A 56,369-nucleotide genomic window follows, 5' to 3' on the forward strand; every position below is an offset into this window, starting at 1 on the left:
GGGCCCCGACACCCGCGGGGGTGTCCGGGCCGCCGCCGTCGCCCTCCGGCCGGTGCGGGTCAGGCGTGGGGGGCCCAGAAGGCGGTCAGCCAGCCGACGCCGTGCTCGACGCTCTTCCACGAGCCGTCGAAGGTGAGGACGGCCACCGCCGAGGTGGGGAAGCCGCTGCGGTTCATACGGGGCAGGAGGTCGCCCTCCGCCTCGCCCGCGAGCGCGTCGGCGAGGGCGTGGACGCCGGGGTTGTGGCCGACGAGCAGGAGGTCGCGCACCTCGTCGTCCGTCTCGTTCAGCAACGCGATGAGCTCGCCGAGGGACGCCTCGTAGATCCGCTCGTCGTAGACGGTCCTGGGGCGCTGGGGCAGCTCGGAGACGACCAGCTTCCACGTCTCGCGGGTGCGCACGGCGGTCGAGCAGAGGGTCAGGTCCGGGACGAGCCCCGCCCCGGCGAGCCAGCGTCCGGCCACGGGGGCGTCCTTGCGGCCGCGGTCGGCGAGCGGGCGCTCGTGGTCGGACTCCTGGGCCCATTCGGCCTTGGCGTGCCGGAGCAACACGATCCTGCGGGATGTATCGACGCTCATGTCCCCCAGCTTCGCATGAAACGGCCCGCCGGGCGCAGGGTGTTGACCGGCGCCGACCTGCACGGGTGAGGCGGCCCGGCTGCACGGGTGACGCACCGGGCGGGGCACCCCGGCGGCCGGTGACCCGGCGACTCGGCGGCGCGACTCAGCGGCTCAGCGTGTGCTGGATCTGCTGGGCGATCCGGCCGACCGCGGGCTCGCCGCCGGACGCGTGGGTCCGTCCCGGGCCGGTGGCGAGGAGCAGGAGCGCGGCGAAGGCCGCGACGGGCAGGGCGAGGGCCCACCAGGGCAGCCGCGCGTCGACGGCGCCGGGTGTGCGGGTGGGCGTACGGGCCGACATGGCCGCCTCCGTCGTCGTCGCGGGGTCGTGGTGGAGCGTGCTGGTGCGGGGTGCGCACCACGCTACGGACCGCGCGGCGGGAGGCCCATCGGGTGATCCACCCATAGGACCCTGACGGTCTCCCCCTAGGGGATGGCGGGGCGGGCCCCACCATCCGTCCGTCAGGGTGAGGCGATCGAGGCGATCACGCCGATGACCACACCGATGGCGAGCATCGCGCCGAAGACGGCGAGGAGCTTCTTCTGGCCGTTCTGGGGATTCGGATCGAGCACAGGCATGGTGCCAGTCTCGCACCTCACGCCTCGTCCTCGATGGTCCGGTCCCGTCCGGCGAGCACGCCGGCCGCCATCTGCGGCACGATCAGGGCCGCCATCAGGGTCAACGGCGCGGTCCAGCCGCCGCTGTGCTGGTACAGCGCGCCGACGAGGATCGGGCCGGGGACGGAGATCAGGTAGCCGACGCACTGGGCGAAGGCGGAGAGCCGCACGACGCCGGTGCCGGAGCGCGCGCGCATGCCGATCATGGTGAGGGCGAGCGGGAAGGCGCAGTTCGAGACGCCGAGCAGGACCGCCCACAGCCAGGCCCCGGACACCGGGGCGGTGAGCAGGCCCGCGTACCCGGCGAGGCCGGAGAGGCCGAGGACGACGACGATCGGGCCCTGGTGGCGCATCCGGCCGGCCACGCGGGGGATGACGAAGGCGAGCGGGACGCCCATGACCATCGTGACGGCGAGCAGGACGCCGGCCGTGCCGGCGGGGACGCCCGCGTCGCGGAAGATCTGCGGCAGCCAGCCCATGGTGATGTACGCGCCGGTGGCCTGGAGGCCGAAGAAGCAGGCGAGGGCCCAGGCCGTGCGGCTGCGGGCCACGCGGGGCCCGGCGGCGCCCTCGACGGGGGCGCCCGCGGCGGGGCCGGTGGCGGTACCGGCGGTGGCACGGCGGGCGCGGGCGATCGCCGTCCAGGGCAGTACGGCGAGGACGGCGAGGACCGCCCAGACGCCGAGGCCGGTGCGCCAGCTGCCGCCGAGGGCCTGGGTGAGCGGCACGGTGACCGCGGCGGCCAGCGAGGTGCCGACGGCCAGCGCCATGGAGTACAGGCCGGTCATCGTGCCGACCCGGTCGGGGAAGTACCGCTTGACGATCACCGGCATCAGCACGTTGCTCAGGGCGATGCCGACGAGGGCGAGGGCGCTCGCGGCGAGGAAGCCGGCGGTGCCGCCCGCGAAGGGCCTGACGAGCATGCCGGCGGCGATGGCGACCATCCCCGCGCAGACGACGGCCGCGGCGCCGAAGCGGCGGGCCAGACGCGGGGCGGCGAGGCCGAAGACGGCGAAGCACAGGGGCGGCACCGAGGTGAGGACGCCGGCGACGCTGCCGCTCATGCCCAGGCCGGTGCGGACCTCCTCCAGGAGGGCGCCCAGGCTGGTGATGGCGGGGCGGAGGTTGAGGGCGGCCAGGACGAGTCCGACGACGAGCAGCCGCGCGAGCCAGACGCCGCCGGCGGGGGCGGGGTCGGCGGCCGCGAGGGCGGAGGAGGGCGCCGGCGGGGCGGCCTCCGGGCGCATCGCGGTGGGTACGGTGCTGCGGGTCGGGGCGTGCGGCTCGTCGGGCATACCCCCATCATAGAATCATGGGATGATTGGTTGTCCAATCACGAACGAGACGGGAAGAACCATGGCGCTCAGCTCGCCCCGGCGGTCCGCACTCTCCGACCAGGTGATCGCGCAGCTGCGCAACCAGATCACCTCGGGCGAGTGGCCGGTCGGCTCGCGCATCCCCACCGAGCCGGAGCTGGTGGAGCAGCTGGGCGTGGCCCGCAACACCGTCCGGGAGGCGGTGCGCGCCCTGGCGCACAACGGGTTGCTGGACATCCGCCAGGGCTCGGGCACGTACGTCGTCGCGACCAGCGAACTGGCCGGGGTGATGCACCGGCGGTTCGCGGACGCCGATCCGAAGCACGTCGCCGAGGTGCGCTCGACGCTGGAGTCGTCGGCCGCCCGGCTGGCTGCGGCCCGCCGCACCGACCGCGACCTCCAGCAGCTGGACGCGCTGCTCGCGCGGCGCGAGGAGGCGTGGGAGTCGGGGGACGCCGAGCGGTTCGTGGCGGCGGACGCGACCTTCCACCTCGCGGTGGTGGCGGCCTCGCACAACGAGGTGCTGGGCGAGCTCTACGCCGACCTCGGCCACCTGCTGCGCGCCTGGCTCCGCGACGACGTGGGCGGGGAGCTGCGGCCCGAGCACCACATGGACCACGCGCGGCTGGTGGAGGCGATCCGCGCGGGCGACGCGGAGACGGCCGGGGCGGAGGCCGCCGGCTACCCGTTCACGTGCCGGGGCCCGGGTCCGGAACGGACGCGTGACTGATCCACGCCGACCGGACCTCCTTCCAGCACCGCTCGGTCACCTCGACGTAGGCGGTGGGCGGCACCGCGACGGAGGCGCTGTCGGCGTCGAGGTCCCACCAGCGGGCGCACTCGACGTGCAGCCGCACGTGGTCGGTGCGGGGATGGGGATTGTGGCAGTACGCGGTGACGCGGGAGCCCTCGACCGCCGTGCGGCAGGTCGCGCCGTCCCGCCCGTCGGGGTCGTCCGCCGCGGCGGCGGAGCCCGCCAGCAGGGCGGGGACCAGGAGCGAGGCGGCGGCCAGGGCCGCCGTCCGGTGGTGTCTCGTCAGCACAGCCGCACCTCCTCCCCGTACGCCGGGCGGCGGGGCCGGCCGGCTCGACCAGTCTGCCGCACGCACGGCGAGGCCGCGCGCCGATCGGGTGACGGTCGCGCGGCCTCGTCGAGGTAATGCCAGGTCAGGCGGGGTGTGGGTACGGAGCGTCAGGCACCCATGATGTGGACGCCGCCGTCGACGTGGACGATCTCGCCGGTGGTCTTCGGGAAGAAGTCCGACAGCAGGGCGACGACGCCGCGGCCCGCCGGCTCCGGGTCTCCCATGTCCCAGGCGAGCGGGGAGCGCTCGTCCCACACCTTGGCGAGGTCGCCGAAGCCCGGGATGGACTTGGCCGCCATCGAGCCGAGGGGGCCGGCCGAGATGAGGTTGCAGCGGACGTTCCGCTCGCCGAGGTCGCGGGCCAGGTAGCGGCTGGTGGCCTCCAGGGCGGCCTTGGCCGGGCCCATCCAGTCGTACTGCGGCCAGGCGAACTGCGCGTCGAAGGTGAGGCCGACCACCGAGCCGCCCTCCTCCATCAGGGGCAGGCAGGCCATCGTCAGGGACTTCAGCGAGAACGCCGAGACGTGCATCGCCGTGGCGACCGACTCGAACGGCGTGTTGAGGAAGTTGCCGCCGAGGGCGTCCTGCGGGGCGAAGCCGATGGAGTGGACGACGCCGTCGAGGCCGCCGAGCTCCTCGCGGACGATGCCCTCCAGCCGGGCCAGGTGCTCGTCGTCGGTGACGTCGAGCTCGATCACCTTGACCGGCTTCGGGAGCTTCCGGGCGATGCGCTCGGTCAGGGTGGGCCGCGGGAACGCGGTCAGGATGACCTCGGCGCCCTGCTCCTGGGCCACCTTCGCGGTGTGGAACGCGATGGAGGACTCCATCAGCACACCGGTGATGAGGACGCGCTTGCCGTCGAGAATTCCGCTCATGTGACTCAGTGACCCATGCCCAATCCGCCGTCAACGGGGATGACGGCTCCAGTGATGTACGAGGCGTCGTCGGACGCGAGGAAGCGGACCGCCGCGGCGATCTCCTCCGGCTGCGCGTAGCGGCCCAGCGGCACCTGGGCGACGATGCCCGCCCGCTGCTCGTCCGTGAGGACCTTGGTCATGTCGGTGTCGACGAAACCGGGTGCGACGACGTTGAAGGTGATGTTGCGGGAGCCGAGTTCCCGGGCGAGCGACCGGGCGAAGCCGACCAGGCCGGCCTTGGAGGCGGCGTAGTTGGCCTGGCCCGCCGAGCCGAGGAGGCCGACGACGGACGAGATGAGCACGACGCGGCCCTTCTTGGCGCGCAGCATGCCGCGGTTGGCCCGCTTGACGACGCGGAAGGTGCCCGTGAGGTTGGTGTCGAGGACGGCGGTGAAGTCGTCCTCGGACATGCGCATCAGAAGCTGGTCGCGGGTGACGCCGGCGTTGGCGACGAGCACCTCCACGGGACCGTGCTTCTCCTCGATCTCCTTGTAGGCGGTCTCCACCTGCTCGGAGTCGGTGATGTCGCAGCGCACGCCCAGGCAGCCCAGCTCCACGAGTTCGGCGGGCGGCTCGCCGGACCGGTAGGTGAACGCGACCTTGTCGCCGGCGTCGGCGAAAGCACGGGCGATGGCGAGGCCGATGCCCCGGTTGCCTCCGGTGACGAGAACCGAGCGGCTCATCGGATCACCCTTTCGATAGCGGTCTGGTACCCGTCGAAACTATCGCCACGACGCCGCATCGACCGAATCCGCCCCCCACAGCGCCTCGCCGCCCCAGCTGTCGGATCCCTACAGTCGCAACCACCTGCGGTCCGCGGCGGCGATGGCGTCGCACAGGGCGTGGAGCCGGGCGTCGTAGAGCACGCCGCGGTGCGACAGCACGTTCCGCGCGGTCACCAGTTCCCGCAGGAGCTGCGCCTCCTCGGGCGGCAGGGCGAGGTCGCCTCGCAGGTGCGCGGTGAGCATCGGCCCCACCTCGACGGTCTCGAACGCCCGCTCGGGGCGCGTCCGGTGGTCCGCCGGGGGCCGCTGGACGTACGCCTCCACCAGCTGCGCCACCGGCCGGGACGCCCAGGCGGGCGCGAGCCGGGCCAGGCGGCGGCGCACCTCCTCGATCCACGGCAGCAGGACGCGCTGCTGGGCGTGGCCGACGAGGGCGGTGAGCTCGTCCGGGCGGTGCTCGGGGCCGTCGGCGTACCAGCCCGCCGGATGGTGGCGCAACCGTCCCTCCCACGCCTGGACGGCGCCCCGGGACCAGGCGTCGCGCAGCGCGGAGCCGGGCTTGTGGCCGGCCACCGCCTCGCCGGCGACGGACCGGCAGGCGGCGGCGAGGCGGCCGAGGTCCGGGTCGAGGCTGTCGCGCAGGCAGCGGTCGAGCGTGCGGTCGGAGCCGTCCCAGTGGGAGGCCAGGCGCCGGGCGAGCGCGAGGTCCGGGCCGCTCACCTCCGCGATGATCTCCTCGCGCACGGCGCGCCTGATCCGTTCGCGCAGCGCCCCGCCGGGGCCGGGGCGGGGCCGGGCGGCGCGGTCGTCGGCGGCCTCGGCGACGACGGTCGCGGCGTCGAGGCGGCCGACGGTCCCCCACCACCAGTGGACGGCGGCGGCGCCCAGGTCCAGTTCCGACTCGTCGGGGAGGGCGGCCGGCAGGTCGGACGCGCGGGCCAGGACGAGGAGGCGCGGACGCCGGTCCAGCGGCAGGCCGGCCTCCTTGACGGCCGCGGTGAGGGAGCGGACCAGCCGCGCCACGTCCCGGCCGCGCTCGGGGGCCCGCCCGGGCGCGGCCCGCGGCGCCGGCTCCTGCCAGGCGCGCACGCCGATCACGGGCCGCCAGTGCGCGGACCGGTCGGTGAGCCTGGCCAGGACCTCCCCCGGGGCCACGGAGAGCTCCTTGGCGAGCCGGGCGACGAGGTCCGCGGGGTCCTCCCCTCGGCGCGGGGCGGGGGCGCGGGGGCGGGGGACGACGGGCTGCCAGCCGATGTCGAACCCGTCGTCGTAGCCCTCCAGGACCGGCAGGTCGGCGGGGGGCGGCCCGGGCGGGGACCCACCGGCGGCGCCCCCGCCCACGCCGGGTCCGGGTTCGAGCCCGAGTCCGGGTCCGGGTCCGTACTCCGAGGCGGGCCCGGGGCCGGGCACGGCGGGGCCCGGGAGGTCGAGCCGGTCCGGCTGGGTCCGCAGCACCGCCCGGTACAGCTCGTCGCCCTGACCGGAGGCGACCAGGGTGTCCGGCAGCAGCCACAGGCAGTGCAGACCGCCCTCCAGGTCGGCGGCGATGCGCCGGATCTGGGCGCGCGCCCCCGGCAGCAGGGGCAGCGCGTCCGCCCCGTCGGTCCCGGTCACCGCCCGGCGCCCCGCGCGCGCACCGCCCGGAACGTCACGGCGTCCAGGGCCAGGCCCTCGGGGTTCTCGTCGACCAGACCGAGCGCGTCCAGCCGGGCCAGCCACGCCTCCGTCTCCCGCGCCGGCAGGCCGACGGCCGCCTGCACGTCGTCGACGGGGACGCCCTGTCCCTCCTCGATGTAACCGCTCCACGTCTCCAGGAGGTCCACGTCCCGCGCGTCGAGCCCCGACTGGCGCAGGTGCGCCTCGACGTTGGCCGGCTTGCCGATGGCGGTGCGGACGTACTCCAGGGCGCTGTCGAGGGTGGCGCCGTTCTGCGTGACGCTCTCGACGGCCACCTCCGTCCACTGCCCCCAGCCGCCGGTCGCCGCCACCAGCCGGCCGCGCTCCTCACGGGAGACGAACGGGCACTCGGGCCAGGCCCGCAGCGCGTCCACCGTCCACCGCTCGGGGCGCAGGAACCGTACGGGCAGCTCGTCCTCCGGGGGCGAGAGGCGTACGGCGCCGACGGCGGCCGCGTCGGCGAGGACGAGGACGGAGCGGTTGTCGGAGCCCTTGCGGCCGACGGCGGGCCGGTCCATCTTGTCGGCCGCGGGCCCGGCGTGCTCGACGCACTGGCTGAGGGGCGCGCGCAACTCCTGCTCCCCCCGGCCGCGCAGGTCGAGGAGGAGGACATAGTTCTTGCGGAGCCGGCGGGCGTCCTTCAGCACCTGCCGCAGGTCGTCCTCGGGGCCGGGGTGCAGTACCTCGACCCCGCGGGCCTCGGCGAACGCCGACGCGGCCGTGAACATCAGCTGCGGCCGGTGGAGGTCGGTGGCACCGATCACGGTGACGCCGGGTTGCGCGGCCTCGTGCAGCTGGCCCTCGGTGAGGGGGCTGTAGCGCTGGAGGCGGTTGCGCGGGTCGCGGCCGAGGAGGCGGCGGGCGGCCCGCGGGTTGTAGTCGTAGGGCAGGCCGAACTCGGTCTCGCGCAGCTCCAGTTCCAGCTCCTCGCGGGTGCCGAGCATGTTGACGACGTTGGGGCTGCGGACGGCGAAGCCGGAGCGGTCCTCCAACTGGATGAGCAGGCCCAGGCCGACCATCTCCGTCAGGAAGATCTCCACCTGCTTCACGGCGAGTTGCTCGAACCCCTGCGGCCACGCCTCCCTCGCCCACTCCAGGAGCTGGCGGGCCGTGTAGTCGCCGCGGTAGCCGTCCTCCAGGCTGCGCAGGGCGATGACCAGCGCGAGGACGCGGTAGCGGTCCTCCAGGTTGATGGTGAACCGCAGCCGCTCGGCGAGGCGGCGCCGGACGATCTCCGAGGCGGCGACCTCCTGCACGTCCTCCTCGGTGACGAGGGTGGGGCGGCCGGGGTCGTCGTGCGGCCGGGCGTGCAGGGTGCGGACCAGTTCGCTGCAGAAGATCTGCACCAGGTTGGCCTGGTAGTTGGTGATGGCGAGAATGCGCCAGACCAGCTCGGGCCGGGCGAAGACGTAGCCGAGGGCGGCCATGGGCTCGGTGACGAGGCGGACGGCGGCGTGCTGCTTGAGCGGGCCGACGAGCACGTCGGGGCCGCCGTGCGCCGTCGACACGTTGGACAGGTGGCCGAAGCGCTGCACTTGGTGGAGGCCGGCGAAGACCACCTTGAACCGGCGGTGCGTGTGCTCCATCAGCTGCTGGAACCGCTTGACGTTGGGGAAGGTCGACTCCCCGCCCGCCCGGAAGGTGCGGCGCGAGTCGGCGGTGAGGAAGGCGTCCGCCTCGTCGGCGAGGACCAGCACGCGGCGCGAGTCGTCCTCCTCCAGCCAGTCGCGGATCCGCTTGGCGACGACCTCCGGCCCCGCCCGCTCCGACAGGCGGGGCGCGAAGACGCCGCGCCGCTTGAGGTCGTCCGCGAGCAGGCTCCAGATCTGGTCGGGCGACTCGGCCTGCCCGATCTCGGCCTTGAGGAGGTCGAGGTAGACGGCGACGTTCGTCTCGGACCGGCTGGGGAACAGCTCGGCGACCCGGCGCAGCAGCGCCGACTTGCCGAGTTGCCGGCCGCCGTAGAGGAAGAGCCCGCCGTTCTGGTCCATCACCTCCCGCATCTCGTCGTCCCGGCCGTAGAAGACCTCCGGGGGGACGAGTCCGGCGACGAACGGCGTGTACGGGTTGTACGCCGTCCACGGCAGCGTCACCCGCTGGAGGGCGCGGAAGGTGCCCGGGGCGCGGGCCGCCATCCAGCCGAGGACGGCGGGGTCCACGACGAGGGCCTGCTGCGCGCCGGACCGGGCCGCTTCGGCGAGGCCGCGTCTGCCGTCCGCGCCGAGGGGGTGCAGGTACAGGACGATGTTGGCGTCGACGTCGGCGTCCTCCAGGTGGGCGAGGGGGCCGTCGGCCCGCTGCTCCTCCCAGATGAGCAGGACGGTGTAGGAGGTGGCGCGGGAGCCGAGCGCCGCGACGTACCCGGCCCGTTCGGCGACGGTGGCCCGCATGCGCAGGCGGCGCATGCCGTCGCCGGCGCGGTCGGAGTGGAGCTGGCCGACCGGTTCGAGGCCCAGGAGGCGCAGCACCCGCGGGACGTGCTGCTGCCACTCCATGTTCCGGCCGCGCTTGGTGCACAGCGCCCGCCAGGACTCCAGGCCCAGTTCGGCGGCGGGCGTGAGCGGGGTGCCGGAGCCGTAGCGGGAGACCCACCAGCCGGCGTGGACGCCGTCGCCGCCGGGCGGCGGGCTGCCGCGGCCGGTCAGGCCGGAGAGGAACGCGGCCAGTTCGGCGCCGTCGTCGGCGGGCCGGTCGGGGAGCTTCTCGCCGCTGCGGACGAGGGAGAGGAACTCCTGCGCGGTGACCGTGTCGCCCTCGTCGACGAGGCGGGCGATGCGGTCGTGGTCGGTCTCGGACAGCGGCCGCTCGGGGGTGTACCGCAGACCCTCCAGGTCCTCGCGGAGGCGGCGGGTCGAGGCGTCGACGAGCCCGGCGAGCTCCTCCTCCAGGCTGTGCAGCCGGGCCGTGGCGTGGCGGTAGCGGCCGGAGCCGTCCCCGTCGGCGAACTCCTGGAGGCGCCCGGTGAACTCCCGCTCCTGGTCGGGCGCGAGCTGGTTGAGGGTGCGCATCTGCGCGAGCAGGACCTCCGCCTGGCGGTGCCGGTCGGAGACCTTCCTGCGCCAGGCGTCCTCGGCCTCGCGCAGGCGCCGGGCCGCGCTCTCGCACCAGTCGGGCTCGGTCTGCGCGCGGCTGTCGGAGTCCTCCTCGACCAGCCGGACCAGGGCGCGGGCGAGGTGCAGGTCACCGCGGTCGAGGTACCGGGTGAGGGCGTCCTCCGGGGTGCTGGGCGCGAGGACCGCGGCGAGCCTGCGGGCGGTCCTCGGGTCGCCGAGGTCGGGCTCGCCGGTGGCGGTCCTCGGCAGTTCGGGCAGGGTGAGGAGGCAGTCCGGTGCCGGGGTCGGGGCGCCGTCCGCCGCGAGGGCGGCGCTCCAGGTGCCCGCGCGCTGCGGCAGCCCGCCGGTGAGCCAGTCGCGGAGCAGGCCCAGGGCGGCCCCGCCGACGCCGGTGTGCTCGGCGTCGGCCTTCAGCTCCTTCAGCGCGCGGGCGATGCCGGGCAGGCCGGCCTCGGCCGCCCGGGCCCTGGCCGCCGCGCCGGCGGCGACGGCGTCGGCCTTCACGAGCAGGTCGCCGACGGCGCGGGCGGCGGCGTGCAGCTGGCGCAGGGCGCCCGAGTGGATGGACTCCTTGGCCTGCTTGGGGGTGCGGAAGCGGCTGTCGCCCTCCTCGATGAGGCCGTCGACGTACGCGGTGTCGCGCAGGGCGTCGGCGAGGGCGCGGAAGGCCGTGGCGTCGCCGGGCCCTTCCGCCCACTCGGCCACCGCCCGCAGCGCCCCGCCCAGCTCGCCGGACGGACCGCACAGGTACTGCAGGACGCGGGAGGCCCGCTGGTACTTGATCTTGCGGCGCGGGAGGTCCTCCAGGAGGGTCCTGGCCGCCTCGCCGACCTCCTCGGGGGTGAGCTGCCCCTGTCCGTCCCCGTCGCTCGGGAGGGCGCCCGGCTCGAAGGTGCGGCAGTCCCGGACGGCGGCGACGAGCTCGTTGAGCAGTCCCTGCCAGGGGACGGAGAGGCCGGAGGGCATGGTGAAGCCGCTGACGAGGGCGTGCGGCCAGCGCGCGGTCAGCCCGGCCCGCAGGGCGGCGACGACGGCCAGCAGGTACGCCTCGCGGTCCTCGCCCAGCTCCAGCGGGTCGATGTCGTGGGTGATCTGGACGGGTGTGGCCTCGGACTCGGCGGCGCAGGAGAACGCGGCGGCCGCGAAGGCGAGGGCGCGGGCGCGCACCGGGGGCTCGGCCGAGGCCGCGGTCATCCAGTACGCCTCCGCCAGGCGTCCGCCGCGCACCAGTTCCACGACCGGGGCGCGGCGCCCGGTGTCCCAGGGCGCCCGGGGGTCCCAGTCGGCGTCGGGTACGCAGTCGGGCCAGGGCTCGTCGTCGACGACGGGCGCGGCAGGGGCGGTGGGGACGGTGGAGGTGGAGGTGGAGGTGGCGGAGGCGGCAGGGGTGGTGGGGGCGGCGGGCGCGGGCGCCGGGCGGGGCGCGGGGACGGTGGCGACGGCGGGAGGCGCCTCCGTCGCGGTGGGCGGCTCGGACACGGACTCGCGGACGACCGGCGGCTCCACGACGGCGACCGGCTCCCGATGGGCGGACTGCTTCGGAGCCGCGATCGGCTCCGGGGCGGTGGGCCGCGCGGGAAGGGCCACCGGCTCCGGGCCCCCCGCCGGCTCCGGCTCCGCGGCCGGCTCCGCGACCGGCTCCGGCGCGGCGGGCGGCTCCGGCGCGGCGGGCGGGGCGGCGGTCGGGGCGGCGGGCGGCTCCGCGGTCGGCCCCGCCCCGGTCGTACCGGCCGTCGGGGTCGCCGGCTCCGGCTCCGGCTCGGGCGCGGCGGGCGGGGCCTGCGGCCCGGGGACGTCCGGTACGCCGGAGGGCGCGGCGGCGGTGGTCTGCCCGGGTGCAGCCGCGCGGCCCGCCGCGCCGGGGTACTCCAGCTCGGCGATCCGGGCGCGCACCCGCTCCAGCAGGCCGGCCAGCGTGGCGGCCTCCTCCTCGTCGCCCGCCGTCTCGACCAGCTCCTCGTACCGGGCGGCCTTGCCGCGCAGGGCGGCGAGGGCCTCCTCGCGCTCCGCGCGGGCCCGGGAGAGCCGGTCGAGCTCCTCTTCCAGGGCGTCGTACGGGGCGTCCTGCGGCCAGGCGCCGCCCTCGGCGGCGACGCGCGCGGCGACGTGGGCGCGCAGCCGGCACCAGCGGTCCAGCTCCTCCGCGGCGACCGGGTCCGGATCCGGGTGACGGCCGGAGGCGACGGCCTCGGCCGCCGCGCGCAGCGCCTCGGCCAGGCCGACGCCCGCCGTGCGCAGGTCGGCGGTGAGGCCGCCGAGGTCTTGGGTGGTGGGTTCCACGGGTGCGTCGGTCTCCTGTCCACGGGGCGATGGGCCACAGGCCGAAGGGGTGCGAGGCGAGAGGTCGGAGGCCGAGGGGCTGCGGGCGGACGGCCCGCGGGCCGGTGGTTCGCGGTCGGCGGCGGCGCGCAGGGCGTCGGGCCGCAGCCGTACCAGCGCGGCGGCACTCGTCGTCTCCGGGTCGGCCGCCAGCAGGGCGTGGAACGCGCACCGGGCGATCGTGGGGTCGAGCGCCGCCAGCATGGCGTGCAGTTGCCCGTCGGTGGGGGTGCGCAGCGCCTCGTCGGTGAAGCCGTGGTCGTGGCGGAGCGCGTCGACCGCCCAGTGCAGTCCGCAGAAGGCCATGCCGTGGAGCTGCCGCGGCGTCGCCCGGGTGATCCACACCCGCGCCTGGGCCGCCTCCCGCCGGGTGACCACCGGGGGCGGGTGCTGCCGGCGGTCGTGGGCGCAGCTGCGGCGACGCAGGCACCGGTGCCACGTCAGCAGCCTGCGCAACCGCGGCTCGTCGAGCGAGCCCAGCCACGAGCGGAACTCAACTCCCCACCCCTGCATGGCGACATGATGCCAGGGCGCCTCACGCGACGTGGCCCGAAGTCGCCGGTTGGTCCGCCACCTGCCGCGTTCGGGGCGGCCCCGTGTTTCACTTCCGCGTAGTGACGTCGACGGACCCCCGTCACCTCGGAAAGGAAGGCCGCCTGTGGCCCATGACATCGATGAGGCGTTCCTGGCGCTGCCGTTGCGGGCGCTGGCCGACGCGGCGCTCGCGCGGGCCAGGGCGCTCGGCGCGGAGCACGCCGACTTCCGCTGCGAGCGGGTGCGCAGCGCGTCGTGGCGGTTGCGGGACGCGCGGCCGGCCGGGTCCTCGGACACGACGGACCTCGGGTACGCGGTGCGGGTGGTGCACGGCGGGGCGTGGGGGTTCGCCTCGGGCGTCGACCTCACCATGGACGCCGCGGCCCGGGTCGCCTCGCAGGCGGTCGCGATGGCTCAGCTGTCGGCGCGGGTGATCGCGGCGGCGGGGAGCGACGAGCGCGTCGAGCTGGCGGACGAGCCGGTCCACGCGGACCGGACGTGGGTCTCCTCGTACGGGATCGACCCGTTCACCGTGCCGGACGCCGACAAGAGCGGGCTGCTGGCCGAGTGGAGCGCCGGGCTGCTGCGGGCGGACGGCGTCGCCCATGTGGACGCCTCGCTGCTCACCGTCCACGAGAACAAGTTCTACGCGGACACGGCCGGCACGGTCACCACGCAGCAGCGGGTGCGGCTGCACCCGCAGCTGACGGCGGTGGCGGTGGACGCGTCGACGGGCGAGTTCGACTCGATGCGGACGCTGGCGCCGCCGGCGGGGCGCGGCTGGGAGTACCTGACGGGCAGCGGCTGGGACTGGGACGCGGAGCTGGAGCGGATCCCCGAGCTGCTCGCCGAGAAGATGCGCGCGCCGAGCGTGGAGGCGGGCACGTACGACCTGGTCGTCGACCCGTCGAACCTGTGGCTGACGATCCACGAGTCGATCGGGCACGCCACCGAGCTGGACCGGGCGCTCGGCTACGAGGCGGCCTACGCGGGCACGTCGTTCGCGACGCTCGACCGGCTCGGTTCGCTGCGGTACGGCTCCCCCGCGATGAACGTGACGGGCGACCGGACGGCGGAGCACGGGCTCGCGACGATCGGGTACGACGACGAGGGCGTCGAGGCGCAGTCGTGGGACCTGGTGCGCGACGGGGTGCTGGTCGGGTACCAGCTGGACCGGCGGATCGCGCGGCTGACGGGCCTGGGCCGCTCCAACGGCTGCGCCTTCGCGGACTCCCCGGGCCACGTGCCGGTGCAGCGGATGGCGAACGTGTCGCTGCTGCCGGATCCGGGCGGCCTGTCGACGGAGGACCTGATCGGCGGGGTGGAGCGCGGCATCTACGTGGTCGGCGACCGCTCCTGGTCGATCGACATGCAGCGGTACAACTTCCAGTTCACGGGCCAGCGCTTCCACCGCATCGAGAACGGCCGGCTGGTCGGGCAGCTGCGGGACGTCGCCTACCAGGCGACGACGACGGACTTCTGGGGCTCGATGGAGAAGGTCGGGGGGCCGCAGACGTACGTGCTGGGCGGCGCGTTCAACTGCGGCAAGGCCCAGCCGGGGCAGATCGCGGCGGTGTCGCACGGCTGCCCGTCCGCCCTGTTCCGGGGCGTCACCATCTTGAACACCACGCAGGAGGCCGGCCGGTGAGTCGCGTCAGCAAGCCCCACGAGACCGTCGAGCGCGCCCTGGAGCTGTCCCGGGCCGACGGGTGCGTCGTCATCGCCGACGAGCACTCCTCCGCCAACCTGCGGTGGGCCGGCAACGCCCTGACGACCAACGGCGTGACCCGCGGCCGCACCCTCACGGTCGTCGCGACCGTGGACGGGGCCCGGGGCACGGCCTCGGGCGTGGTGTCCCGGTCGGCGGTGACCGCCGACGAGCTGGAGCCGCTGGTACGCGCGGCCGAGGCGGCGGCGCGCGCGGCGGGCCCCGCCGAGGACGCCCAGCCGCTGGTGGCGGACGTACCCGCGTCGGCGGACTTCGAGGGCGCGCCGGCCGAGACCTCGTCGGCGGTGTTCGGGGACTTCGCGCCCGCGCTGGGCGAGTCCTTCGCCCGGGCCCGCTCGGGCGGCCGGGAGCTGTACGGGTTCGCCAGCCACGAGCTGACCTCCACGTACCTGGGCACGTCGACGGGGCTGCGGCTGCGGCACGACCAGCCGAACGGGACGCTGGAGCTCAACGCGAAGTCGCCGGACCGCGCGCGCTCGGCGTGGGCGGGCCGGGTCACGCGGGACTTCCGGGACGTGGACCCGCTGGCGCTGGACGAGGAGCTGGCGCGGCGGCTCGGCTGGACACGGCGCCGGGTGGAGCTGCCGGCCGGGCGGTACGAGACGCTGCTGCCGCCGACGGCGGTAGCGGACCTGCTGATCTACCAGCAGTGGTCGGCGGCGGCCCGGGACGCGGCGGAGGGCCGGACGGTCTTCGCGCGGCCGGGCGGCGGGACGCGGGTCGGGGAGCGGCTGTCGCCGCTGCCGCTGACGCTGCGCAGCGACCCGGCGGAGCCGGGCCTGGAGTCGGCGCCGTTCGTGATCGCGCACTCCTCGGGCGACGACGCGTCGGTGTTCGACAACGGGCTGCCGCTGGAGCCGGTCGACTGGATCCGGGAGGGCCGGCTGGAGCGCCTCGTCACGACGCGGCACAGCGCCGGGCTCACCGGTTCGCCGGTCGCGCCGGGCCCGGGCAACCTCGTGCTGGACGGCGGTGACGGCCGGTCGCTGGAGGAGATGGTCGCGGCGACCGGGCGCGGGCTGCTGCTGACCTGCCTGTGGTACATCCGCGAGGTGGACCCGGCGACGCTGCTGCTGACCGGGCTGACCCGGGACGGCGTGTACCTGGTGGAGGGCGGCGAGGTGGTCGGCGAGGTGAACAACTTCCGGTTCAACGAGTCGCCGGTGGACCTGCTGGGGCGGGTCACGGAGGCGGGCCGGACCGAGCGGACGCTGCCGCGCGAGTGGGGCGACTGGTTCACCCGCGCCGCGATGCCGCCGCTGCGGGTGCCGGACTTCCACATGAGCTCGGTGAGCCAGGGCGTGTGACGCGGCGGCCCGGCTCCCACCCCGCGGGAGCCCGGCTCCCACCGCGCCGGGGCCCGGCTCCGACCGCGCCGGGGTCGGCCCGGTGGGTGCCTGCCGGGCCGGCCCGGCAGGGCCGCCCGGGCCGGCGCCGTGGGAGCCCTGCGGGCCGGGCGCCGCTGGTGGGCGGCATGATCGCCGCACCGGCGGCCCGGTCGGACACCGTTCAACCACCGGGCCCCCGGACCCCGCCACCCCCTAGACTGGGCCGGCTGCACGACACGCATACGAGGAGGCACGAGGCCGTGACGGACATCGTCGACGAGCTCAAGTGGCGCGGGCTGTTCGCCCAGTCCACCGATGAGGACGCACTGCGCAAGGCTCTCGCGGACGGTCCGGTCACGTTCTATTGCGGCTTCGACCCGACCGCCCCGAGCCTGCACGTGGGCCACCTGGTGCAGGTGCTCACCATGCGCCGCCTCCAGCTGGCGGGACACCGCCCGCTGGCGCTGGTCGGCGGGGCGACCGGGCAGATCGGCGACCCGAAGCCGACCGCTGAGCGCACGCTGAACTCGCCGGAGACGGTCGCCGCCTGGGTGGAGCGGGTGCGCTCGCAGATCGAGCCGTTCCTGATCTTCGAGGGCGACAACGCCGCCACGATGGTCAACAACCTCGACTGGACGGGCGGCATGTCCGCCATCGAGTTCCTGCGGGACATCGGCAAGCACTTCCGCGTCAACAAGATGCTCACCAAGGACTCGGTGGCCCGGCGCCTGGAGTCGGAGCAGGGCATCAGCTACACCGAGTTCTCGTACCAGCTGCTCCAGGGCATGGACTTCCTGGAGCTGTACCGCCGCTACGGCTGCGTCCTCCAGCAGGGCGGCAGCGACCAGTGGGGCAACCTCACGGCCGGCCTGGACCTGATCCACCGCCTGGAGCCGGACGCCGTGGCGCACGCGCTGGCGACGCCGCTGATGACGAAGGCGGACGGCACCAAGTTCGGCAAGACCGAGGGCGGCGCCGTCTGGCTGGACCCGGAGATGACCACGCCGTACGCGTTCTACCAGTTCTGGCTGAACGTGGACGACCGGGACATCTCCCGGTACATGCGCATCCTCAGCTTCCGCAGCCGCACGGAGCTGGAGGAGCTGGAGCGGGTCACCGAGGAGCGCCCGCAGGCCCGGACGGCGCAGCGCGCTCTCGCCGAGGAGCTGACGACCCTGGTGCACGGCGCCGGGCAGTGCGCGTCCGTGATCGCGGCGTCGAAGGCGCTGTTCGGCCAGGGGGACCTGGCGGAGCTGGACGAGTCGACGCTGGCCGCGGCCCTCTCGGAGCTGCCGAGCGCCCGCGTGAGCGAGCCGGGGCTCGTGGTGGACCTCTTCGCGGAGGTCGGCCTCGCCCCGAGCAAGTCCGCCGCGCGGCGCACGGTGAAGGAGGGCGGCGCCTACGTGAACAACGTGAAGGTGGCCGCCGAGGACGCCGAGGTGTCCGCCGACGAGCTGCTGCACGGCCGCTGGCTGGTGCTGCGCCGCGGGAAGAAGAACCTGGCGGCGGTCGAGGTCGCGGCCGGCTGAGCCGGCGCGGCACCCGCCGCCCGCGTACGGCCCCTGCCGCCCCGCGCGGCGCGGCGGCCGGGGAGCCTCGCGCTCCGGGGCCGCCGCGGTGTCCGGTCGGTGACGCGGAGCCGCCGGCCGTCAGGCCCGTTGCCGGTTGCCCCGCAAGGACATGTAGAGCATCTCCCCGATCCCGACGATGACGACGGCCGCGACGACCTGGAGCGCGTGCCGGCCCCAGTCGATGCCGGGGGTCGCCTCGATCCCGAACGCGCGGGCCAGGGCGTTGCCGGCGAGGGCACCGATGATGCCGAAGATGGTGATCAACCACAGTGGGCTGTGCTGCTTGCCCGGCAAGATGGCCTTCGCCAGCAGTCCCAGCACGAATCCCACGATAATCGCCCACAACCAGCCCATGGCTGCCTCCTCGGTACGGATCGACGTGAGCAGTCCCTGACAGTCTGGATCAACGGGGCGCAACGCGCATGTCGGGGAATTCCGGGCACCCGGGTGGCGGGCCCCGCCGGGCCCGCCACCGCCCCGCGGCCCGGGACCCGGAGGCCGCCGCGCGGCCGGGCGGGCGTACCGTGGAGGCAGGGACCGGCCCGGTGAGGGCCGGCGCACGGGTCGGTGGTGGAACGGGATGCGCAAGCACGGCGGCGGTGGCGGCCAGGTCTTCACGATCACGGGTGCCCGGCAGGGCCTCGCGGACGACGTCCGGGGCCGGCAGCGGCGCTACGTGATCTCGATGTCGGTCCGCACGGTCTCGGTGGTCGCCGCCGCGGCGCTGTGGAACGTCGAGCGGCACGTGGCGGTCGTGGCGCTGGTGCTCGGCGTGGTCCTGCCGTACGTGGCCGTGGTGATCGCGAACGCCGGGCGGGAGACCGCGCCGAAGCCGCCGTCCACGTTCGTGGCCGCACCGCCCGTGGCCCACCCGGTACTGGAAGCGCCGCGTCCGCGGGACACGGCCGCGACAGGGGACGCCGACGGGGCCGGGGAGGATGCGGGACCCGGCGCCGCGGACGCCCGAGGCCCGCGGGAGGACGTCCCGGGCGAGCCGCGGGAGCGCGCCGAGAAGCTCAAGAAAAGCTCAGATCAATAGCGAAGTTCCCGTGCACACGACCGGGTTGTGCGTGACATACTGCGTAGGCGCTCCGCATCCCCCGTCGGAGCGACGGACCGACGCCGGGCAGCTCCCCCCGTGGCTGCCCGGCGTCGCCTTTGTCCGTACACGGTTGTCAGGACATGTGCTGTGAGCGACGAGAACCACCCGATCTGTTCCGCCAAGGGCTGCCGCGCCGCCGCCGTGTGGGTGCTGGCCTGGAACAACCCGAAGCTGCACACGCCGGAGCGCCGCAAGACCTGGCTGGCGTGCGAGGAGCACCGGGAGCACCTGTCGCAGTTCCTCGGTGTGCGGGGCTTCCTCAAGGACGTCGTGACGCTCGCCGCGTGGGAGTCCCGGGAGACCGGCGACACCGCCGAGGGCACCCCCTAGCCGAGGGCACCCCCAGGGGTCGGTCTGACTGTCCCTAGCCGCCGATGGCCGACATCGGCCGCTCGGGCTGGAGGAACGACGGGTCGTCCAGTCCGGATCCGGCCTTCTTGCCCCACATGGCCTGCCGCCACAGGGCGGCGACCTCCTCGTCCGGGGCGTCGGAGCGCAGCGCGCCGCGCAGGTCGGTCTCCTCGCGGGCGAACAGGCAGGTGCGGACCTGGCCGTCGGCGGTGAGGCGGGTGCGGTCGCAGGCCCGGCAGAAGGGGCGGGTGACGGAGGCGATGACGCCGACGCGGTGCGGGCCGCCGTCGACGAGCCACCGCTCGGCGGGCGCCGAACCGCGCTCCTCGTCCTGCTCCGCGGTGAGGGTGAAGCGCGTGCGCAGCGACTCCAGGACGTCCCCGGCGGTGATCATGCCGTCGCGCTTCCAGCCGTGCTGGGCGTCGAGCGGCATCTGCTCGATGAACCGCAGTTCGTAGTCGTTGGCGACGGCCCAGGCCAGCAGGTCGGGGGCCTCGTCGGCGTTGAGGCCGGGCATGAGCACGGCGTTGACCTTGACCGGGGTGAGGCCGGCCTCGCGGGCGGCGGCCAGGCCGTCCAGCACGTCGTGGTGGCGGTCGCGCCGGGTGAGGGCCTTGAAGACGTCGGGGCGCAGCGTGTCGAGGGAGACGTTGACCCGGTCCAGGCCGGCGTCCCTGAGGGCGGCGGCGGTGCGCTTGAGGCCGATGCCGTTGGTGGTGAGCGACATCCGGGGCCGGGGCTCCAGGGCGGCGCACCGCTCGACGATGGAGACGAGGCCGGGGCGGAGCAGGGGCTCGCCCCCGGTGAAGCGGACCTCGGTGACGCCCAGCGACGTGACGGCGATCCGGATGAGCCGGACGATCTCGTCGTCGCTGAGGAGGTCGGGCTTGGCCAGCCACTGCAGGCCCTCCTCGGGCATGCAGTAGGTGCAGCGCAGGTTGCACCGGTCGGTGAGCGAGACCCGGAGGTCCGTGGCCACCCGGCCGTAGGTGTCGATGAGCACGGTGGCGCCCTCCCCGGTTCGGTCAGCTGTTCGTCTGCCGTCTTCCCCCGAGCCTACGCGACGGGCCGGACGGCGTCGTGGGCCGTTTGGACCAGGAAGCCGCGGGGCCGTGTCGTAGGGTCCTACGACACGGCCGCCGGCGGTGGCGTCCGGTGGGCGGGTCAGTGCGCTCCGACACCGGTGAGGGACTTGACCTCCAGCTCGGCGTACTTGCCCTTGTCCGGCTCCTCCTTGGACAGCAGGGAGCCGAGCCAGCCGAGCAGGAAGCCCAGCGGGATGGAGATCAGGCCGGGGTTCTCCAGCGGGAACCAGGCGAAGTCGACGCCCGGGAACATCGAGCTGGCCTTGCCGGAGACGACGGGCGAGAAGAGCACGAGGACGACGGACGCGGTGAGGCCGCCGTAGATCGACCACAGGGCGCCCTGGGTGGTGAAGCGCTTCCAGAAGAGGCTGTAGAGGATCGTCGGCAGGTTGGCCGAGGCGGCGACCGCGAAGGCGAGCGCCACGAGCCCGGCGACGTTCAGGTCGCGGGCGAGCGCGCCGAGCGCGATGGAGACGACGCCGATGAACACCGTCGCCCAGCGCGCGGCCCGGACCTCCTCCCGGTCGGTCGCCTGGCCCTTGCGGATGACGTTGGCGTAGATGTCGTGGGCGAAGGACGACGACGAGGCGAGGGTGAGGCCGGCGACGACGGCGAGGATCGTCGCGAAGGCGACCGCGGAGATCACCGCGAGGAGGATCGCGCCGGCCGGGGAGTCCGCGCCGCCGATGTGCAGGGCGAGGAGCGGTGCCGCGGTGTTGCCGGCCTTGTTGGAGGCGGTGATCTCGGCCGGGCCGACGAGGGCGGCGGCGCCGAAGCCCAGGGCGATCGTCATCAGGTAGAAGGCGCCGATGATGCCGATGGCCCAGTTGACGGACTTCCGGGCGGCCTTCGCGGTGGGCACGGTGTAGAAGCGGATGAGGATGTGCGGCAGTCCCGCCGTGCCGAGGACGAGGGCGACGCCGAGGGAGAGGAAGTCGAGCTTCGAGGTGGCCGTGGCGCCGTACTTGAGGCCCGGCTCCAGGAACGCCGCGCCGTGGCCGCTGTTCTCGGCGGCCCGGCCGAGCAGCTCGGAGACGTTGAAGTCGAACTTCATCAGCACCAGGAAGGTGATGAGCAGGGTCCCCGCGATGAGCAGGACGGCCTTGACCATCTGCACCCAGGTGGTGCCCTTCATGCCGCCGATCGTCACGTAAAGGATCATCAGCACGCCCACCAGCGCCACGATGGCGATCTTGCCCATGTCGCTGGTGATGCCGAGGAGCAGCGAGACGAGGACGCCCGCGCCGGCCATCTGCGCCAGCAGGTAGAAGATCGACACGACGATGGTGGAGGTGCCGGCGGCGGTGCGGACCGGCCGCTGGCGCATGCGGTACGCGAGGACGTCGCCCATGGTGAAGCGGCCGGAGTTGCGCAGCGGTTCGGCGACCAGCAGCAGGGCCACCAGCCAGGCGACGAGGAAGCCGATGGAGTAGAGGAAGCCGTCGTACCCGAAGAGGGCGATGGCGCCGGCGATGCCGAGGAACGACGCGGCGGACATGTAGTCGCCGGAGATGGCCAGGCCGTTCTGGAAGCCGGTGAACTGGCGGCCGCCGGCGTAGAAGTCGGCGGCGTCCTTCGTCTGGCGGCCGGCCCAGACGGTGATGAAGAGCGTGGCGACGACGAAGCAGGCGAACAGGGCGATGATCAGCGTGCGGTGCTCGCTCGCGGCCGCGGCGGCGAGGGTCTGGGTGCTCATGCGTCGGCCTCCGCGCGCTGCTCGTTCTCCATGCGGGCCTTGATGGCCTCCGCCCGCGGGTCCAGCTGCCGCGCCGCGTGCCGCGCGTAGAACCAGGCGATGAGGAACGTCGTCAGGAACTGGGCGAGGCCCAGGACGAGCGCGACGTTGATGTTGCCGACGACCTTGCTGCCCATGAAGCCGCCCGCGTAGTTCGACAGCAAGACGTACAGCAGGTACCAGGCGATGAAGGCGACGGTGAGCGGGAAGGCGAACGAGCGGTGGGCGCGGCGCAGTTCGGCGAACTCCGCGCTCTCCTGCATCTGGACGAAGGCCCCCGTCGGGGGCTGGGCGGGACGGGTGTCCGCGCCCCCTGGGGGCGGCGGGGCTTCGGTAGCCACGGGAACTCCTCGCGACGCGGGTGCTGGGGGCTGGGGCGGGGCACCGGGCGGGTGCCGCGGAGGCCGCCGTGGCCTCCTCCCCTGACAACGTCACGGAGGGCGTCGCGACGCGGTTCACCCCACTTCTTCTTTGCTCCCGATTTCTTCGCGAACTCATTGCTGCGCGGGGATGATCAGCGATAGCTTCACTCGTCATGTACCCGCCCATAACAGCATGTGGGCGGACGTCACGGATGATGTGGAGAACCCATGGCTCATCTGGGAACCAGGCGCGGGCGCGCACTCGCTCTGCCCGTCGGTCTGGCGCTCACGGCCTCGCTCGGCTTCCTGCCGGCGGGTGCCGCCTCGGCCGCCCCGGCCGCCGCTGTCCCGGCCGCCGTCGCCGCGGACGGCCCGGACCTCTCGTACGTGGTGAACACGAAGGGCGGTCGCCACACCGCCGCCGTGAAGAAGGCGATAGCCGCGGCGGGCGGCACGGTGGTGGCGTCGTACGACGCGATCGGTGTCATCGTCGCCCACTCGAAGAACCCCGCGTTCGCGCAGACCGTCCGCGCCGCCAAGGGCGTGCAGTCGGCCGGCGCCACGCGGACCGCGCCGCTGAGCCCCGTCGCCACGAAGGACGTCGACGAGGCCGCGCAGCCGCTCACCGCCGCGGAGGCCCGCGCGGCCGCCGCCGAGGCGGACGCCGACCAGGACCCGCTGGAGCCGCTGCAGTGGAGCCTGCCCGCCATCAAGGCGGACAAGGCCCACGAGCGGACGCTCGGCAGCGGCAAGGTCACGGTCGCCGTCATCGACACGGGCGTCGACGACACCCACCCCGACCTGGCCCCCAACTTCGACCGTGCCGCGTCCGCGAACTGCGTGACCGGCAAGGCCGACACCACCGAGGGCTCGTGGCGTCCGGCGGCGGGCGAGAGCGACCACGGCACGCACGTCGCCGGGACGATCGCCGCGGCGAAGAACGGCGTCGGCGTGACCGGCGTCGCGCCGGGTGTGAAGGTCTCGGGCATCAAGGTGTCCAACCCGGACGGATTCTTCTACACGGAGGCCGTGGTCTGCGGCTTCATGTGGGCGGCCGACCACGGCGTCGAGGTCACCAACAACAGCTACTACGTCGACCCGTGGATGTACAACTGCACCAACGACCCCGACCAGGGCGCCCTGGTCGAGGCGCTGACGCGGGCCACGCGGTACGCCGAGCGCAAGGGGGCGGTCAACGTCGCCGCGGCCGGCAACTCCGACACGGACCTGGCGTCGGACGCGGTCACGGACACCACGAGCCCGAACGACACCGAGCCGGTGGAGCGGGTCGTCGACCCGAGCCAGTGCCCGGACATCCCGACGATGCTGCCGGGTGTCGTGACGGTCTCGTCGACCGGCGCGAAGGCGCTGAAGTCGTCGTTCTCCAACTACGGTCTGGGCGTGGTGGACATCGCCGCCCCGGGCGGTGACCGGACCGAGTACCAGACGCCGCAGGCGCCGGCCGTCAACGGCCGGATCCTGTCGACGACGGTCAACGGCGGCTACAACTACAAGGCGGGCACCTCCATGGCGTCCCCGCACGTCGCGGGTGTCGTGGCGCTGATCAAGTCGAAGCACCCGCGGGCCACGCCCGCCCTGGTGAAGGCCCTGCTGTACGCGCAGGCCGACGACACGGCGTGCACGGACCCGTACGACTACGACGCCGACGGGGAGGTCGACGCCGTATGCGAGGGCGGGAAGCGCTACAACGGCTTCTACGGCCACGGCATGGTCGACGCGCTGGACGCGGTTCGCCGCTGACGCTCGTCTGATCGGGGAGGGAGAGCCCGGGCGCGGTCACCGCGCCCGGGCTCTTTCAGGTACGGAACCCTGCCCTCCGTCAGGCACTCGGTGCCATGATGCAGGGGTGAACAGGGCGATCTCTGATGTTTGGGCGGCATTGGGTGCCGACCCGGGGCTGCCGGAGCGGGTGGCGTACCACCGGGTGCCGGGCCTGCTCCCCTCCCGGCTGCCCGTACCGGAGCTGGCGCGCGCAACCGTCGCGGCGTGCGCGCTGGCCGCGGCCGAACTCGCCGCCACGCGCGGCGGGGGTGCGGTGCCGCGGGTCACGGTCGACGACGCGGCGGTGGCCGCCGCCTTCCGCAGCGAGCGGTACGTGTCGCTCGACGGGAGGCCGGGCGGCGGCTTCGCCCCGCTCTCCCGGTTCTGGCGCACGGCCGACGGCTGGGTGCGCACGCACGCCAACTACCCGCACCACCGCGACCGGTTGCTGACCGCGCTGGGACTGCCCGCCGACGCGGACGGAGCGGCCGTCGCGCGGGAGCTGGCCGGGCGCCGGGCGCCGGAGGTCGAGGAGGCCGTGTACGCGGCGGGCGGCCTGGCCGTCGCCGTGCGGGACGCCGAGGCGTGGGCCGCCGGCCAGGGCGCGCCGGCGGGGGGGCGGCCGGCGCTGGACCTCGAACGGACCGGTGACGCGCCGGGCCCCCCGGCCCGCTCGGCGGCGGGACCCGCCGGTGCGGGCGCGCCGTGCGCCGGGGTGCGCGTCCTGGACCTGACGCGGGTGCTGGCCGGGCCCGTCGCCACCCGCACCCTCGCCCTGCTGGGCGCCGACGTGCTGCGGGTGGACGCCCCCGGCCTCCCGGAGAGCCAGGAGGCGCACGACGACACGGGGAGCGGCAAGCGCTCGACCCTGCTGGACCTGCGCCGGGGCGCCGACCGCCGGGTGTTCGAGGAGCTGCTGTCCGCCGCCGACGTGGTCGTCACGGGCTACCGCCCCGGCGCGCTGGACCGGTTCGGGCTCGCGCCCGGGGCCCTGGCCGAGCGCCGGCCCGGCCTGGTGGTCGCCCGGCTGTCGGCGTGGGGCGGGCCGGGGCCCTGGGGCGGCCGGCGCGGCTTCGACAGCCTGGTGCAGGCGGCGACGGGCATCGCCCTGGCGGAGGGCGGCGGCGCGGAGCCGGGCGCCCTCCCGGCGCAGGCCCTCGACCACGGCACCGGCTACCTGGTGGCCGCGGCGGTCCTGCGGGCCCTGACGGAACGCCACCGGAGCGGCGGCACCTGGCGGGTCGAGGCGGCCCTGACGCGGACCGCGCACCTGCTCACCCACGGCACGGACCGCGAGGACCCGGCTCCCGGCGCCTCCCCGGGCACCGGCCGGGGCGGGGCGCCCGCCCCCCGGCTGCTGGAGCGGGACACCCCGCGCGGCCGGCTGCGGTACGCCCCCTCCCCCGTCAGCTACGAGGGTGGGCCCCGCGACTGGGCGCGGCCGCCGGGCCGGTGGGGAGCGGACGAGCCGGGCTGGAGGCCGTGAGCACGCCGGTGGCCAGCAGGTACTGCGCGGCGCCGTAGGTGAGCATGATCCAGAAGTCGGGTACGGGCGCCTGCGGCCAGCCGGCGACACCGGTGGCGATGAGCGTGTCGGAGAGCAGGAACAGCGCCCCGCCCGCCCCGGCGGCCGCGCCGAGGCCGCTCGCGCGGTACGCCATCGCGGTCAGCAGCAGGGAGTACCCGGCGACCGGGACGCGCAGGTCGGCGGGGAGGTCAGGCCACAGCAGGACCACCACGGCGGCGAGTGCGAGGCCGTAACCGGCGCCGAGGAGCGGCGAGGTGCGGGCCCGCCCGAACAGCAGCAGGTAGCAGACGTGCCCGGCGGCGAACGACCCCATGCCGACGAGGAACGCCCACTCGGCGTCGAGGAGCAGGAACACGTCGCCGCCCCAGCCGAGGATGAGCGCGGCGACGAGCGCGCGGGGCGCGCCGCGCACGGCCGCGTACGCCGCGAGCAGCGGCATCAGCAGCGGCTTGGCCACCGCGTGGCCGGTGCCGGAGCCGGCGAGCAGCGCGAGGAGGTCGGCGGTGAGGGCCGCCGCGAAGAGCGGTGGCAGGAGCCGCGCGAGCCGCTCCCGCCGCCCGCCCCGACCCGGCCGGCCGTCCCGGCCCCCACCGGCCTCCCGGGCCGCCGGCACCCGGCCCACCCGGCCCGTCTCGCCCACCCGGCCCGCCCGGTCCGTCTCGCCCACCCGGCCCGCCCGGTCCGCCCGGCTCACGCGGCGCTTTCGCGGGCCGGCGCCCCGGCGGGCCGGCCGGCCGTCTCCGCCGCCCGGTCGGGCGCGGGCGCCGCCCGGTCGGGCGCGGGCGCCGGCTGCCAGCCGGGGCCCCGCAGGAGCCGCCCCGCCCGCTCCCGCCAGGAGCGGGCCGCACGCAGGTCGCGGGCGATGGCCGCGTACTCGTGGGTGGCGACGCGCAGCGGGTTGTAGGTGTCGATGTTCTTGGTGAGGCCGTACACCGGGCGGACGGTCTCGCCGGTGAAGGTGCCGAAGAGGCGGTCCCAGAGGATGAGGATGCCGCCGAAGTTGCGGTCGAGGTAGCCCCCTTGGGAAGCGTGGTGCACCCGGTGGTGGGAGGGGGTGTTGAGGACGTACTCGAAGGGGCGGGGCAGCCTGCCGATCCGCTCGGTGTGCACCCAGAACTGGTACACGAGGTTGGCCGACGAGCAGAAGGCGAGGGCCGCCGGGTGCACGCCGCACGCGATGAGCGGCAGGTAGAACGGCCACACCGTCCACGAGGTCCACGGCTGGCGCAGGGCGGTGCTGAAGTTGAACTTGCGGCTGGAGTGGTGGACGACGTGGCAGGCCCACAGGATCCGCACGACGTGGTGGCCGCGGTGGGACCAGTAGTAGAAGAAGTCCTGGGCGAGCAGCATCAGCGGCACGGTCCACCACAGGACCGGGACGCGCAGCGGCGTCAGCTCGTACACCGCCAGGTAGACGGCGACGATGGGGATCTTCCACAGCAGGTCGAAGACGAGGCTGCCGAGGCCCATGCCGATGCTCGTGGCGGCGTCCTTCACCTCGTACCCGGCGGCGTCCTCGTCGGGACGCAGCCGGTAGCTGACGATCTCCAGGACGGTGAGCAGGACGAAGGCGGGTATCGACCACAGCACGACATCGGGCAGGTTCGGCGACATGCGAGCACCGTAGGGCCGGGTGTCGGGCGAGGGCTAGAGGTGGTTACCGACAAGTATGCGAGACGACTTGTCAACGACTTTTGGACACATCCACCAACGGGCCGCCCCCCTCAGACCCCGGCGGCGCCCAGCAGCGACCCGGCCGCGTACGTCACCGCCATCGCCAGCGCGCCCCCGCCGACCACGCGCGCCACCGCCGGGCGGGCGGGCGCGGAGCCGAGGCGGGCGCTGCACCAGCCGGTGAGCGTGAGCGCCGCGAGGACCGACAGGACCGTCACCCACAGCCGCGCCGGCGCGGGCGGCCAGACGATCGCCAGCAGCGGCAGCAGGGCGCCGACCGTGAAGGCGAGGAAGCTCGCCCCGGCGGCGTGCCACGGGTTGGTCAGCTCGTCGGGGTCGATACCCAGCTCGACCCGCGCGTGGGCCCGCAGGGCGTCACGTTCCGTCAGCTGCACGGCGGCCTCGCGGGCCACGTCCCGGGTCAGGCCGCGCTCGGCCAACAGCTCGGTCAGCTCCTCCAGTTCGGCCTCCGGCTGCTCCCGCAACTCGCGCCGCTCCTGCGCCAGGGCCGCCCTCTCGGAGTCGCGCTGGGTGGAGACGGAGACGTACTCGCCGACCGCCATCGACATGGAGCCGGCCAGCAGGCCGGCCAGCCCCGCGGTCAGGAGCGCGGCCCGGTCCGAGGTGGCGCCCGCGACGCCCACCACCAGGCCGGCGGTGGAGACGATGCCGTCGTTCGCGCCGAGCACCGCGGCCCGCAGCCAGTTGAGGCGCGAGCCCAGTGCCCCGTCGTGCGGCTCGTGCGTGGTCGTGTCCGTCACGGTGCCGAGCGTCTCACCCGGAGTCCGCGCGAGCCGGAAACGGCGCGCGCGTCGACGGCGAGACCGGCCGCGAGGGCTCCGCCGGCGGGCCCGGCCGGCGCCGGCTGACGCGTCAACACCGCGCCATGGGGCAAACCCGGCGGCGGCGCTGTCGGTGGCGGCCTCTATTCTCAGTGACCATGCTCGACGACCGTATGACAGCAGCAGCCTGGCCGGCCGCCTACCCGCAGGGGTACGCGGTCGTCGACGTGGAGACCACCGGCCTCTCCGCGCACGACCGCATAGTGTCGGCTGCCGTCTACCGGCTCGACGCGCGGGGCCGGGTGGAGGACCACTGGTACACGCTGGTCAACCCGGAGCGCGACCCCGGGCCCGTGTGGATCCACGGCCTGACGAACGACGTGCTGGAGGGCGCGCCCCTCTTCGCCGACGTGGCCGCGGAGTTCTCCGAACGGCTCGACGGCCGCGTCCTCGTCGCGCACAACGCCTACTTCGACTGGACGATGATCGCCCGGGAGTACGCCAGGGCCGAGCGCACCGCCCCGGTGCGGCAGCGGCTGTGCACGATGGCGCTGGCCAAGGAGCTGGCGCTGCCGCTGCCCAACATGAAGCTGGAGTCGCTCGCCGCCCACTTCGGCGTGGAGCAGCGTCAGGCGCACCACGCCCTGGACGACGCACGGGTGCTGGCGGAGGCGTTCCGGCCGAGCCTCCGCGCGGCGGCCGAGCGCGGGGTCCGGCTGCCGCTCCTGGAGTGCCTGCCCCTCGTGGAGTGGTCGGCGGCGCCAGCCGCGGCCGCGCCCCGGATCGGCCGTCAGGCCACGTACGGGTCGGGCGGCTGGCGGCCGGCGCGGAAGCGGCCGGCGTGCCCGTACCCGAACCCGGGGCGGTACCAGTCGGACAAACCGCTCAAGCAGGGCATGCGGGTGGCGTTTTCGGGTGACACCTCGGTCGAGCGGGAGCTGCTGGAGGACCGGGCCGTCGAGGCGGGGCTGCACATCGCGACCAGCGTCTCGCGGCTGACCAGCCTGCTCGTCACCAACGACCCGGGGGCGGGCACCTCCAAGCTGGTGAAGGCCGAGGCGTTCGGGACACCGATCGTCGACGAGGCCGCCTTCACCCACCTGCTGCGGGACGTGGCCCCGGCGGACGAGTGACCCCGGCCCCCGCGCGGGGACGGGCGCGCGGGGACGGGCGGAGGGACGAACGGGTGACCGCCGGGCGCGCCGCCCTCCGATCCGGCCGCCGCTGCCCGCACCCTGTGGCGCATGGCACGTTGCGAGGTCTGCGGAAACGACTACGGCATGTCCTTCGAGGTGCACGCGCAGGGCGCCGTGCACGTCTTCGACTGCTTCTCCTGCGCCATCCACCGCATGGCGCCCATCTGCGAACACTGCCGGGTCCAGATCATCGGCCAGGGCGTGGAGGCCGACGGCCGCTGGTACTGCGGCGCGCACTGCGCCCGCGCGGAGGGCCGGGCGGGCATCGTCGACAGCGCCTGACCCGGAGGCGGGCGGGGCACGGGCGGGATGTACGGTCTTGGGGTGTACCGCTTCCTGTTGTCCCGGCAGTGGGTGATCCTCACCCTGGTCGTGCTCGTCCTGATCCCGGTGATGGTCGAGCTGGGATTCTGGCAGTTCCACCGGCACGAGCGCCGGGTCGCCCAGAACGCGCTGATCGCGGACAACCTCACGGCCGCACCCGTCCCCGTGACCGAGCTGACCTCGCCGGGGCACACCGTCCCGCGCTCCGACTTCTGGCGTCGGGTGACGGCGACGGGCACGTTCGACACCGCCCGCGAGGTCGTCGTGCGCCGCCGCACCAACGCGGACGACCGGGTCGGCATGCACGTGCTGACCCCGCTGCTCCTCACCGACGGCCGGATCGTCCTGGTCAACCGCGGCTGGGTCCCGGCCGCCCCGGACCAGAAGTCCTACCCGGACGTGCCGCCCGCCCCGAAGGGCGAGGTGACCGTGGTCGGCCGGCTCATGGCCGACCAGACGACCGGCAGCAGCGGCATCAAGGACCTGCGCGGGCTGCCGCCGCGCCAGGTCATGCTGATCAACAGCGAGCAGCAGGCGGAGCGGCTCGGCCGCGAGGTGCTCGGCGGCTACCTGGAGCTGACGGACCCGGCCCCGCCCGGCGGGAGCCCCGAGCCGATCCCGGACCCCGACCACGAGTCGATCGGCTCCCACATGGCGTACGCCGTCCAGTGGTGGCTGTTCGCGGCGGGCGTGCCGGTCGGCTGGGTGATCCTGGTCCGCCGGGAGCGCCGCGACCTGGCGGCGGCGGCCGCGGGCGGAAGCGGGGCCGCCGGGTCCCCCGGCCCGGGCGGCGACGGCGACGGGGGCGGCGGAACCGACGGCTCCGGCGGCGGCAGCGGTGACCCCGGTCACGCTGCGGGCACGGGCGCGGACACGGACTCGGACACGGAAGCCGGCGCGGAGCCCCCGCGGGAGCCCGCCGACCGGTGACCCGCCGGCGTGCGGCGCGCGTCCGCCGGGCAGGCTGACGGATTGGCGCTGTTCCGGGGCGGGAACACGCCAGAACGTGACGCAACGTATCGAGGACTACGCCCTCATCGGCGATCTGCAGACCGCAGCCCTGGTGGGCCGGGACGGCTCCATCGACTGGCTCTGCCTGCCGCGCTTCGACTCCGGCGCCTGCTTCGCCGCGCTCCTGGGCGACGAGGACAACGGCCACTGGAGGCTCGCGCCCCGAGGTGCGCGCACCTGCTCCCGGCGAAGTTACGTGGGCGACTCCCTGGTGCTGGAGTCGGTCTGGGAGACCCGTACCGGCACGGTCCGCGTCCTCGACTTCATGCCGCAGCGCGACCGCGCCCCCGACGTGATGCGGATCGTGGAGGGCGTCTCCGGCCGGGTCGAGATGTCGTCCGTGCTGCGGCTGCGGTTCGACTACGGCTCGGCCGTGCCCTGGGTGCGGCGCACCGACGGCCACCGGGTGGCGGTCGCGGGCCCCGACTCGGTGTGGCTGCGCAGCGAGCCGGAGGTGAAGACCTGGGGCCAGCAGTACAGCACCTGCTCCTCCTTCACGGTCGGCCCCGGCGAGAAGGTCGCGTTCTGCCTCACCTGGCATCCCTCCCACGAGCCGCGGCCCGACCTGGTCGACCCGTACGAGGCGCTGGAGCACACGCTGGAGGACTGGAAGTCCTGGGCGGCGCAGTGCACGTACGAGGGTCCCTACCGGGACGCGGTGATGCGGTCGCTCATCACGCTGAAGGCGCTGACGTACGCGCCGACGGGCGGGATCGTCGCCGCGCCGACGACGTCGCTGCCCGAGGAGATGGGCGGCGTGCGGAACTGGGACTACCGCTTCTGCTGGCTGCGCGACTCGACGCTGACCCTGTACGCGCTGCTGTCGGCGGGCTATCTGGAGGAGGCCGGCGCGTGGCGCGACTGGCTGCTGCGGGCGGTCGCCGGCGACCCGGCGGACCTCCAGATCATGTACGGCCTCGCGGGTGAGCGGCGGCTGCCGGAGGCCGAGGTCCCCTGGCTGCGCGGGTACGGCGGCTCGCGCCCGGTGCGGATCGGCAACGCCGCCGTCAGCCAGCGGCAGCTGGACGTGTACGGACAGGTCATGGACTCCCTGTATCTGGCGCGTGAGGTGGGCATGCCCCCGCAGCGGCACGCCTGGGCGCTCCAGCTGAGCCTGCTGGGGTACCTGGAGTCGACGTGGCGCGAGCCGGACGAGGGCCTGTGGGAGGTGCGCGGGCAGCGCCGCCACTTCGTGCACTCGAAGGTCATGGCGTGGGTGGCCGCGGACCGGGCGGCGCGGACCCTGGAGCGGTACCCCGACCTGCCGGGGGACGTGGAGCGGTGGCGGACGATGCGCGACGAGGTGCACCGGGAGGTGTGCGAACGGGGGTACGACCCGGTGCGCAACACCTTCACCCAGTCGTACGGCTCCGCCGAGCTGGACGCGGCGACGCTGCTGATCCCGCGGGTGGGCTTCCTGCCGCCGGACGACCCGCGCGTGGTCGGCACCGTGGACGCGGTGGCCGCCGAGCTGGGGCACGGCGGGTTCATCCACCGGTACAGCACGGACGGGATCGCCGTGGACGGGCTGCCCGGCGGGGAGGGGACGTTCCTCGCCTGCTCGTTCTGGATGGCCGACGCGCTGCACATGATGGGCCGCACGGACGAGGCGCGCGAGCTGTTCGAGCGGCTGCTGGGGGTGTGCAACGACGTGGGGCTGCTGGCGGAGGAGTACGACCCGGTGGCCGGGCGGCAGCTGGGGAACTTCCCGCAGGCGTTCAGCCACGTCGGGCTGGTCACGACCGCCCTCGCGCTGGCGGCGGACGACGCGGCAGGATAAGGCCATGGATCTTGGACTGAAGGACCGTGTGTACGTCGTGACCGGCGCCTCCCGGGGCCTCGGCTACGCGGCGGCGAAGGCGCTGGTGGCCGAGGGGGCGAAGGTCGCCTTGTCGTCGCGCGACGAGGACGCCGTGCGGCGGGCGGCGGACGGGCTGGGCGCGGGCGCCGTCGCGGTCGCCGCCGACAACGCCGACCCGGCCACGCCCGAGCGGCTCGTCGCGGCGGCGCGGGAGCACTTCGGCGGGTTCGACGGCGTGCTGGTCAGCGTCGGCGGACCGGCGCCGGGGTGGGCGGCGGACAACACCGACGAGCAGTGGCGGGCCGCGTTCGACTCGGTGTTCCTCGGCGCCGTGCGGCTGGCCCGCACCGCGGCGGACGCGCTGGGTGAGGGCGGGGTGATCGGCTTCGTCCTGTCCGCCTCGGTGCACGAGCCGATCCCGGGGCTGACGATCTCCAACGGCCTGCGCCCCGGGCTCGCCGGCTTCGCGAAGTCACTGGCGAACGAGGTCGGGCCGCGCGGGGTGCGCGTCGTGGGCCTGCTGCCCTCCCGCATCGACACGGACCGGGTGCGCGAGCTGGACGCCCTGTCCGGTGACGCGGCCGCCGCCCGGGCCGACAACGAGGCGCGGATCCCGCTGCGCCGGTACGGCACGCCGGAGGAGTTCGGCGCGACGGCGGCGTTCCTGCTCTCCCCCGCCGCCTCCTACCTGACCGGGGTCATGCTGCCGGTCGACGGCGGCGCCCGGCACGGCTTCTGACGGCGCGGCCGCCTCACCCGGGCGGTGTACCGGGGCCGGGTGAGGCGGCGGCGGCATGGGCGCCGGCGCGGCGCTGGGGCGGTCAGTCGGCGAGGCCCGCGAGGTCGCGCAGACGGCGGGCCTGGGCGGCCCGCTCGGCGACGCGCTGCTCCTCGTACGGGCGCCCGGCCGCGCCGCGCAGCAGTGCCTTGGTCTCCACGACGGCGTCGCGCGGGGCGGCGAGCAGGGCGGTGGCCAGGTCACGGACGGCGGCGTCGAGCTCCTCGACGGGCACCACGAGGTTGGCCAGGCCGACGCGCTCGGCCTCGTCGGCGTGGACGAACCGGCCCGTGGCGCAGATCTCCAGCGCACGGGCGTAGCCGACGGCGGCGACGAGCGGATGCGTGCCGGTCAGGTCCGGGACGAGTCCGAGGCTGGTCTCGCGCATGGCGAACTGCGCGTCCTGCGCGGCGACCCGCAGGTCGCAGGCGAGGGCGAGCTGGAAGCCGGCACCGATGGCGTGGCCCTGGACGGCCGCGATCGACACGAGGTCGTTGCGGCGCCACCAGGTGAACGCCTCCTGGTACTCGGCGATGACGGCGTCCAGCTCCTCGTCGGAGCCGCGCGCCAGGTCGAGGAAGGACGGCTCGCCGTCGAACCCCTCCGGTGTGAACGCCTGCCGGTCGAGGCCGGCGGAGAACGACTTGCCCTCCCCGCGCAGGACGACGACCCGCACGTCCCCGGGCAGGGCGCGGCCCGCCTCGGTGAGGGCCCGCCACAGGGCGGGCGACTGGGCGTTGCGCTTCGCCGGGTTGGTGAGGGTCACCGTGGCGACGGCGTCCTCGACGGTGAGGCGTACACCGTCCTTGTCGAGCACGACGGGAGCGGGGTCGAGCGAGGTCATACGGCGCCTCCGGGTCCGGTGCAGCGGTTGTCGTCCGGCGCAACCGACCAGCGGCTGCGCCGAACGACAAATTACTGCACGGTAACCATCCGGTCGACCGTCGGACCGCGCCGCACCGGACGGTCACGGCCCCGGAGCCGAGCGGCGGTCGTGACCGCCGGATCGGCCCGGTGCCCGGACCGCCGGTCCACCGCGGCCGCGGACGGCCGGGGGGTTACTGCCGGAACCGTGGGGCGCCGTGACGGAGCGCACCCGGGGACGGTCAGGCCGGCGTGGCCTTCTTGCCCCGCGTCGCTCCGCCGCGTCCACGCAACACGACTCCCGATTCGGTGAGCATCCGGTGGACGAATCCGTAGGACCGGCCGGTCTCCTCGGCCAGGGCCCGGATGCTCACGCCGGCGTCGTACTTCTTCTTCAGGTCTGCCGCGAGCTTCTCGCGCGCGGCGCCGGTCACCCGGCTGCCCTTCTTCAGAGTCTCGGCCACCCGTGCCTCCTCAAGGGAAGTGCGCTCTGGTCTTCTCATGATCACCCCTCCGAGCCCACATGGCCAGCCATTCGACAAGGTCGGTGCACGCGGGTTTCCGCGCCGGGCGGCCCCGTGGGGCGCCGAAATCCCCGCCGCGACCGGAAGCGGAACGCGAAGTACCAGGTCAGCGGCGCCCACACGGGGACGCGCGGCGCGGCGCGGGCGGGGCGGAAGCCGCCCGGTGCCACGCCGCGGTATGAGATCGGCTCACTCAGATGAAGGATCACCGCTGAGCCGAATGATCCAGGCGGGGTTGATCAGGCCAGGGAGACCAGGTCCGCGTAGTCCGCACCCCACAGGTCCTCGACACCGTCCGGGAGCAGGATGATGCGCTCCGGCTGGAGGGCGTCGACGGCGCCCTCGTCGTGCGTGACCAGGACGACCGCGCCCTTGTAGGTGCGCAGCGCGCCGAGGATCTCCTCGCGGCTCGCGGGGTCGAGGTTGTTCGTCGGCTCGTCGAGCAGCAGCACGTTCGCCGAGGAGACCACCAGCGTGGCGAGCGCCAGCCGGGTCTTCTCACCGCCGGAGAGGACCCCGGCCGGCTTGTCGACGTCGTCGCCGGAGAAGAGGAACGAGCCGAGGACCTTGCGGACCTCGACCATGTCCAGGTCCGGCGCGGCCGACCGCATGTTCTCCAGGACCGTGCGGTCGGGGTCGAGGGTCTCGTGCTCCTGGGCGTAGTAGCCGAGCTTCAGCCCGTGGCCCGGGACGACCTCGCCGGTGTCGGGACGCTCCGCGCCGGCGAGCAGCCGCAGCAGCGTGGTCTTGCCGGCGCCGTTGAGGCCGAGGATCACCACCCGCGAGCCCTTGTCGATGGCGAGGCTGACGTCGGTGAAGATCTCCAGCGAGCCGTACGACTTGGACAGGCCCTCCGCCGTCAGCGGGGTGCGGCCGCAGGGGGCGGGGTCCGGGAAGCGCAGCTTGGCGACCTTGTCGGACTGCCGCACCTCGTCCAGGCCGGACAGCAGCTTCTCGGCGCGGCGCGCCATGTTCTGCGCGGCGACCGTCTTGGTGGCCTTGGCCCGCATCTTGTCGGCCTGGGCGTTGAGCGCGGCGGCCTTCTTCTCGGCGTTCTGCCGCTCGCGGCGGCGGCGCTTCTCGTCGTCCTCGCGCTGGCGCTGGTACAGCTTCCAGCCCATGTTGTAGATGTCGATCGCGGAGCGGTTGGCGTCGAGGTAGAAGACCTTGTTGACGACCGTCTCGACGAGGTCGACGTCGTGGGAGATGACCACGAAGCCGCCGCGGTAGGTCTTCAGGTAGTCGCGCAGCCAGGTGATCGAGTCCGCGTCCAGGTGGTTGGTCGGCTCGTCGAGCAGGAGCGTGTCGGCGTCCGAGAAGAGGATCCGCGCCAGCTCGATCCGGCGGCGCTGACCGCCCGAGAGGGTGTGCAGCGGCTGGCCGAGCACCCGGTCGGGCAGGCCCAGGGCGGCGGCGATGGTGGACGCCTCGGCCTCCGCGGAGTACCCGCCCTTGGTGAGGAACTCGGTCTCCTGGCGCTCGTACTGCTTGAGGGCCTTCTCGCGGGTGGAGCCCTTGCCGGTGGCGATGCGCTCCTCGTTGGTCCGCATCTTGTGGATCAGTACGTCCAGGCCGCGGGCGGAGAGGATGCGGTCGCGGGCCAGCACGTCGAGGTCGCCCGTGCGCGGGTCCTGCGGGAGGTAGCCCACCTCGCCGGAGCGGGTGATGGTGCCGGCGGCGGGGATGCCCTCGCCCGCCAGGCACTTGGTGAGCGTCGTCTTGCCGGCGCCGTTGCGGCCGACGAGGCCGATGCGGTCACCCTTGGCGATGCGGAAGGAAGCGGACTCGATGAGGACGCGTGCGCCGGCGCGCAGCTCGAGACCGGTGGCGGTGATCATGGACAGACTCTCCAGGGCGGGGTGGACGGCGGAAGAACGGCGGCTGCGGTGACTTCGACACCGTCTAATGCACGGGGAGAAAGGCCATACGGGCCAGTCTAACGGGCGCATGCAACTGCTTTACCGGTGTCCGCGGGCCGCCGGACGCGCGATCGGGGCGGGCACCCGTCGGACGCGCAAAACGGGGCACCAGACAACCACCGCGCCGATACTCGGCGCAGGAGCGACGGAGGGTGGTGCCCGCGCCATGCGGTTCGACGACGACGCCGATCTGGACACATCGGAGGTACGGGACGCGCGCGGGGGCGGCGGTCTCCCCGGCGGCCGGGCGACGGTCGGCGGCGGGGTGGCCGGGGTGATCGCGCTCGTGCTGGCGCTGGTCTTCGGCGTGGGGCCCGAGCAGCTCGGGCTGACGGACGGCGGCGCCCCGGACCGCCCGGCCGCCTCGGCGGCGGGCGACCTCGACGCGGCCTGCCGTACGGGGGCGGCCGCCAACGCCCGGGAGGACTGCCGGATCGTCGCCGTCGTCAACAGCGTGCAGGACTACTGGCGCGGAGCCCACGCGCGGGCCGGCGAGCGGTACACGGACGCCCGGACGGTGCTGTTCACCGACCGGGTGGGCACGGCGTGCGGGGCGGCGACCTCGGCGGTCGGGCCGTTCTACTGCCCCGCCGACCGGCAGGTCTACCTTGACCTGGACTTCTTCGGGGAGCTGCGCGGCCGGTTCGGCGCCTCGGGCGGGCCGTTCGCCGAGGCGTACGTGGTGGCCCACGAGTACGGCCACCACGTGCAGAACCTCGCGGGGACGCTCAGCCGCGCGCAGGACGGGCGGCAGGGCGCCGGCAGCGGCTCCGTGCGGGTGGAGCTCCAGGCGGACTGCCTGGCCGGGGTGTGGACCCGGCACGCCACGACGACCCCGGACGAGCGGACGGGCCGGCCGGTCCTGGCGGAGGTGACCGACCAGGACGTCCGGGACGCGCTGGACGCCGCCGCCGCGGTGGGCGACGACCGGATCCAGGAGCGGTTCCAGGGGCGGGTGAACCCGGAATCCTGGACGCACGGCTCCGCCCAGGAGCGGCAGCGGTGGTTCTCGGTGGGGTATCGCACGGGCGACGCGGCGCGCTGCGACACCTTCGGCTGAGCCGGGCGGCGAGCCCCGGGGCCCGGGTCCCGGGCGGCGGGCCCCGGGGCTCGGGGCGGCTCGGTCAGGCGCCTCCGGTGTGGACCTGGAAGGCGGCGCGGCGGACCGCCTTGGCGAGGGCCGGGTCGGGGTGCGCGGCGGCCAGCGCGACCAGCACCTGGACCGTACGCGGGTGCCTGACCGCCCGGACCTCGTCGAGCAGCGCGGGGACGGTGCCCTGCACGGCGGACTCCAGGTGCCGCACCAGCAGGTCGCTCTCGCCGTGGTCGACGACGGCGGCGGCGGTGTCCACCCACAGCCAGGTCGCCTCCTCGCGGGTGAGGACGTCGGCGGCCTCGTCCGGGTCGGCCCCCTCGTGCTCCGCCAGCCACAGCAGGGCGTAGGGGCGCAGCGGCGGCTCGTCGACGGCGGTGCGGACCTCCGCCTCGGCGGCGCCGCCGACCACGCGGAGCGCCTCGAAGGCGAGCCCGCGCAGGAGCGCGTCGTCGCCGCGGGCGACGGCGAGGAGCTCGGCGACGGCGCTGCCGACGGGACGGGCGGCGAGCCAGGCGCGGTACTCGGCCCGGGCCGGGCCGGGGGTGAGCCGGACGCAGCCGCGCAGCATGTCCTCGGCGGACTGCTCGATGTGGCCGGCGGGGCTCTGGGCGGCGACGCAGATCTGCTCCAGCTTGACCCACACCGCCCAGTTGCCCAGCGGGGTCAGGGTCGCCTGGCCCTCGCCGAGGGTCAGCGCGCCGACGGAGGCCAGCCCCTCCAGCGCCCAGTCGAGCAGGCCGGGCAGGGCGTCCGGACCGGTGTCCTCGGCGGCGGAGCGCTCCCGCCGGGCGTGGGCCCGGGCGCGCGCCTCCTCGCCCGCCTGCCCGTCGGCGGCGAACGGCACCTCGCAGCGCTGCTCGCGCAGCTCGGCGACGCGCTGGCGGAGCAGGTCGAGCAGGGCCGGCACCAGCACCGGTCCGGCGGAGAGCTGGAGGAGCGACAGCACCTGCGGGACGGCTTCCACGACCTCGGCGACCGCCGCCGGCTCGGCGTCGCGCGGGGCCGGGTGGGCGAGCGACCAGGCGTCGAGGAGCGCGACCCAGCCGCGCAGGGCGGCGGAGTCGTCCCGGTCCCAGGCGCGCAGCCGCCAGCCGGGGCGGACGGTGTCGCCGTGGATCTCGACGAGCCCGGCGAGTCGGGCGCGGTCCCAGGCGGTGCGCACCTGGGCGGGGGTCAGGGCGAGGGCCGCGGCGGCCCGCTCCCGCGCGGAGGCCGGGGCCTCGACGGTGACGGGGCCGCGGTTGACGGCGGCCCAGCGGGCGACCCGTACGGCGTCGGCCAGGACCCGGCGGGCCTGGCGGGCCAGCTCCGCCCGCGGGGGCGTGCCCTCCGGCGGGCGCGGGGCCGGCCGCGTCCTGCGGTCGGCCACCGCCCGCCGGGCGGTCGTCGCCAGCGACCGGGGACGGACGAGTCGGAGTCTGGAGTTGCGCGCCAGTTGCTCATCGGGCTTTCGAGACGTCACGGGGGCAGTCTTCCCGCTGACGGCCCGAAAGCCCAAACGGAATGGGACGGTCGCGCTCAGACGAGCGGGACGAGGAAGCGGCGCAGGGCCTCCTCGTAGCGGTCGGGGTCGGCGTTCCACATCGCGCCGTGCGGTGCCTGCCGGACGGTGTGGAGCGTGACGAGGCCGGGGCGAAGCTCGGCGAGCCGGCGGCTGGGGGCCCAGGGGGCGAGGGTGTCGTCGGGGCCGTGGACGACGAGGGTCGGCACGTGCAGGGCGGCCGGGTCGGCGGCCTCGCGCAGGGCGTCGCCGTGCGGGCCGGTCCTGCCCTGGGCGGCGCGGACGGTGAGGGGCAGCAGGGCGGCGGGGACGCGGTGGGCGGTGGCGAGGGCGCGGACGGTGGCGTCCCAGTCGAGGACCGGCGAGTCGAGGACGAGGCCGGCGATCCGGTCGCGCAGGCCGCCCCGGGCGACGGTGTGCAGGGCCATGGCGGCGCCGGTCGACCAGCCGTACAGGATGACGCGCCCCGCGCCGCGGCGCAGGGCGTACCGGACGGCGGCGTCGACGTCGTGCCACTCCGAGCCGCCCAGGTGGCCCACGCCGTCGGCGGGGCGCGGGGCGCCGGGGTCGCCGCGGTAGGAGACGCCGAGGACGGGGAGCTGGGCGGCGTGCAGGAAGCCGAGCACGTTCAGGGGGTGCTCGCGGGTGGTGCCCAGGCCGTGGACGGCGACGACCCAGGTGGTGCGGTCGGCGGGGACGTACCAGGCGGGCAGGGGGCCCAGCTCGCCGGGGACCTCGACGTCCTCGTGGTCGATGCCGAGGGCGGAGGCGGGGGTGCCGGTGTGGAGCTGCGGGGTGAGGCGGACGCGGGCGCCGGCGCCGAGGGTGCCGTGGTGGACCCGTTCCAGGCGGCGCACGACGGTGTCGGGGCTGTGCGGCACGTCGGGCAGGACGGGGCCGACGACGGCGTGGACGCCGGGGCCCCGCAGGCCGTACACGCCGGGGCGCTGGGAGGCGAGGCCGCGGGTGAGGACGACCCGGCCGGGGCCGGTGGCGTGCACGGTGAGCCGCGGCTCGCCGGGGAGCGGGCGCCCGGGGCGCGGGCCGAGCGCCCTGCCGCTGGCGTACCGGCCGGCCGCCACCGCGGCGGTGCCGGCTCCGATCACTGTGGCGGCGACGACGGCCGCACCTGTACCCGGGCGCATCGCTCCAGTGTCGGCACGGCGGCGGATCGATGCCAGTGGGCGCGCGGCCCGGGGGTGACGGGTCAGTGGGGCCGGTGGCCGTAGCCGCGGAGTCTGCCGGCGGCCTCGGCCAGCTGGTCCGGGGTGAGGAGGCTCGGCGTGCGGCCCGGGTGGGCGGTGGCGGTGAGCCAGACCCGGCACATCCACTCCAGCTGGGCCGTGCGGTCGTACGCCTCCTCCAGCGTCGCGCCGTACGCGAGGGTGCCGTGGTTGCGCATCAGGCAGGCGGTGCGGTCGGTGAGGGCGGCGAGGACGTGGTCGGCGAGCTCCCGGGTGCCGTAGAGGGCGTAGGGGGCGACGCGGACGGGGCCGCCCAGGGCGCCGGCCACGTAGTGGACGGGCGGGAGTTCGTCGACGAGCGTGGAGACGGCGGTGGCGTGCACGGCGTGGGTGTGGACGACGGCGCGGGCGTCGGTCGACCGGTACAGCGCCAGGTGCGTCGGCAGCTCGCTGGTGGGCGGCAGGACGCCGCGGACCTGCCGGCCGTCCAGGTCGACGGCGACGGTGTCGGCGGCGGTCAGCCGGGTGTAGGGCACGCCGCTCGGGGTGACCAGGACCAGGTCGCCGACCCGGGCCGAGACGTTCCCCGAGGTGCCGACGACCAGGCCGTCGGCGACGGTCCTGCGGGCGGTCTCCACCAGCTCGTCCCACGTCCGCGCCACGGCGTCGGCGCCGGGCCGCTCGTCCTCGGTCATGCGGTGATCCTGTCAGCGGGGGCGTCGGCCCGGAAGTGACGTGTGTCTCGGCGCCGGGGGGTTTCCGCGCCGCGGGGCCCGCAATCGCCGGGCCGACACGTAACCGGAATGCGGGTACACAGGTTGGGTCACCGTGCGGCCTGGAGCAGTTCACCTTCCGTTCACCCAGGTTGCCTACGTTCAGCGCGGTACTGACGTCGAACGATTGCCTGGGTAAATGGAACACATCACGCTGCTGCTCGCCATTGTGGTCGTGACAGCTCTCGTGTTCGATTTCACAAACGGTTTCCACGACACCGCCAACGCGATGGCCACGACCATCTCGACCGGCGCGATGAAGCCCAAGGCGGCGGTGGCCATGTCCGCCGTCCTGAACCTGGTGGGCGCGTTCCTCTCCGTGGAGGTCGCCAAGACGATCTCCAAGGGGCTCGTCGACGAGACGGGGATCCAGCCGGAGGTCATACTCGCCGCGCTGGTCGGCGCGATCCTCTGGAACCTCCTGACCTGGCTGGTCGGTCTGCCGTCCAGCTCCTCGCACGCCCTCATGGGCGGTCTGATCGGCGCGACCGTCGCGTCCGTCGGCGTCAGCGGCGTCAACGGCGGCGTCGTCCTCACCAAGGTCCTGATCCCGGCCGTGGCCGCCCCGGTGGTCGCCGGCGTCGCCGCGATGGTCGCCACCCGCCTCACCTACAAGGCGGGCGCGAACATCGACGCCAAGACCAGCCGCAAGGGCTACAAGGCCGGCCAGATCGCCTCCGCGGGCCTCGTCTCCCTCGCCCACGGCACGAACGACGCCCAGAAGACCATGGGCATCATCACCCTCGCCCTGGTCGCCGGCGGCGCCCTCGCCCCCGGCTCCAACCCGCCCGTGTGGGTCATCGTCTCCGCCGGCCTGGCCATCGCGCTCGGCACCTACCTGGGCGGCTGGCGCATCATCCGGACCATGGGCAAGGGCCTCACGGACCTCCAGCCGCAGCAGGGCTTCGCCGCCCAGACCGGCGCGGCCACCGTGATCCTCGCCTCCTCGCACCTGGGCTTCTCGCTCTCCACGACGCACGTCTGCTCGGGCGCCGTCATGGGCGCCGGCCTCGGCCGCAAGGGCGGCGTGGTCCGCTGGTCGACCGCGACCCGGATGTTCGTCGCCTGGGGCCTGACCCTGCCGGCCGCCGGCCTGGTCGCCGCGCTCGCCGAGTTCGTCGCCCGCCAGGGCGACTGGGGCGTGGCCGTCGTCGCGGCCTTCCTGGTCGGCTCCTCGGCCGCCATCTGGTTCATCTCGCGCCGCCAGGTCGTCGACCACACCAACGTCAACGATGTCGAGGACGCCGGCGACGCCGCCGCGGACGAGCCCGCCGGGGTCGTCACCACCGCCATCGCGGCCGTCACCCCGCCGCCCGCCGGCCCGGTCGCCGCCGACACGGACGGCGACGACTCCCTCAAGACCACCATCCCGGCCCCGGTCGCCGCCTCCGGCGCGGCCCCCACGGCCTCGGTGTAAGGAAAGAACGGCATCGGTATGGACATCGACTGGGCAGCCCTCGGCTCCGTCTTCGGAGTGGGTCTCGTCACCACCGTCGCACTCGTCGGCCTCTTCACCCTCGGCCTCATCGGCCTCTCCCGCCAGGAGCAGGCCGCCGTCCAGGGCGGTTCCGCCACCCTGGCCCGCACCGGCGCGTACGCCTGCTTCGCGCTGTGCGCGGCGGCCGTCGCGTACGGCATCTACCTGATCGTGGCCTGACCCCGCGTCACGGACACCCCGGCCCGGCCGTCGTGAACGGGGCCTGTGGGGCTCCGCACACCGCTCCATCGCAGGTCAAGGGTGAGTTGACGGGCCTTCGCGGCCCGTGGTGGACTGCCCAGGCCATATCCGGCGGCAGGAGAGGAAGCCCGGTGAGAATCCGGCGCGGTCCCGCCACTGTGACCGTCCCGCGCACGCCGCGGGGCGGGAGTCAGGAACTCTCACCGCCGGTCACGTCGAGCCAGGGCGCGGACCCTGAGTGAGGACATTGCGCATGCCCGGCTGCGTTCCCCCCGACACGTCGAGAACCCCGAGCCCCGGCTCGCGGACCCGTGACCGATCCGGCTCGCCGGGCTGCTGACCCGATGCGCAGCGATCGTGTCTACGCCTGCGGTGCCACCGCCGGAATGCTGGCGGACCTCCTCCTCGGCGACCCGCGCCGCGGCCACCCCGTCGCCGCCTTCGGGCGGGCCGCCGGCGCCGTCGAACGCGTCCTGTGGCGCGACCACCGCGGCTGGGGCGCCCTCCACACCGCCGTCTGCGCCGGCGGCGCCGCGGCGGGTGCGGCGCTCGCCGCGCGTGCCGTGCGCGGGCACGGCCCCGCGGCCGTCGCGCTGACCGCCGCCACCGTCTGGTCCGTCGTCGGCGGCACCTCCCTGGGCCGCGAGGCCCGGGCGGTCGCCGGCGCCCTGGCCGCCGGCGACCTGGAGGTGGCCCGCGAGCGGCTGCCGCACCTGTGCGGCCGCGACCCGCAGGCACTGGACGGGCCCGGCGTCGCCCGCGCCGTCGTGGAGTCCGTCGCGGAGAACACCTCCGACGCGGTGGTCGGCGCCCTCGTGTGGGGCGCCCTGGGCGGTGTGCCGGGCCTCGTGGCGTTCCGCGCCGCGAACACCCTGGACGCGATGGTCGGCCACCGGTCGCCGCGCCACCGCCGGTTCGGCTGGGCGTCGGCGCGCCTCGACGACGTCGCCGGCTACCCCGGCGCCCGGCTCACGGCGGCGCTCGCCGTCGTCGCCGGCGGCGACCGGCGCGGCGCCGTGCGCGCCTGGCGCGCCGACGCGCACCGCCACCCGTCGCCCAACGCGGGCCCGGTCGAGGCGGCGTTCGCGGGGGCGCTGGGCGTACGGCTGGGCGGCAGCCTCTCCTACGGGGGGCGGGTCGAGCACCGGCCGGTCCTCAACGGTGAGGGGCGGGCCGTCGAGGTGGCGGACGTCGAGCGGGCGGTGCGGCTCTCGCGCCGGGTCGGCCTGCTGGCCCTCGCGGTCTGCGCGGGCGGGCGGACGGCGTACGGAGCGCTGCGGCGGCGGAAGGGCGGTCGGTCGTGAGGGGTGGGGGGCTGCTCGTCGCGGGGACGACCTCCGACGCGGGCAAGAGCGTGGTGACGGCCGGCATCTGCCGCTGGCTGGTCCGGCAGGGGCTGCGGGTCGCGCCGTTCAAGGGGCAGAACATGTCCCTCAACTCCTTCGTGACGCGCGGCGGCGCGGAGATCGGCCGGGCGCAGGCCATGCAGGCGCAGGCCGCGCGCGTCGAGCCGAGCGCGCTGATGAACCCGGTGCTGCTCAAGCCCGGCAGCGACCGGTCGAGCCAGGTGGTGCTGATGGGCAGGCCCGTCGGCGAACTGAGCGCGCGGGGCTACCACGGCGGGCGGCAGCAGGCGCTGCTCGGCACCGTGCTGGAGTGCCTGGAGGAGCTGCGGGCCACCCACGACGCGGTGATCTGCGAGGGCGCGGGCAGCCCGGCCGAGATCAACCTCCGGCGCAACGACATCGTCAACATGGGCGTCGCCCGCGCCGCCCGCCTCCCCGTCGTCGTGGTCGGCGACATCGACCGCGGCGGGGTGTTCGCCCAGTTCTTCGGGACGACGGCGCTGCTCTCCCCCGAGGACCAGGAGCTGGTCGCGGGGTACCTCGTGAACAAGTTCCGCGGTGACGTGACGCTGCTGGAGCCGGGGCTGGACATGCTGTACGGCCTGACGGGGCGGCGCACCTTCGGCGTCCTGCCGTACGCGCACGGGCTCGGCATCGACGAGGAGGACGGGCTGCGCGTCTCGCTGCGCGGCGCGGTGCGCGAGTCGGTGGTGGCGCCGCCGGTCGGGGAGGACGTGCTGCGGGTCGCGGTCTGCGCCGTCCCGCTGATGTCGAACTTCACCGACGTGGACGCGCTCGCGGCCGAACCGGGCGTCGTGGTCCGGTTCGTGGACCGGCCCGAGGAGCTCGTCGACGCGGACCTGGTCGTGGTGCCCGGTACGCGCGGCACGGTCCGGGCGCTGGCGTGGCTGCGCGAGCGGGGCCTGGCCGACGCGCTGGTGCGGCGCGCCGCCGAGGGCAGGCCGGTGCTCGGCGTGTGCGGCGGCTTCCAAATGCTGGGCGAGCGCATCGAGGACGAGGTCGAGTCCCGGGCCGGCGCGGTCGACGGGCTCGGCCTGCTGCCCGTGCGGGTGCGGTTCGCGGTGGAGAAGACCCTGGCGCGGCCGTCCGGGGAGGCCCTCGGCGAGCCCGTCGAGGGGTACGAGATCCACCACGGCGTCGCCGACGTGCGCGGCGGGGAGGCGTTCCTGGACGGTTGCCGGGTGGGCGCCGTGTGGGGCACCCACTGGCACGGGTCGCTGGAGGGCGACGGCTTCCGCCGGGCGTTCCTGCGGGAGGTCGCCCGCGCCGCGGGGCGGCGTTTCGTCCCCGCGCCCGACACCTCCTTCGCGGCGCTCCGCGAGGAGCAGCTCGACCGGCTCGGCGACCTGATCGAGGAGCACGCGGACACGGACGCGCTGCTGAAGCTGATCGAGTCGGGCCCTCCGGGCGGCCTGCCGTTCGTCGCGCCGGGGGCACCGTGACCGGCCCCGCGGACCCGCCCGCCGCCCGTACGTCCCTCGAAAGGGGTCTTTCGCCCATGGCTTCGGTTCCCTACCCGTTCACCGCCGTCGTCGGAATGGACGACATGCGGCTGAGCCTGCTGCTCAACGCCGTCTCACCGGCCATCGGCGGCGTCCTGGTGCGCGGTGAGAAGGGCACCGCCAAGTCCACGGTGGTGCGCGGCCTCACGGCGCTGCTGCCCGACATCGACGTGGTGGCCGGCTGCCGCTTCTCCTGCCACCCGCAGGCACCCGACCCGCACTGCCCCGACGGCCCGCACGAGCCGGGCACGGGGGCGACGCGCCCGACCCGCATGGTCGAACTGCCCGTCGGCGCCTCGGAGGACCGGCTCGTCGGCTCCCTCGACATCGAACGCGCCCTGGCCGACGGGGTGAAGGCCTTCGAGCCGGGACTGCTCGCCCAGGCCCACCGGGGCATCCTCTACGTCGACGAGGTCAACCTCCTCAGCGACCACCTGATCGACCACCTGCTGGACGCGGCGGCCATGGGCGCCTCCCACGTGGAGCGCGAGGGCGTGTCCGTGCGGCACGCCGCGCGGTTCCTGCTGGTGGGCACGATGAACCCGGAGGAGGGCGAGCTGCGGCCGCAGCTGCTCGACCGGTTCGGGCTCACCGTGGAGGTCGCCGCCTCGCGCGACCCGAAGCTGCGGGTGGAGGTCGTGCGGCGGCGCCTCGCCCACGACGACGACCCGGCCGGCTTCGCGGCGCGCTGGGCGGGCGAGGAGTCGGCGCTGCGGGAGCGGATCACCGCCGCGCGGGCGCTGCTGCCGCGGGTGCGGCTCGGTGACGACGCGCTGCGCCGGATCGCCGCCACGTGCGCCGCGTTCGAGGTCGACGGGATGCGCGCGGACATCGTCATGGCGCGGACCGCGACGGCGCTCGCCGCGTGGGCCGGTCGGGAGGACGTGACGGTCGACGACGTGCGGCAGGCCGCGCTGCTGGCGCTGCCGCACCGGCGCCGGCGCAACCCCTTCGACGCGCCGGGGCTCGACGAGGAGAAGCTGGACCGGACGCTGGAGGAGGCCGGCGGGGACGACGAGCCCGACCCGGAGCCGCAGGGCCCCGACGACGGCGGTCCCGACGGGGGCGGAGACGGCGGCCCCGGCGGGGGCGGCCGTCCGGACGGCGGGGTGCCGCCGCAGCCGCAGGGGCCGCGGGAGGAAGCCGGCGAGGAGCCCTCCGCCGAGCGGCCCGAGCCGGACGGGGCGCCCGAGAGCGACGGGACGCCCGAGCCCCAGGCGCAGCCCCAGCCCTCCGCGGGCGCGGGGCCGGCCGCGGAGCAGGCGCCGGTGAAGGCCGCCGAGCCGTACCGTACGCGGACGTTGACCGTCCCCGGCCTCGGGGACGGCGCCGCGGGCCGGCGCTCCCGGGCGCGTACCGAGCACGGCCGCACCACCGGGTCGCGCCGGCCGCGGGGCGCCCTGACCAAGCTGCACCTGGCGGCGACCGTCCGGGCGGCGGCGCCGCACCAGCGGGCGCGCGGCCGGTCCGGCCCCGGGCTGGTCGTCCACCGCGACGACCTGCGGCAGGCCGTACGTGAGGGGCGCGAGGGGAACCTGGTGCTCTTCGTGGTGGACGCGTCCGGCTCGATGGCGGCGCGGCAGCGCATGGGCGCGGTCAAGGGTGCCGTGCTGTCGCTGCTGCTCGACGCCTACCAGCGGCGCGACAAGGTGGGCCTGGTGACGTTCCGGGGCCGCGACGCGGAGCTGGCGCTGCCGCCCACGTCGTCCGTGGACGCGGCGGCGGCCCGCCTTCAGACGCTGCCGACGGGGGGCCGCACGCCGCTGGCGGCGGGGCTGCTGAAGGCACGCGAGGTCCTGCGTGTGGAGCGGCTGCGCGACCCCGCGCGGCGCCCGCTGCTCGTCGTCGTCACCGACGGGCGGGCGACCGGCGGGCCGGAGCCGCTGCGGCTCGCCGGTCGGGCCGCGGCACTGCACGCGGCGGAGGGTACGGCGGCGGTCGTCGTGGACTGCGAGACGGGGCCCGTGCGGCTCGGTCTGGCCGCGGAGCTGGCCCACGGCCTCGGCGGCGACGTCGTGGCCCTGGACGAGCTGCGCGCGGACGCGATCGCCGGACTGGTCAGGGATGTTCGTACTACGAGGAGGGCCGCTTGATGCCGCAGGGACAGCCGGACGTCGTACCGAACGACGGACTCACCACCCGCCAGCGCCGCAACCGACCGCTGGTGATGGTCCACACGGGCGTGGGCAAGGGCAAGTCGACCGCCGCCTTCGGGATGGCGCTGCGCGCCTGGAACCAGGGCTGGCCGGTCGGGGTGTTCCAGTTCGTCAAGTCCGCGAAGTGGAAGGTCGGCGAGGAGAACGCGCTCAAGGCGCTCGGCGCGACGGGTGAGGGCGGCACCGTCGACTGGCACAAGATGGGCGAGGGCTGGTCGTGGATCCAGCGCGACCCCAAGGAGGGCGAGCAGTCCCACGAGGACAAGGGCCGCGAGGGCTGGGAGCACATCAAGCGCTGCCTGGCCGAGGAGAGGTACCGGTTCTACGTCCTCGACGAGTTCGCCTACCTCCTGCACTGGGGCTGGGTGGACACGGAGGAGGTCATCCGGGTGCTGCGCGACCGCCCGGGGCAGCAGCACGTGGTGATCACCGGCCGCAACGCGCCGGCGGAGCTGTGCGAGTTCGCCGACCTGGTGACCGACATGTCCAAGGTCAAGCACCCGATGGACGCCGGTCAGAAGGGCCAGCGGGGCATCGAGTGGTAGCACGTCTCGTCATCGCCGCGCCCTCCTCGGGCGCGGGCAAGACCACGGTCGCGACCGGCCTGATGGCCGCGTTCGCCGGCCGTGGTCTCGCGGTGTCGCCGCACAAGGTCGGCCCGGACTACATCGACCCCGGCTACCACGCCCTGGCGACGGGCCGGCCGGGCCGCAACCTCGACGCGTTCATGTGCGGGACCGAGCTGGTCGCGCCGCTCTTCGCGCACGGCGCGCGCGGCTGCGACCTGGCGGTCGTCGAGGGGGTGATGGGGCTGTACGACGGCGCCGCCGACCAGGGCGAGCTGGCGTCGACGGCGCAGGTGGCGAAGGTGCTGAAGGCGCCGGTGGTGCTGGTCGTGGACGCCTCGTCGCAGTCCCGGTCGGTCGCCGCGCTGGTCCACGGGTTCGCGTCGTGGGACCCGGAGGTGCGGATCGGCGGGGTGATCCTCAACAAGGTCGCCACCGACCGCCACGAGCACCTGCTGCGGGAGGCGCTCGGCGGGTCGGGGGTGCCCGTGCTCGGCGTGCTGCGGCGGGCGCCCGCCGTGTCGACGCCGTCGCGGCACCTGGGGCTGGTACCGGTCGCCGAGCGGCACACGGAGGCGTTGGACGCCGTGCGGGCGCAGGCGGAGCAGATCCGTTCGGGGTGCGACCTGGACGCGCTGCTGGCGCTGGCGCGCAGCGCGCCGGAGCTGCACACCGCCGCGTGGTCCCCCGAGGCCGCCCTGGCGGCGGGGTCCCCCGCGCCGGACGGGCTGTCACCGGGTGATCGGCCGGTGGTGGCCGTGGCGGGCGGCGCGGCATTCACCTTCTCGTACGCCGAGCACGCCGAGTTGCTGCGCGCGGCGGGGGCCGATGTGGTGGCCTTCGACCCGCTGCGGGACGAGAAGCTGCCGGAGGGGACGCGCGGCCTGGTCGTCGGCGGCGGCTTCCCCGAGGTGTACGCGCCGGAGCTGGCGGCGAACGAGGCGCTGCGCGACGCGGTCGCCGCGCTGGCCCGCTCGGGCGCGCCGGTCGCCGCGGAGTGCGCCGGGCTGCTGTACCTGGCGCGGTCGCTCGACGGGCGGCCGATGTGCGGGGTGCTGGAGGCGGACGCGCGCATGACGCAGCGGCTGACGCTGGGCTACCGGGACGCGGTGGCGCTGAGCGACAGCCCCCTGGCGGCGGTCGGGACGCGGCTGCGGGGCCACGAGTTCCACCGCACGGTCATCGAGCCGGGCGCGGGCGCGGCGCCCGCGTGGGGGCTGCGGCAGCCGGAGCGGCGCGTCGAGGGCTTCGTCCGGGACGGTGTCCACGCCAGTTACGTGCACACGCACTGGGCGGCGGTGCCGGGGACGGCGCGGCGGTTCGTGGAGCACTGCCGGCCGTGACGCTGGTGGTGGGCGTGGGCGCCCGGCGGGGGGTGACCTCGGACGAGGTGTGCGCGCTGGTGCTGGCGGTGCTCCGGGAGGCGGGGCGGCGGCCGGAGGAGGTCGCGGCGCTGGCGACGGTGGAGGCGAAGGCGGACGAGCCGGGGCTCCTGGCGGCGGCGGCGCGGCTCGGGCTGGCGCTGCGGGCCCGCCCGGCGGCCGAGTTGGCTTCGGTCGCCGTACCGCACCCGTCCGCCGCGGCGCTCGCGGCGACCGGGACGCCGTCGGTGGCGGAGGCCGCGGCGCTGGCCGAGGCGGCCGCCCGCTGGGGCGCGGGCCAACTGCTCGTGCCGCGGCGGAAGTCGGCGCCGCGGGCGGCGCGTGTGACGTGCGCGGTGGCGGTGGCGCACGGGGACGGGCGGTTGCCCGCCGGAGGGCGCGGGTACACCCGTGAGGACGCGGCGTTCGGGTTACGGGCGCGGCGTTGACCGCTGATCCGGCGCCGGATTCCCCGTCCGGCGGTGGAGAGAAGACCGGTGGGCCGCCGACGCCGTCGGCCCGCCGACCACCCCCCACTGTCCCCCACCCCCAGCTGGCGGCCATGTATACCCACACAGACAGCGACAGACCGTTCCCCGGCCCCCGCGACGCGGACGCGTACGACCTGCGGCACCACGGAGACGTCGAGGTCCGGGACGAGAAACTGACCGATCTCGCGGTCAACGTCCGCGACGACACCCCGCCGGCGTGGCTGCGCGAGCGCCTCGCCGCGTCCCTCTCCGGCCTGGCCGCCTACCCCGACGGGCGGGCGGCGCGCGCGGCGGTCGCCGAGCGGCACGGTCTGCCGGCCCGGCGGGTGCTGCTGACGGCGGGAGCGGCGGAGGCGTTCGTGCTGCTGGCGCGGGCGCTGCCGGTGAGCCGGCCGGTCGTCGTCCACCCGCAGTTCACGGAGCCGGAGGCGGCGCTGCGGGACGCGGGGCACCGGGTGCGCCGGGTGGTGCTGCGCGAGGAGGAGGGGTTCCGGCTCGATCCGGCGCGCGTCCCCGAGGACGCCGACCTGGTGGTCGTCGGCAACCCCACGAACCCGACGTCGGTGCTGCATCCGGCCGGGACGATCGCGGCGCTGGCGCGGCCGGGGCGGACCCTGGTGGTGGACGAGGCGTTCATGGACGCCGTGCCGGGCGAACGGGAGGCGCTGGCCGGGCGTACGGACGTACCGGGCCTGGTGGTGCTGCGCAGCCTCACGAAGACGTGGGGCCTCGCGGGGCTGCGGATCGGCTACGTGCTGGCGGCGCCGGACACCGTGGCGGCGCTGGAGCGCGTCCAGCCGCTGTGGCCGGTGTCGACGCCGGCGCTGGTGGCGGCCGAGGCGTGCATGGAGCGCGAGGCGCTGGCCGAGGCGGAGGAGGCGGCCCGGCGGGTCGCGGTGGAGCGGGCCCATCTGCTGGCCGGGCTGGCGGAGTTCGACGAGGTGCGGGTGGTGGAGGCGGCCGAGGGGCCGTTCGTGCTGATCCGCGTCGAGGGAGCGGACGTCGTCCGGGAGCGGCTGCGCGACCTGGGCTTCGCCGCGCGGCGGGGCGACACCTTCCCGGGGCTGGGGCCGCAGTGGCTGCGGCTCGCGGTGCGGGACCGGGTGACGACGAACCGCTTCCTCCAGGCGCTGGACCAGGCCCTGGTGATGGCGGGCTGCGCCCGGAACTGACGGCGTGCGGGGTGTCCTGCCGGTCGGACCGGCGGACACCCCGTCCCCGGTCCGTCGCGCTGCGGTACGCCTCCCGGGTGCTTCCCCCGGGGGCGTCCGAGGCCGGTGGGTGGGGTCGGGGCCCAGCGGGTCACCTCCTCGGGGTCGGCGGCCTTGACTCCTACGAGAGGTGACCCGGGTGACGCCGCCGACCCCTGCGGGGGCGACCCGCCACGGCCCCGCCCGACCGCCGTCGACGGGCGCGGACGGGGGGACTGGAAGCCCGGGGAGCCGGGTGTGTGTGGGGGGGAGGCGGTGGGGTCAGGGCTGCTCGCGCCTTGCGCGGCGGGCCAGGACGAGAGTGGCCGCACCGGCGGCGAGCAGGGCGGCCGCCCCGGCGGCGACGTACGGCGTGCGCGAGTCGCCGCCGGTCTCGGCGAGGGCCTCCTTCTCCGGTGCCCCGCCGCCCGTCTGGGGCTTCAGCCCCTCCGTGGGCCGCTCCGCCGGGGTCGTGGCGGGCGCGGAGGGGGCGGAGGACGCGGGGGGCGTGGTCGGCGCGGTCGGCGTCTTCGGCCGGGTGCAGGACGCCTCGGCGAGGGTGACCGTGCCGCGGACGTCGGCGACGTCGAGGTCGAGCGGGTCGACGGCGACCTTGAGCTCCAGCGCCGTGGCGGCGGCCGTGGTGGAGGTGGTGGTACGCCGTGACAGGTCGAGGGTGACCTCGCCGGCCCCGGGGACCTCGACGCTGGTGCGGCCGCCCGCCGTGAGGGTGACGCGCTTGCCGAGGACGGTGACGGGGCCGAGGACGTTCGCCGCGGCGGTCGGCACCGCGCCGGCCGCGCAGACCGCCTCGGCGGTGACCTGCTCGACCTCGACGACGGACAGCAGCGGGAGCCCGGGCAGGTGGACCCGGGCGTCGACGAGTCGTACCGAGCCCTCGGCGCGGCGGGCGTCGGCGGTGGCCTTGGCCGAGGCGACGTCGGCGCGCAGCATCCGCACGGGCCTGCCGCCGTCGACGCCGTCCACCCGCACGCTGAGCGTCGTCCTCTCCGCGGTGGCGGGGGCGCGCACGTCGTTGAGCGCGGTGTTGACGGGGACCCGTACGCCGCCGTCGAGGAGCGAGACGTCGAGGTCGGCGCGGAGGACGGCGGCGGAGGCGCGGCCCTCGCCGCCGGTGGTGGCCCGCGCGGCGGGCGCGGCGAGGGCCAGGGGCGCGGCGGTGGCGAGCGCGGTGACGGCGGCGGCCGCGGACCGGCGGAAGGTGGTGCTGTACACGGGTGGAACCCCCACGGAGGACAGGAGTCGCCGAACACCCGCCCACAGGGACATGTGTGCGGCGGCGACTGGGACACGGGAATCCTGACGCACGGAGGGTGAACCGGCGGGTACCTGCCGTGAGTTCACCCCAAAGGGGAGTTTCCGGTCACACATTCGAATAGAGCGCCCCGCCAGCCCCACCCGGATTGCTTATCGACCAACCGTGTCATAAGTTAGGCCAGCCTTACCTAAAGAGATCAGGACAAGAGTGAGCATCGAGGTCTACCGGGACCCCTGGGGCATCCCGCATCTGCGCGCCGACGACCCGCGCGAACTCGCCCACGCCCAGGGCCGTACCACCGCGCACGACCGGGCGTGGCAGCTGGAGGTCGAACGGCACCGCGCCCAGGGCACGACGGCGGCCTTCCTCGGGCCGGACGCCGTCGACTGGGACGCCTTCGCCCGGCGCGCCCGGCTGGCCGACACCGCCCGCCGCTGCCTGGACCGGCTCGACGACGCCACCCGCGCGTGGGTCACCGCCTACACGGACGGCGTCAACGCCGGTCTCGCCGAAGGCGCCCGCCGCAGCCGGGAGTTCGCCGCGACGGGGCTGCAACCGGGCGTGTGGGAGCCGTGGGTGCCGCTCGGCGTCTGGCTGTCGACGCACGTCCTCTTCGCCGGCTTCCCCACCAAGCTGTGGCGCGAACGGGTCGCCCGGGTCCTCGGCGACGAGCAGGTCGACCTGTTCGCGACCGACGGCCCCGGGACGGCCGGCAGCAACGGCTGGCTCGTCGACGGCGACCGCACCGCCACCGGCGCCGCCCTCCTCGCCGGCGACCCGCACCGGTTCATCGAGGCGCCCGGCGTGTACCAGCAGATCCGCCTCGCCTGCCCGGAGTACGACGTCGTCGGCCTCGCCGTGCCCGGCGTGCCCGGCCTCGCCCACTTCGGCCACACGGGGACGGTCGCCTGGGCCATCACCAACGCCATGGCGGACTACCAGGACCTGTACCGGGAGCGTCTGCGCCACCGGGACGGCGCGACGGAGGCGCTCGGGCCCGACGGATGGCGCCCCGCCCGCGTCCACACCGAGACCATCGAGGTCAGGGGCGCCGCGCCGGTCACCGTGGAGGTCGTGGAGACCGACCGGGGGCCCGTCGTGGTGCCCGACCACGGCGAGGGCGGCGAGGACGGCGGCGCCCTGAGCCTGCGCTACCCGCCGCGCGTGACGGGCGAGCTGGGCTTCGCCGCGCTGCCCGCGCTGCTCGCCGCGCGGACGGTCGCCGACGTGGACCGCGCACTCGACCGGTGGGTCGAGCCGGTGAACGTCGTGCAGGCCGCCGACACCGAGGGCGGCACCCTCCACCGGGTCGCCGGCCACGTCCCCGTGCGCCACCGGGACAACATGCTGCGCACCGTCCCCGCCTGGGAGCCGGCGCACGAGTGGCGCGGGCGCCACGAGCCGCTGCCTCGCGCGCCCGTCGACGGCGTCGCGGTGATGGCCAACGCGCGCGGCCTCGCGGCGCCGCTGGGCGTCGAGTTCGCGCCGCCGCACCGCGCCGAACGCATCGCGCGGCTGCTGGCCGGGTCGTCGGAGTGGACGGCGGCCGGCATGGCGTCCGTGCACACCGACACCCACCTCGCCTCCGCCCGCCCGCTGCTGGACCTCGCCGCGGGGCTGGACGGGCTCACCGCGCCCGCCGCCGCCCTGCGCGACCGGCTGCTGCGCTGGGACCGGCACATGGACGCCGACAGCGTGGACGCCGCGCTGTACGCCGCGGTGCGGGGCGAGGTCGTCCGCCGGGTCGCCGCCCACCCGGTGTTCGCGCCGCTCGCGGAGGTCCCGGCGTACCCGGCGCTGTTCCGGCCGTGGCTGGCCCTCGTGCCGCGCGTGGCCTACGCGTTGGAGACCCTGCTGACGTCCGGCCCCGTACCCCCCGCCGACCGGGAGGCCGCCGTGCGCGCCGCCCTGGAGGCGACGGCCGCCGCGCCGCCGGACGCGCCGTGGGGCGCCACGCACCGCCTCGCGCCGTGGGCGGCGCTGCCGGACGGCGACGACGCCCGGTGGCCCGGCCTGGACGGCGACCACGACTGCGTGCTGTCCACGTCGAGCGTCCCCGGCGTCACCGACCGCAGCGCGCGCGGCCCGGCCGCCCGCTACGTGTGGGACCTGGCACGGCGCGAGGACAGCCTGTGGGTGGTGCCGCTGGGCGCCTCGGGCGTGCCCGGCGACCCGCACGAGGCGGACCAGCTGCCGCTGTGGCTGCGCGGCGGCCTCACCCCTGTGATCACCGACTGGAACCGGCTCAGCAAGGAGCACCCCGCATGACGACGAGCGCCGACCCCCGCCCCGCCGAGTACGAGCGGTCCGTCGACGGCTTCGGGACGGTACGGATCGTGCCCCTGGACCCGGACCGCGACGCCGCCCTGGTCCACGCGTGGGTGAGCGAGGAGCGGGCCCGGTTCTGGGGCATGCGGGAGATCGACGTGGCCGAGGTGCGGGACGTCTACGCGCACCTCGACTCGCTCACGACGCACCACGCGTTCCTGGTGCACCGCGACGGGGTGCCGGTCGCGCTGTTCCAGACGTACGAACCGGAGGCCGACCGGGTCAGCGAGTGCTACGAGGTCCAGCCGGGCGACATCGGTGTCCACCTGCTGCTGGCCCCGGCCGACAGGCCCGAACGCGGCTTCTCGCGGCACCTGCTGGGCGTGCTGACGGACTTCGCGCTGCGCGGGGGCCGCACGCGGATCGTCGCCGAGCCGGACGCGGCGAACGACAAGGCCGTCGCGCTGCTGGTCCGCGCCGGCTTCGAACTCGGCCCGGAGGTGGTGCTGCCGGAGATCGTGCTCCCGGAGGTGCACCTGGTGGAGAAGCGGGCCCGGCTGGCGTTCCTCACCCGCTGACGGCCGGCCGCGATGGGCGCCGCCCGCCCGCCGGCCGGCGGGCGGGCGGGCGGCGTCAGCCCACGACGCGGCCGTCGAGGACGATGCGCCGGGGCGCCGCCAGGGCCCGGACGTCGGCGCGCGGGTCCTCGTCGTAGACGACCAGGTCCGCCGGGGCGCCCTCCTCCAGGCCGGGGCGCCCCAGCCAGGCGCGGGCGCCCCAGGTGGTCGCCGACAGGGCTTCGAGCGGCGGGATGCCGGCGGTGACCAGCTCGGCGACCTCGGCCGCCACCAGTCCGTGCGCGAGCGAGCCGCCCGCGTCGGTGCCGACGAAGACGGGGATGCCGGCGTCGTACGCGGCGCGGACCGTGTCGTACCGGCGCTCGTGCAGCCGGCGCATGTGGTCCGCCCAGCGCGGGAACTTCGCCTCTCCCCCGGCGGCCAGCCGCGGGAACGTCGCGATGTTGACGAGGGTCGGGACGATGGCGACGCCGCGCTCGGCGAAGAGCGGGATGGTCTCCTCGGTCAGCCCCGTGGCGTGCTCCACGCAGTCGATGCCCGCCTCCACCAGGTCGCGCAGGGACTCCTCGGCGAAGCAGTGCGCCGTCACGCGGGCGCCGAGCCGGTGCGCCTCGGCGATGGCCGCCTCGACCTCGGCGCGCGGCCAGCAGGCGGTGAGGTCGCCGGCGTCGCGGTCGATCCAGTCGCCGACGAGCTTCACCCAGCCGTCGCCGCGGCGCGCCTCGCGGGCGACGTAGGCGACGAGGTCGGCGGGCTCGATCTCGTGCGCGTAGTTGCGGAGGTAGCGCTTGGTGCGGGCGATGTGGCGGCCCGCGCGGATGATCTTCGGCAGGTCGGGGCGGTCGTCGATCCACCGGGTGTCGGCGGCCGAACCGGCGTCGCGGATCAGGAGCGTGCCTGCGTCCCGGTCGGCCAGCGCCTGCTGTTCGCTGGTCGCCGCGTCGACGGGCCCGTGGGCGTCGAGCCCGACGTGGCAGTGCGCGTCGACCAGGCCGGGCAGCGCCCAGCCGGTCACCGTGCGCACGTCCCGCGCACCGGCCGGCCGGTCGTAGGTCACCCGCCCGTCGACCAC

The 56,369-nt window shown here is 75.4% G+C and carries 49 protein-coding genes and 1 riboswitch (1 of these 50 running past the window's edge); of the genes, 25 read left to right on the top strand and 24 right to left on the bottom strand.

Annotated elements, in window-relative coordinates:
* Nucleotides 1-59: 59 nt before the first annotated feature.
* The 4 genes from LPA54_RS27920 to LPA54_RS27930 form a co-directional block, all read right to left on the bottom strand.
* A complete protein-coding gene (locus LPA54_RS27920; protein ID WP_228982736.1) occupies nucleotides 60-578 on the bottom strand; it encodes a histidine phosphatase family protein in 519 nt (172 codons plus the stop codon).
* Nucleotides 579-723: 145 nt separating this feature from the next.
* On the bottom strand, nucleotides 724-918 hold the full coding sequence (locus tag LPA54_RS27925) for a hypothetical protein (RefSeq protein WP_228982738.1): 195 nt from the start codon (nucleotides 916-918) through the stop codon (nucleotides 724-726).
* A gap of 161 nt (nucleotides 919-1,079) precedes the next feature.
* A complete protein-coding gene (locus LPA54_RS42490) occupies nucleotides 1,080-1,196 on the bottom strand; it encodes an SGM_5486 family transporter-associated protein (RefSeq protein ID WP_257375343.1) in 117 nt (38 codons plus the stop codon).
* A gap of 17 nt (nucleotides 1,197-1,213) precedes the next feature.
* Nucleotides 1,214-2,482, bottom strand: a complete 1,269-nt coding sequence (locus LPA54_RS27930) for an MFS transporter (RefSeq protein ID WP_228982842.1) — start codon at nucleotides 2,480-2,482, stop codon at nucleotides 1,214-1,216.
* A 109-nt stretch (nucleotides 2,483-2,591) separates the two neighbouring features.
* Between LPA54_RS27930 and LPA54_RS27935 the strand changes: the two genes are divergently transcribed.
* Nucleotides 2,592-3,281, top strand: a complete 690-nt coding sequence (locus tag LPA54_RS27935; protein ID WP_228982740.1) for a FadR/GntR family transcriptional regulator — start codon at nucleotides 2,592-2,594, stop codon at nucleotides 3,279-3,281.
* Here LPA54_RS27935 and LPA54_RS27940 read toward each other — a convergent pair.
* The 5 genes from LPA54_RS27940 to LPA54_RS27960 all read right to left on the bottom strand — a co-directional run bounded on the left by LPA54_RS27940 (nucleotide 3,241) and on the right by LPA54_RS27960 (nucleotide 12,840).
* The gene (locus LPA54_RS27940; protein WP_228982843.1) at nucleotides 3,241-3,534 is read right to left on the bottom strand and encodes a hypothetical protein; all 294 of its coding nucleotides are present in this window, start codon (nucleotides 3,532-3,534) and stop codon (nucleotides 3,241-3,243) included. The genes LPA54_RS27935 and LPA54_RS27940 overlap by 41 nt on opposite strands.
* 209 nt (nucleotides 3,535-3,743) lie before the next feature.
* On the bottom strand, nucleotides 3,744-4,511 hold the full coding sequence (fabI, locus tag LPA54_RS27945) for an enoyl-ACP reductase FabI (RefSeq protein ID WP_228982742.1): 768 nt from the start codon (nucleotides 4,509-4,511) through the stop codon (nucleotides 3,744-3,746).
* A 5-nt stretch (nucleotides 4,512-4,516) separates the two neighbouring features.
* Nucleotides 4,517-5,236 carry a 3-oxoacyl-[acyl-carrier-protein] reductase gene (gene fabG, locus LPA54_RS27950; RefSeq protein ID WP_228982743.1) on the bottom strand — a complete coding sequence of 240 codons (720 nt, stop codon included), beginning with the start codon at nucleotides 5,234-5,236 and terminating at the stop codon, nucleotides 4,517-4,519.
* 108 nt (nucleotides 5,237-5,344) lie between these two features.
* Nucleotides 5,345-6,892, bottom strand: a complete 1,548-nt coding sequence (locus LPA54_RS27955) for a hypothetical protein (protein WP_228982745.1) — start codon at nucleotides 6,890-6,892, stop codon at nucleotides 5,345-5,347.
* Nucleotides 6,889-12,840 (bottom strand): ATP-binding protein, encoded by a 5,952-nt coding sequence (locus tag LPA54_RS27960; RefSeq protein WP_228982746.1) that lies wholly within the window; start codon nucleotides 12,838-12,840, stop codon nucleotides 6,889-6,891. The genes LPA54_RS27955 and LPA54_RS27960 overlap by 4 nt, the downstream gene beginning before the upstream one ends.
* 145 nt (nucleotides 12,841-12,985) lie before the next feature.
* On the opposite strand from LPA54_RS27960, the gene LPA54_RS27965 reads away from it, so the two are divergent.
* From LPA54_RS27965 to tyrS, 3 genes are all read left to right on the top strand, one after another.
* The gene (locus LPA54_RS27965) at nucleotides 12,986-14,509 is read left to right on the top strand and encodes a TldD/PmbA family protein (protein ID WP_228982748.1); all 1,524 of its coding nucleotides are present in this window, start codon (nucleotides 12,986-12,988) and stop codon (nucleotides 14,507-14,509) included.
* Nucleotides 14,506-15,897 carry a metallopeptidase TldD-related protein gene (locus LPA54_RS27970; protein WP_228982750.1) on the top strand — a complete coding sequence of 464 codons (1,392 nt, stop codon included), beginning with the start codon at nucleotides 14,506-14,508 and terminating at the stop codon, nucleotides 15,895-15,897. The genes LPA54_RS27965 and LPA54_RS27970 overlap by 4 nt, the downstream gene beginning before the upstream one ends.
* Nucleotides 15,898-16,178: 281 nt before the next feature.
* The gene (gene tyrS, locus LPA54_RS27975; RefSeq protein ID WP_228982751.1) at nucleotides 16,179-17,447 is read left to right on the top strand and encodes a tyrosine--tRNA ligase; all 1,269 of its coding nucleotides are present in this window, start codon (nucleotides 16,179-16,181) and stop codon (nucleotides 17,445-17,447) included.
* Between the two features lie 120 nt (nucleotides 17,448-17,567).
* On the opposite strand, the gene LPA54_RS27980 is transcribed toward tyrS, so the two are convergent.
* On the bottom strand, nucleotides 17,568-17,843 hold the full coding sequence (locus LPA54_RS27980) for a GlsB/YeaQ/YmgE family stress response membrane protein (protein ID WP_228982753.1): 276 nt from the start codon (nucleotides 17,841-17,843) through the stop codon (nucleotides 17,568-17,570).
* Between the two features lie 226 nt (nucleotides 17,844-18,069).
* Here LPA54_RS27980 and LPA54_RS27985 point away from each other — a divergent pair, with 226 nt between their 5' ends.
* Nucleotides 18,070-18,528, top strand: a complete 459-nt coding sequence (locus LPA54_RS27985) for a DUF3099 domain-containing protein (protein WP_228982758.1) — start codon at nucleotides 18,070-18,072, stop codon at nucleotides 18,526-18,528.
* A 150-nt stretch (nucleotides 18,529-18,678) separates the two neighbouring features.
* A complete protein-coding gene (locus LPA54_RS27990) occupies nucleotides 18,679-18,921 on the top strand; it encodes a hypothetical protein (protein ID WP_228982760.1) in 243 nt (80 codons plus the stop codon).
* A 34-nt stretch (nucleotides 18,922-18,955) separates the two neighbouring features.
* On the opposite strand, the gene moaA is transcribed toward LPA54_RS27990, so the two are convergent.
* The 3 genes from moaA to LPA54_RS28005 form a co-directional block, all read right to left on the bottom strand.
* Nucleotides 18,956-19,945, bottom strand: coding sequence for a GTP 3',8-cyclase MoaA (moaA, locus tag LPA54_RS27995; protein WP_228982761.1), 990 nt, complete (start codon nucleotides 19,943-19,945; stop codon nucleotides 18,956-18,958).
* Nucleotides 19,946-20,106: 161 nt separating this feature from the next.
* Entirely contained in the window at nucleotides 20,107-21,723 is a 1,617-nt protein-coding gene (locus LPA54_RS28000) for a cation acetate symporter (RefSeq protein WP_228982763.1), read from the bottom strand.
* A complete protein-coding gene (locus LPA54_RS28005; RefSeq protein WP_228982769.1) occupies nucleotides 21,720-22,103 on the bottom strand; it encodes a DUF485 domain-containing protein in 384 nt (127 codons plus the stop codon). Before LPA54_RS28005 ends, LPA54_RS28000 begins: the two co-directional genes overlap by 4 nt.
* A 249-nt stretch (nucleotides 22,104-22,352) precedes the next feature.
* On the opposite strand from LPA54_RS28005, the gene LPA54_RS28010 reads away from it, so the two are divergent.
* Nucleotides 22,353-23,885 (top strand): S8 family serine peptidase, encoded by a 1,533-nt coding sequence (locus LPA54_RS28010; protein ID WP_228982771.1) that lies wholly within the window; start codon nucleotides 22,353-22,355, stop codon nucleotides 23,883-23,885.
* Between the two features lie 106 nt (nucleotides 23,886-23,991).
* Nucleotides 23,992-25,392: a CoA transferase gene (locus LPA54_RS28015; protein WP_228982774.1), complete on the top strand. Its 1,401-nt coding sequence runs from the start codon at nucleotides 23,992-23,994 to the stop codon at nucleotides 25,390-25,392.
* Here the strand turns inward: LPA54_RS28015 and LPA54_RS28020 are convergent.
* The 3 genes from LPA54_RS28020 to LPA54_RS28030 form a co-directional block, all read right to left on the bottom strand.
* A complete protein-coding gene (locus LPA54_RS28020) occupies nucleotides 25,313-25,966 on the bottom strand; it encodes a lysoplasmalogenase (protein ID WP_228982844.1) in 654 nt (217 codons plus the stop codon). The two genes, LPA54_RS28015 and LPA54_RS28020, sit on opposite strands and share 80 nt — an antisense overlap.
* Before the next feature lie 158 nt (nucleotides 25,967-26,124).
* Nucleotides 26,125-27,048 carry a sterol desaturase family protein gene (locus LPA54_RS28025; protein WP_228982775.1) on the bottom strand — a complete coding sequence of 308 codons (924 nt, stop codon included), beginning with the start codon at nucleotides 27,046-27,048 and terminating at the stop codon, nucleotides 26,125-26,127.
* 110 nt (nucleotides 27,049-27,158) lie between these two features.
* Nucleotides 27,159-27,869: a VIT family protein gene (locus tag LPA54_RS28030; RefSeq protein ID WP_228982778.1), complete on the bottom strand. Its 711-nt coding sequence runs from the start codon at nucleotides 27,867-27,869 to the stop codon at nucleotides 27,159-27,161.
* A 173-nt stretch (nucleotides 27,870-28,042) separates the two neighbouring features.
* Between LPA54_RS28030 and LPA54_RS28035 the strand changes: the two genes are divergently transcribed.
* The 5 genes from LPA54_RS28035 to LPA54_RS28055 all read left to right on the top strand — a co-directional run bounded on the left by LPA54_RS28035 (nucleotide 28,043) and on the right by LPA54_RS28055 (nucleotide 32,961).
* Nucleotides 28,043-29,023 carry a DEDDh family exonuclease gene (locus LPA54_RS28035; protein WP_228982779.1) on the top strand — a complete coding sequence of 327 codons (981 nt, stop codon included), beginning with the start codon at nucleotides 28,043-28,045 and terminating at the stop codon, nucleotides 29,021-29,023.
* Between the two features lie 111 nt (nucleotides 29,024-29,134).
* A complete protein-coding gene (locus tag LPA54_RS28040) occupies nucleotides 29,135-29,368 on the top strand; it encodes a hypothetical protein (RefSeq protein ID WP_228982781.1) in 234 nt (77 codons plus the stop codon).
* Between the two features lie 42 nt (nucleotides 29,369-29,410).
* Nucleotides 29,411-30,340, top strand: a complete 930-nt coding sequence (locus LPA54_RS28045; RefSeq protein WP_228982783.1) for an SURF1 family protein — start codon at nucleotides 29,411-29,413, stop codon at nucleotides 30,338-30,340.
* Nucleotides 30,341-30,416: 76 nt separating this feature from the next.
* A complete protein-coding gene (locus LPA54_RS28050; protein ID WP_228982784.1) occupies nucleotides 30,417-32,201 on the top strand; it encodes a glycoside hydrolase family 15 protein in 1,785 nt (594 codons plus the stop codon).
* Between the two features lie 4 nt (nucleotides 32,202-32,205).
* Nucleotides 32,206-32,961, top strand: a complete 756-nt coding sequence (locus tag LPA54_RS28055) for an SDR family oxidoreductase (protein WP_228982786.1) — start codon at nucleotides 32,206-32,208, stop codon at nucleotides 32,959-32,961.
* A gap of 82 nt (nucleotides 32,962-33,043) precedes the next feature.
* Here LPA54_RS28055 and LPA54_RS28060 read toward each other — a convergent pair whose 3' ends face one another.
* The 3 genes from LPA54_RS28060 to LPA54_RS28070 form a co-directional block, all read right to left on the bottom strand.
* Nucleotides 33,044-33,844, bottom strand: a complete 801-nt coding sequence (locus tag LPA54_RS28060) for an enoyl-CoA hydratase/isomerase family protein (protein WP_228982789.1) — start codon at nucleotides 33,842-33,844, stop codon at nucleotides 33,044-33,046.
* A 262-nt stretch (nucleotides 33,845-34,106) separates the two neighbouring features.
* Complete coding sequence (locus LPA54_RS28065; RefSeq protein ID WP_058943570.1) at nucleotides 34,107-34,328, bottom strand: helix-turn-helix domain-containing protein; 222 nt, start codon at nucleotides 34,326-34,328, stop codon at nucleotides 34,107-34,109.
* 299 nt (nucleotides 34,329-34,627) lie between these two features.
* Entirely contained in the window at nucleotides 34,628-36,226 is a 1,599-nt protein-coding gene (locus LPA54_RS28070; protein ID WP_228982790.1) for an ABC-F family ATP-binding cassette domain-containing protein, read from the bottom strand.
* A 247-nt stretch (nucleotides 36,227-36,473) separates the two neighbouring features.
* Between LPA54_RS28070 and LPA54_RS28075 the strand changes: the two genes are divergently transcribed.
* The gene (locus LPA54_RS28075) at nucleotides 36,474-37,367 is read left to right on the top strand and encodes a neutral zinc metallopeptidase (protein WP_228982792.1); all 894 of its coding nucleotides are present in this window, start codon (nucleotides 36,474-36,476) and stop codon (nucleotides 37,365-37,367) included.
* A 64-nt stretch (nucleotides 37,368-37,431) separates the two neighbouring features.
* Here the strand turns inward: LPA54_RS28075 and LPA54_RS28080 are convergent, their stop codons facing one another.
* From LPA54_RS28080 to LPA54_RS28090, 3 genes are all read right to left on the bottom strand, one after another.
* Complete coding sequence (locus LPA54_RS28080; RefSeq protein ID WP_228982847.1) at nucleotides 37,432-38,772, bottom strand: hypothetical protein; 1,341 nt, start codon at nucleotides 38,770-38,772, stop codon at nucleotides 37,432-37,434.
* 149 nt (nucleotides 38,773-38,921) lie between these two features.
* Nucleotides 38,922-40,049 carry an alpha/beta hydrolase gene (locus LPA54_RS28085; RefSeq protein ID WP_228982793.1) on the bottom strand — a complete coding sequence of 376 codons (1,128 nt, stop codon included), beginning with the start codon at nucleotides 40,047-40,049 and terminating at the stop codon, nucleotides 38,922-38,924.
* Nucleotides 40,050-40,111: 62 nt separating this feature from the next.
* Nucleotides 40,112-40,783, bottom strand: coding sequence for a class II aldolase/adducin family protein (locus LPA54_RS28090; RefSeq protein WP_228982795.1), 672 nt, complete (start codon nucleotides 40,781-40,783; stop codon nucleotides 40,112-40,114).
* A gap of 217 nt (nucleotides 40,784-41,000) precedes the next feature.
* On the opposite strand from LPA54_RS28090, the gene LPA54_RS28095 reads away from it, so the two are divergent.
* The 9 genes from LPA54_RS28095 (at nucleotide 41,001) to cobC (ending at nucleotide 51,154) form a co-directional block, all read left to right on the top strand.
* Nucleotides 41,001-42,278, top strand: coding sequence for an inorganic phosphate transporter (locus tag LPA54_RS28095; protein WP_228982796.1), 1,278 nt, complete (start codon nucleotides 41,001-41,003; stop codon nucleotides 42,276-42,278).
* A gap of 18 nt (nucleotides 42,279-42,296) precedes the next feature.
* Nucleotides 42,297-42,518, top strand: a complete 222-nt coding sequence (locus tag LPA54_RS28100) for a hypothetical protein (RefSeq protein ID WP_228982798.1) — start codon at nucleotides 42,297-42,299, stop codon at nucleotides 42,516-42,518.
* A 140-nt stretch (nucleotides 42,519-42,658) separates the two neighbouring features.
* A riboswitch (cobalamin riboswitch) is annotated at nucleotides 42,659-42,739 on the top strand.
* Between the two features lie 144 nt (nucleotides 42,740-42,883).
* Nucleotides 42,884-43,843, top strand: a complete 960-nt coding sequence (locus LPA54_RS28105; protein WP_228982799.1) for a cobalamin biosynthesis protein — start codon at nucleotides 42,884-42,886, stop codon at nucleotides 43,841-43,843.
* On the top strand, nucleotides 43,840-45,348 hold the full coding sequence (locus LPA54_RS28110; protein ID WP_228982800.1) for a cobyric acid synthase: 1,509 nt from the start codon (nucleotides 43,840-43,842) through the stop codon (nucleotides 45,346-45,348). The genes LPA54_RS28105 and LPA54_RS28110 overlap by 4 nt, the downstream gene beginning before the upstream one ends.
* A gap of 56 nt (nucleotides 45,349-45,404) precedes the next feature.
* Nucleotides 45,405-47,501 (top strand): putative cobaltochelatase, encoded by a 2,097-nt coding sequence (locus tag LPA54_RS28115; protein ID WP_228982806.1) that lies wholly within the window; start codon nucleotides 45,405-45,407, stop codon nucleotides 47,499-47,501.
* The gene (cobO, locus tag LPA54_RS28120; RefSeq protein WP_058944222.1) at nucleotides 47,501-48,109 is read left to right on the top strand and encodes a cob(I)yrinic acid a,c-diamide adenosyltransferase; all 609 of its coding nucleotides are present in this window, start codon (nucleotides 47,501-47,503) and stop codon (nucleotides 48,107-48,109) included. Before LPA54_RS28115 ends, cobO begins: the two co-directional genes overlap by 1 nt.
* Nucleotides 48,103-49,473 carry a cobyrinate a,c-diamide synthase gene (locus tag LPA54_RS28125; RefSeq protein ID WP_228982807.1) on the top strand — a complete coding sequence of 457 codons (1,371 nt, stop codon included), beginning with the start codon at nucleotides 48,103-48,105 and terminating at the stop codon, nucleotides 49,471-49,473. Before cobO ends, LPA54_RS28125 begins: the two co-directional genes overlap by 7 nt.
* Nucleotides 49,470-49,940, top strand: coding sequence for a cobalamin biosynthesis protein (locus tag LPA54_RS28130; RefSeq protein ID WP_228982808.1), 471 nt, complete (start codon nucleotides 49,470-49,472; stop codon nucleotides 49,938-49,940). The genes LPA54_RS28125 and LPA54_RS28130 overlap by 4 nt, the downstream gene beginning before the upstream one ends.
* 113 nt (nucleotides 49,941-50,053) lie before the next feature.
* Nucleotides 50,054-51,154 (top strand): Rv2231c family pyridoxal phosphate-dependent protein CobC, encoded by a 1,101-nt coding sequence (cobC, locus tag LPA54_RS28135; RefSeq protein ID WP_228982810.1) that lies wholly within the window; start codon nucleotides 50,054-50,056, stop codon nucleotides 51,152-51,154.
* A gap of 300 nt (nucleotides 51,155-51,454) precedes the next feature.
* Here the strand turns inward: cobC and LPA54_RS28140 are convergent, their stop codons facing one another.
* Complete coding sequence (locus tag LPA54_RS28140) at nucleotides 51,455-52,408, bottom strand: SCO1860 family LAETG-anchored protein (protein ID WP_228982812.1); 954 nt, start codon at nucleotides 52,406-52,408, stop codon at nucleotides 51,455-51,457.
* 250 nt (nucleotides 52,409-52,658) lie between these two features.
* Between LPA54_RS28140 and LPA54_RS28145 the strand changes: the two genes are divergently transcribed.
* Nucleotides 52,659-54,719 carry a penicillin acylase family protein gene (locus LPA54_RS28145; protein ID WP_228982813.1) on the top strand — a complete coding sequence of 687 codons (2,061 nt, stop codon included), beginning with the start codon at nucleotides 52,659-52,661 and terminating at the stop codon, nucleotides 54,717-54,719.
* Nucleotides 54,716-55,297 (top strand): GNAT family N-acetyltransferase, encoded by a 582-nt coding sequence (locus LPA54_RS28150; RefSeq protein WP_228982816.1) that lies wholly within the window; start codon nucleotides 54,716-54,718, stop codon nucleotides 55,295-55,297. Before LPA54_RS28145 ends, LPA54_RS28150 begins: the two co-directional genes overlap by 4 nt.
* A 55-nt stretch (nucleotides 55,298-55,352) precedes the next feature.
* Here LPA54_RS28150 and LPA54_RS28155 read toward each other — a convergent pair whose 3' ends face one another.
* On the bottom strand, nucleotides 55,353-56,369 hold the 3' portion of the coding sequence (locus LPA54_RS28155) for an amidohydrolase family protein (protein ID WP_228982818.1). The gene runs 69 nt beyond the window's last position; 1,017 of the gene's 1,086 nt are visible here — the last part of the coding sequence; the start codon falls outside the window, past its right edge; its stop codon occupies nucleotides 55,353-55,355.

It is taken from the genome of Streptomyces sp. DH12, assembly GCF_020873895.1.
Taxonomy (GTDB): domain Bacteria; phylum Actinomycetota; class Actinomycetes; order Streptomycetales; family Streptomycetaceae; genus Streptomyces.

Excerpts from the sequence above, each read along its gene's own strand:
- LPA54_RS28075 (WP_228982792.1), top strand. The coding sequence starts at position 36,474 with ATGCGGTTCGACGACGACGCCGATCTGGACACATCGGAGGTACGGGAC.
- fabI (WP_228982742.1), bottom strand. The coding sequence starts at position 4,511 with ATGAGCGGAATTCTCGACGGCAAGCGCGTCCTCATCACCGGTGTGCTG.
- LPA54_RS28105 (WP_228982799.1), top strand. The coding sequence starts at position 42,884 with ATGCGCAGCGATCGTGTCTACGCCTGCGGTGCCACCGCCGGAATGCTG.
- LPA54_RS27920 (WP_228982736.1), bottom strand. The coding sequence starts at position 578 with ATGAGCGTCGATACATCCCGCAGGATCGTGTTGCTCCGGCACGCCAAG.
- LPA54_RS27930 (WP_228982842.1), bottom strand. The coding sequence starts at position 2,482 with ATGCGCCCGGAGGCCGCCCCGCCGGCGCCCTCCTCCGCCCTCGCGGCC.
- LPA54_RS28070 (WP_228982790.1), bottom strand. The coding sequence starts at position 36,226 with ATGATCACCGCCACCGGTCTCGAGCTGCGCGCCGGCGCACGCGTCCTC.
- LPA54_RS42490 (WP_257375343.1), bottom strand. The coding sequence starts at position 1,196 with ATGCCTGTGCTCGATCCGAATCCCCAGAACGGCCAGAAGAAGCTCCTC.
- LPA54_RS28040 (WP_228982781.1), top strand. The coding sequence starts at position 29,135 with ATGGCACGTTGCGAGGTCTGCGGAAACGACTACGGCATGTCCTTCGAG.
- LPA54_RS28000 (WP_228982763.1), bottom strand. The coding sequence starts at position 21,723 with ATGAGCACCCAGACCCTCGCCGCCGCGGCCGCGAGCGAGCACCGCACG.
- LPA54_RS28055 (WP_228982786.1), top strand. The coding sequence starts at position 32,206 with ATGGATCTTGGACTGAAGGACCGTGTGTACGTCGTGACCGGCGCCTCC.
- LPA54_RS28150 (WP_228982816.1), top strand. The coding sequence starts at position 54,716 with ATGACGACGAGCGCCGACCCCCGCCCCGCCGAGTACGAGCGGTCCGTC.
- LPA54_RS27980 (WP_228982753.1), bottom strand. The coding sequence starts at position 17,843 with ATGGGCTGGTTGTGGGCGATTATCGTGGGATTCGTGCTGGGACTGCTG.
- cobO (WP_058944222.1), top strand. The coding sequence starts at position 47,501 with ATGCCGCAGGGACAGCCGGACGTCGTACCGAACGACGGACTCACCACC.
- LPA54_RS28010 (WP_228982771.1), top strand. The coding sequence starts at position 22,353 with ATGGCTCATCTGGGAACCAGGCGCGGGCGCGCACTCGCTCTGCCCGTC.
- LPA54_RS28100 (WP_228982798.1), top strand. The coding sequence starts at position 42,297 with ATGGACATCGACTGGGCAGCCCTCGGCTCCGTCTTCGGAGTGGGTCTC.
- LPA54_RS27925 (WP_228982738.1), bottom strand. The coding sequence starts at position 918 with ATGTCGGCCCGTACGCCCACCCGCACACCCGGCGCCGTCGACGCGCGG.
- LPA54_RS28060 (WP_228982789.1), bottom strand. The coding sequence starts at position 33,844 with ATGACCTCGCTCGACCCCGCTCCCGTCGTGCTCGACAAGGACGGTGTA.
- cobC (WP_228982810.1), top strand. The coding sequence starts at position 50,054 with ATGTATACCCACACAGACAGCGACAGACCGTTCCCCGGCCCCCGCGAC.
- fabG (WP_228982743.1), bottom strand. The coding sequence starts at position 5,236 with ATGAGCCGCTCGGTTCTCGTCACCGGAGGCAACCGGGGCATCGGCCTC.
- LPA54_RS28095 (WP_228982796.1), top strand. The coding sequence starts at position 41,001 with ATGGAACACATCACGCTGCTGCTCGCCATTGTGGTCGTGACAGCTCTC.
- LPA54_RS27985 (WP_228982758.1), top strand. The coding sequence starts at position 18,070 with ATGCGCAAGCACGGCGGCGGTGGCGGCCAGGTCTTCACGATCACGGGT.
- LPA54_RS28115 (WP_228982806.1), top strand. The coding sequence starts at position 45,405 with ATGGCTTCGGTTCCCTACCCGTTCACCGCCGTCGTCGGAATGGACGAC.
- LPA54_RS27935 (WP_228982740.1), top strand. The coding sequence starts at position 2,592 with ATGGCGCTCAGCTCGCCCCGGCGGTCCGCACTCTCCGACCAGGTGATC.
- LPA54_RS28085 (WP_228982793.1), bottom strand. The coding sequence starts at position 40,049 with ATGCGCCCGGGTACAGGTGCGGCCGTCGTCGCCGCCACAGTGATCGGA.
- LPA54_RS27960 (WP_228982746.1), bottom strand. The coding sequence starts at position 12,840 with ATGCAGGGGTGGGGAGTTGAGTTCCGCTCGTGGCTGGGCTCGCTCGAC.
- LPA54_RS28090 (WP_228982795.1), bottom strand. The coding sequence starts at position 40,783 with ATGACCGAGGACGAGCGGCCCGGCGCCGACGCCGTGGCGCGGACGTGG.
- LPA54_RS28025 (WP_228982775.1), bottom strand. The coding sequence starts at position 27,048 with ATGTCGCCGAACCTGCCCGATGTCGTGCTGTGGTCGATACCCGCCTTC.